This window comes from Streptomyces sp. NPDC059255, from assembly GCF_042752355.1.
In the GTDB taxonomy this organism is placed as follows: Bacteria; Actinomycetota; Actinomycetes; order Streptomycetales; family Streptomycetaceae; genus Streptomyces.
On sequence record NZ_JBHYZP010000030.1, the window covers coordinates 1 to 56,752 of the forward strand.

45 protein-coding genes, 3 pseudogenes and 1 riboswitch are annotated in these 56,752 nt (G+C 72.6%); of the genes and pseudogenes, 19 read left to right on the forward strand and 29 right to left on the reverse strand.

The annotated features are described in order from the left end of the window. The first annotated feature begins 15 nt into the window (after nt 1–15). Nucleotides 16–612 (forward strand): N-acetylmuramoyl-L-alanine amidase, encoded by a 597-nt coding sequence (locus tag ACFXKG_RS28925; RefSeq protein WP_384845525.1) that lies wholly within the window; start codon nt 16–18, stop codon nt 610–612. Nucleotides 613–730: 118 nt separating this feature from the next. Here ACFXKG_RS28925 and ACFXKG_RS28930 read toward each other — a convergent pair whose 3' ends face one another. From ACFXKG_RS28930 to ACFXKG_RS28985, 12 genes are all read right to left on the reverse strand, one after another. After that, complete coding sequence (locus tag ACFXKG_RS28930) at nt 731–2,671, reverse strand: DUF2264 domain-containing protein (protein WP_384845296.1); 1,941 nt, start codon at nt 2,669–2,671, stop codon at nt 731–733. Further along, nucleotides 2,668–3,696 carry a hydroxyacid dehydrogenase gene (locus ACFXKG_RS28935; RefSeq protein ID WP_384845299.1) on the reverse strand — a complete coding sequence of 343 codons (1,029 nt, stop codon included), beginning with the start codon at nt 3,694–3,696 and terminating at the stop codon, nt 2,668–2,670. The genes ACFXKG_RS28930 and ACFXKG_RS28935 overlap by 4 nt, the downstream gene beginning before the upstream one ends. A 68-nt stretch (nt 3,697–3,764) precedes the next feature. Beyond that, entirely contained in the window at nt 3,765–4,673 is a 909-nt protein-coding gene (locus ACFXKG_RS28940) for a carbohydrate ABC transporter permease (protein WP_384845302.1), read from the reverse strand. Further along, entirely contained in the window at nt 4,670–5,695 is a 1,026-nt protein-coding gene (locus ACFXKG_RS28945) for a carbohydrate ABC transporter permease (RefSeq protein ID WP_384845527.1), read from the reverse strand. Before ACFXKG_RS28945 ends, ACFXKG_RS28940 begins: the two co-directional genes overlap by 4 nt. Nucleotides 5,696–5,762: 67 nt before the next feature. Next, nucleotides 5,763–7,115, reverse strand: coding sequence for an ABC transporter substrate-binding protein (locus ACFXKG_RS28950; RefSeq protein WP_384845305.1), 1,353 nt, complete (start codon nt 7,113–7,115; stop codon nt 5,763–5,765). A 101-nt stretch (nt 7,116–7,216) separates the two neighbouring features. Beyond that, nucleotides 7,217–8,461 carry a substrate-binding domain-containing protein gene (locus ACFXKG_RS28955; RefSeq protein ID WP_384845308.1) on the reverse strand — a complete coding sequence of 415 codons (1,245 nt, stop codon included), beginning with the start codon at nt 8,459–8,461 and terminating at the stop codon, nt 7,217–7,219. A gap of 134 nt (nt 8,462–8,595) precedes the next feature. Further along, the gene (locus ACFXKG_RS28960) at nt 8,596–10,602 is read right to left on the reverse strand and encodes a hydantoinase B/oxoprolinase family protein (RefSeq protein ID WP_384845311.1); all 2,007 of its coding nucleotides are present in this window, start codon (nt 10,600–10,602) and stop codon (nt 8,596–8,598) included. Nucleotides 10,603–10,646: 44 nt separating this feature from the next. Beyond that, nucleotides 10,647–12,746 carry a hydantoinase/oxoprolinase family protein gene (locus tag ACFXKG_RS28965; protein ID WP_384845314.1) on the reverse strand — a complete coding sequence of 700 codons (2,100 nt, stop codon included), beginning with the start codon at nt 12,744–12,746 and terminating at the stop codon, nt 10,647–10,649. 2 nt (nt 12,747–12,748) lie between these two features. After that, entirely contained in the window at nt 12,749–13,687 is a 939-nt protein-coding gene (locus ACFXKG_RS28970; protein WP_384845317.1) for an ABC transporter permease, read from the reverse strand. Next, nucleotides 13,680–14,558, reverse strand: coding sequence for an ABC transporter permease (locus ACFXKG_RS28975; protein ID WP_384845320.1), 879 nt, complete (start codon nt 14,556–14,558; stop codon nt 13,680–13,682). The genes ACFXKG_RS28970 and ACFXKG_RS28975 overlap by 8 nt, the downstream gene beginning before the upstream one ends. Next, entirely contained in the window at nt 14,555–15,811 is a 1,257-nt protein-coding gene (locus tag ACFXKG_RS28980) for an ABC transporter ATP-binding protein (protein WP_384845323.1), read from the reverse strand. The genes ACFXKG_RS28975 and ACFXKG_RS28980 overlap by 4 nt, the downstream gene beginning before the upstream one ends. Then, the gene (locus ACFXKG_RS28985; protein ID WP_384845326.1) at nt 15,808–16,938 is read right to left on the reverse strand and encodes a PotD/PotF family extracellular solute-binding protein; all 1,131 of its coding nucleotides are present in this window, start codon (nt 16,936–16,938) and stop codon (nt 15,808–15,810) included. The genes ACFXKG_RS28980 and ACFXKG_RS28985 overlap by 4 nt, the downstream gene beginning before the upstream one ends. Nucleotides 16,939–17,115: 177 nt before the next feature. Beyond that, a riboswitch (SAM riboswitch) is annotated at nt 17,116–17,237 on the reverse strand. Between the two features lie 236 nt (nt 17,238–17,473). On the opposite strand from ACFXKG_RS28985, the gene ACFXKG_RS28990 reads away from it, so the two are divergent. Then, nucleotides 17,474–19,954, forward strand: coding sequence for a beta-galactosidase (locus tag ACFXKG_RS28990; protein ID WP_384845329.1), 2,481 nt, complete (start codon nt 17,474–17,476; stop codon nt 19,952–19,954). Nucleotides 19,955–19,967: 13 nt separating this feature from the next. Here ACFXKG_RS28990 and ACFXKG_RS28995 read toward each other — a convergent pair whose 3' ends face one another. After that, the gene (locus ACFXKG_RS28995; RefSeq protein ID WP_384845529.1) at nt 19,968–21,302 is read right to left on the reverse strand and encodes a jacalin-like lectin; all 1,335 of its coding nucleotides are present in this window, start codon (nt 21,300–21,302) and stop codon (nt 19,968–19,970) included. 231 nt (nt 21,303–21,533) lie between these two features. Next, the gene (locus ACFXKG_RS29000) at nt 21,534–22,412 is read right to left on the reverse strand and encodes an alpha/beta fold hydrolase (RefSeq protein ID WP_384845332.1); all 879 of its coding nucleotides are present in this window, start codon (nt 22,410–22,412) and stop codon (nt 21,534–21,536) included. Between the two features lie 209 nt (nt 22,413–22,621). Here ACFXKG_RS29000 and ACFXKG_RS29005 point away from each other — a divergent pair, with 209 nt between their 5' ends. Beyond that, complete coding sequence (locus tag ACFXKG_RS29005; RefSeq protein WP_384845335.1) at nt 22,622–26,029, forward strand: BTAD domain-containing putative transcriptional regulator; 3,408 nt, start codon at nt 22,622–22,624, stop codon at nt 26,027–26,029. 181 nt (nt 26,030–26,210) lie between these two features. Here ACFXKG_RS29005 and ACFXKG_RS29010 read toward each other — a convergent pair whose 3' ends face one another. Next, nucleotides 26,211–27,404: a PucR family transcriptional regulator gene (locus ACFXKG_RS29010; protein WP_384845338.1), complete on the reverse strand. Its 1,194-nt coding sequence runs from the start codon at nt 27,402–27,404 to the stop codon at nt 26,211–26,213. 211 nt (nt 27,405–27,615) lie between these two features. Between ACFXKG_RS29010 and ACFXKG_RS29015 the strand changes: the two genes are divergently transcribed. Beyond that, on the forward strand, nt 27,616–29,484 hold the full coding sequence (locus tag ACFXKG_RS29015) for an FAD-binding dehydrogenase (protein ID WP_384845341.1): 1,869 nt from the start codon (nt 27,616–27,618) through the stop codon (nt 29,482–29,484). A gap of 71 nt (nt 29,485–29,555) precedes the next feature. Here ACFXKG_RS29015 and ACFXKG_RS29020 read toward each other — a convergent pair whose 3' ends face one another. Together ACFXKG_RS29020 and ACFXKG_RS29025 are read right to left on the reverse strand one after the other, a co-directional pair. After that, complete coding sequence (locus ACFXKG_RS29020) at nt 29,556–29,861, reverse strand: hypothetical protein (protein WP_384845344.1); 306 nt, start codon at nt 29,859–29,861, stop codon at nt 29,556–29,558. Then, on the reverse strand, nt 29,858–30,784 hold the full coding sequence (locus tag ACFXKG_RS29025; RefSeq protein WP_384845347.1) for a phytanoyl-CoA dioxygenase family protein: 927 nt from the start codon (nt 30,782–30,784) through the stop codon (nt 29,858–29,860). Before ACFXKG_RS29025 ends, ACFXKG_RS29020 begins: the two co-directional genes overlap by 4 nt. 109 nt (nt 30,785–30,893) lie before the next feature. Between ACFXKG_RS29025 and ACFXKG_RS29030 the strand changes: the two genes are divergently transcribed. Then, nucleotides 30,894–31,781 carry a helix-turn-helix domain-containing protein gene (locus tag ACFXKG_RS29030; RefSeq protein WP_384845350.1) on the forward strand — a complete coding sequence of 296 codons (888 nt, stop codon included), beginning with the start codon at nt 30,894–30,896 and terminating at the stop codon, nt 31,779–31,781. Here ACFXKG_RS29030 and ACFXKG_RS29035 read toward each other — a convergent pair. After that, on the reverse strand, nt 31,762–33,012 hold the full coding sequence (locus ACFXKG_RS29035) for a cytochrome P450 (RefSeq protein ID WP_384845354.1): 1,251 nt from the start codon (nt 33,010–33,012) through the stop codon (nt 31,762–31,764). The genes ACFXKG_RS29030 and ACFXKG_RS29035 overlap by 20 nt on opposite strands. A gap of 171 nt (nt 33,013–33,183) precedes the next feature. On the opposite strand from ACFXKG_RS29035, the gene ACFXKG_RS29040 reads away from it, so the two are divergent. Both ACFXKG_RS29040 and ACFXKG_RS29045 read left to right on the forward strand, forming a co-directional pair. Beyond that, a complete protein-coding gene (locus ACFXKG_RS29040) occupies nt 33,184–33,408 on the forward strand; it encodes a ferredoxin (protein WP_384845357.1) in 225 nt (74 codons plus the stop codon). Nucleotides 33,409–33,474: 66 nt separating this feature from the next. Beyond that, complete coding sequence (locus ACFXKG_RS29045) at nt 33,475–34,779, forward strand: cytochrome P450 (RefSeq protein ID WP_384845360.1); 1,305 nt, start codon at nt 33,475–33,477, stop codon at nt 34,777–34,779. Here ACFXKG_RS29045 and ACFXKG_RS29050 read toward each other — a convergent pair. The 4 genes from ACFXKG_RS29050 to ACFXKG_RS29065 all read right to left on the reverse strand — a co-directional run bounded on the left by ACFXKG_RS29050 (nt 34,745) and on the right by ACFXKG_RS29065 (nt 38,303). Further along, entirely contained in the window at nt 34,745–36,442 is a 1,698-nt protein-coding gene (locus ACFXKG_RS29050) for a purine-cytosine permease family protein (RefSeq protein ID WP_384845363.1), read from the reverse strand. The genes ACFXKG_RS29045 and ACFXKG_RS29050 overlap by 35 nt on opposite strands. 166 nt (nt 36,443–36,608) lie before the next feature. Further along, nucleotides 36,609–37,121, reverse strand: coding sequence for a DUF6328 family protein (locus ACFXKG_RS29055; protein ID WP_384845366.1), 513 nt, complete (start codon nt 37,119–37,121; stop codon nt 36,609–36,611). 198 nt (nt 37,122–37,319) lie between these two features. Beyond that, nucleotides 37,320–37,751, reverse strand: a complete 432-nt coding sequence (locus ACFXKG_RS29060; protein WP_384845370.1) for a PPOX class F420-dependent oxidoreductase — start codon at nt 37,749–37,751, stop codon at nt 37,320–37,322. Between the two features lie 141 nt (nt 37,752–37,892). After that, on the reverse strand, nt 37,893–38,303 hold the full coding sequence (locus ACFXKG_RS29065) for a Fur family transcriptional regulator (protein WP_384845373.1): 411 nt from the start codon (nt 38,301–38,303) through the stop codon (nt 37,893–37,895). A gap of 279 nt (nt 38,304–38,582) precedes the next feature. Here ACFXKG_RS29065 and katG point away from each other — a divergent pair, with 279 nt between their 5' ends. Beyond that, nucleotides 38,583–40,814 (forward strand): catalase/peroxidase HPI, encoded by a 2,232-nt coding sequence (katG, locus tag ACFXKG_RS29070; RefSeq protein ID WP_384845376.1) that lies wholly within the window; start codon nt 38,583–38,585, stop codon nt 40,812–40,814. Between the two features lie 114 nt (nt 40,815–40,928). Continuing rightward, on the forward strand, nt 40,929–41,294 hold the full coding sequence (locus tag ACFXKG_RS29075; protein ID WP_384845379.1) for a tRNA-dependent cyclodipeptide synthase: 366 nt from the start codon (nt 40,929–40,931) through the stop codon (nt 41,292–41,294). A 381-nt stretch (nt 41,295–41,675) separates the two neighbouring features. Here the strand turns inward: ACFXKG_RS29075 and ACFXKG_RS29080 are convergent, their stop codons facing one another. Next, nucleotides 41,676–42,701 carry a 6-phosphofructokinase gene (locus tag ACFXKG_RS29080; protein WP_384845382.1) on the reverse strand — a complete coding sequence of 342 codons (1,026 nt, stop codon included), beginning with the start codon at nt 42,699–42,701 and terminating at the stop codon, nt 41,676–41,678. A 407-nt stretch (nt 42,702–43,108) separates the two neighbouring features. Next, a pseudogene (locus ACFXKG_RS29085) lies at nt 43,109–43,221 on the reverse strand (4Fe-4S ferredoxin); the annotation flags it as partial. 287 nt (nt 43,222–43,508) lie between these two features. Here ACFXKG_RS29085 and ACFXKG_RS29090 point away from each other — a divergent pair. The 7 genes and pseudogenes from ACFXKG_RS29090 (at nt 43,509) to ACFXKG_RS29120 (ending at nt 49,170) form a co-directional block, all read left to right on the forward strand. Continuing rightward, nucleotides 43,509–45,272: a SulP family inorganic anion transporter gene (locus ACFXKG_RS29090; protein WP_384845530.1), complete on the forward strand. Its 1,764-nt coding sequence runs from the start codon at nt 43,509–43,511 to the stop codon at nt 45,270–45,272. A gap of 12 nt (nt 45,273–45,284) precedes the next feature. Next, nucleotides 45,285–45,446 (forward strand): annotated as a pseudogene (locus ACFXKG_RS29095) (transposase); the annotation flags it as partial. Next, a pseudogene (locus tag ACFXKG_RS29100) lies at nt 45,383–45,709 on the forward strand (cyclic nucleotide-binding domain-containing protein); the annotation flags it as partial. The pseudogenes ACFXKG_RS29095 and ACFXKG_RS29100, both read left to right, overlap by 64 nt. Before the next feature lie 349 nt (nt 45,710–46,058). After that, nucleotides 46,059–46,937, forward strand: a complete 879-nt coding sequence (locus ACFXKG_RS29105; protein ID WP_384845385.1) for a universal stress protein — start codon at nt 46,059–46,061, stop codon at nt 46,935–46,937. 298 nt (nt 46,938–47,235) lie between these two features. Continuing rightward, complete coding sequence (locus ACFXKG_RS29110) at nt 47,236–47,877, forward strand: CBS domain-containing protein (protein ID WP_384845388.1); 642 nt, start codon at nt 47,236–47,238, stop codon at nt 47,875–47,877. A gap of 12 nt (nt 47,878–47,889) precedes the next feature. Further along, a complete protein-coding gene (locus ACFXKG_RS29115) occupies nt 47,890–48,351 on the forward strand; it encodes a Crp/Fnr family transcriptional regulator (protein WP_384845392.1) in 462 nt (153 codons plus the stop codon). A gap of 114 nt (nt 48,352–48,465) precedes the next feature. Then, on the forward strand, nt 48,466–49,170 hold the full coding sequence (locus ACFXKG_RS29120) for a response regulator (RefSeq protein WP_384845395.1): 705 nt from the start codon (nt 48,466–48,468) through the stop codon (nt 49,168–49,170). A gap of 34 nt (nt 49,171–49,204) precedes the next feature. Here ACFXKG_RS29120 and ACFXKG_RS29125 read toward each other — a convergent pair whose 3' ends face one another. The 5 genes from ACFXKG_RS29125 to ACFXKG_RS29145 form a co-directional block, all read right to left on the reverse strand. Next, complete coding sequence (locus tag ACFXKG_RS29125; protein ID WP_384845398.1) at nt 49,205–50,926, reverse strand: GAF domain-containing protein; 1,722 nt, start codon at nt 50,924–50,926, stop codon at nt 49,205–49,207. A 128-nt stretch (nt 50,927–51,054) separates the two neighbouring features. Beyond that, nucleotides 51,055–52,101 carry an alcohol dehydrogenase catalytic domain-containing protein gene (locus ACFXKG_RS29130; protein ID WP_384845401.1) on the reverse strand — a complete coding sequence of 349 codons (1,047 nt, stop codon included), beginning with the start codon at nt 52,099–52,101 and terminating at the stop codon, nt 51,055–51,057. 40 nt (nt 52,102–52,141) lie between these two features. Further along, entirely contained in the window at nt 52,142–52,567 is a 426-nt protein-coding gene (locus ACFXKG_RS29135) for an Hsp20/alpha crystallin family protein (protein ID WP_384845404.1), read from the reverse strand. Between the two features lie 63 nt (nt 52,568–52,630). Beyond that, the gene (locus tag ACFXKG_RS29140) at nt 52,631–53,509 is read right to left on the reverse strand and encodes a universal stress protein (RefSeq protein ID WP_384845407.1); all 879 of its coding nucleotides are present in this window, start codon (nt 53,507–53,509) and stop codon (nt 52,631–52,633) included. Then, nucleotides 53,506–54,195 carry a CBS domain-containing protein gene (locus ACFXKG_RS29145; RefSeq protein WP_384845410.1) on the reverse strand — a complete coding sequence of 230 codons (690 nt, stop codon included), beginning with the start codon at nt 54,193–54,195 and terminating at the stop codon, nt 53,506–53,508. The genes ACFXKG_RS29140 and ACFXKG_RS29145 overlap by 4 nt, the downstream gene beginning before the upstream one ends. A gap of 238 nt (nt 54,196–54,433) precedes the next feature. Here ACFXKG_RS29145 and ACFXKG_RS29150 point away from each other — a divergent pair, with 238 nt between their 5' ends. The 3 genes from ACFXKG_RS29150 (at nt 54,434) to ACFXKG_RS29160 (ending at nt 56,690) form a co-directional block, all read left to right on the forward strand. Beyond that, nucleotides 54,434–55,417, forward strand: coding sequence for an Acg family FMN-binding oxidoreductase (locus ACFXKG_RS29150; protein ID WP_384845413.1), 984 nt, complete (start codon nt 54,434–54,436; stop codon nt 55,415–55,417). A gap of 54 nt (nt 55,418–55,471) precedes the next feature. Continuing rightward, the gene (locus tag ACFXKG_RS29155; RefSeq protein ID WP_384845415.1) at nt 55,472–56,335 is read left to right on the forward strand and encodes a universal stress protein; all 864 of its coding nucleotides are present in this window, start codon (nt 55,472–55,474) and stop codon (nt 56,333–56,335) included. A gap of 73 nt (nt 56,336–56,408) precedes the next feature. After that, entirely contained in the window at nt 56,409–56,690 is a 282-nt protein-coding gene (locus tag ACFXKG_RS29160; RefSeq protein ID WP_384845417.1) for a DUF1876 domain-containing protein, read from the forward strand. Nucleotides 56,691–56,752 lie beyond the last annotated feature (62 nt).

Below are 56,752 nucleotides of genomic sequence, written 5' to 3' on the forward strand. Positions count from 1 at the left end.
GCCCGCGGGGGGGGGGTGGCTGGGGGGGCCGGGGCGCGCGGGGGGGCCGCCCCCCCCGCCGCGGCCGCCCCGGCCGCCGGTGCGGCACCCGCGACCGGCCCGGCCGCGCCGGCCGGCCGCCGCGCCGCTGTCGCCTATCCACCGACCCACTGGATCCCGGCCAGCACCTCCAACTACACCGTCGCCTCGCGCCCGACGCAGTACTCCGTCGAGTACGTCGTGATCCACGTGACGCAGGAGACCTTCCCGGACGCGAGGGACATCTTCCAGAACCCGGCCAAGAAGGTGTCGGCGCACTACATGGTGGCCTCGGCCGACGGGTACATCGGACAGTTCGTGCGCGAGAAGGACGTCGCCTGGCACGCGGGCAACTGGGACTACAACACCCGCAGCATCGGTATCGAGCACGAGGGGTGGGTCGACCGGCCCGCCTACTTCACCGACGCGCTGTACGCCGCGTCCGCGGCCCTCACCGCGGCCGTCTGCGACCGGTACGGCATCCCCAAGACGCGGGCGCACATCATCGCGCACAGCGAGGTGCCGGGGGCCACGCACACCGACCCCGGAAGGTACTGGGACTGGGCCCGCTACCTCGACCTCGTCAACGCCTGACCCCCGCGCCGCCGCCTGCCCCGCCCGGCCGTTACGCCGGCGAGGCGGGGCAGGCTGTCAGGGGCAGGATGTCGGGGGCAGGATGTCGGGGACGGGGCGTCAGGGGCGGCCCCCGGTCTCAGCCGTGATCGACCGTCAGCGGGTCGAAGGCGATCCGGGTCCGCGATCCGTCGTCGGTCCACCGGACCTCGATCGTCCCGCCGTCCACCGTCACCTCGCTCACCGCGCCGGACAGCGGGGCCGCGCCGGGCTCCGCCGTGAGCGTCGCGAGGGCGGCGAACAGCGCCGTGCCCTCGGCCGGCCCGGTCAGTTCCGGCACCACCGCCCAGCGGGTGAACGCCGTTCCCTGCGGGGCCCGCCGCTCCTCCGGCTCCGCCGCCCAGCCGTGCAGCCCGCGCAGGGCGGACCGTACCTCCTCGCCGGGACCGGTCGCCCAGCCCGTCTGGCGGAGCCGCGCGCCCGGCGGGGCGCCCACCACCCGGTGCACCCGCAGCTCGTACCGCCCCCGGGCCACCGTGACGCTCTCCACCCGCAGCCCGGGCACCATGGGCGCGCCGGAGGGGAAGACCGGGCGGTGCCAGGAGGCCGCCCAGCCCCAGCCGGCCCCGCCGCCCGCGCCCAGCGGATGGATCCGGCGACGGCCGCTGGAGCGGCCCGACAGCTCCAACGCCACATGGTTGTCGGCGATGTTGGCCGCGGCGGTGGGGCCGGTGCCGGTCGAGTAGGCGCCCCGGCTGTAGTGCGGATCGTCCGGCACCCCCGCGTCGCCCTCGTGCGGACGGATGTGGTCGCTGCCGTGGTTGTGCAGCCGTACGATCCCGTCCGCGCGGGTCGACTGGACGAGCAGGCCGGGTACGGGCAGGGCCAGCACCCGGTCGGGGCCCTCGCTCGGCGCGGGCTCCTCCGTGGCGGTCCACAGCGGATGGTCCTCGGGCGCGAGGAGCGCGACGAACGCCTTGGACGCCCAGTACGGGGAGGCGGGCCCCGAGTAGTACTGGAGCGTCGCGTCGTGCGGGCCGTGCCAGCCCAGGCTCAGCAGCCCGTCGTCACCGGTCGCGCCCCGGTCCAGGAAGTACCGCAGCGCCCCGCTCACCAGCCGGCGCGACACCCCGGGCGCGAGCGGCGTGTGTCCGGTGACGGCGCCGAGGCCGACCGCGGCGCCCGCCGCGAACCGGTAGGTGAGCGAGCGGCCGAAGTGGAGCGGCGCGCCGTCCGCGCCGAAGAGCAGGGAGAAGCCGTCGAGGTGGGCGCGGAGCCGCGCGCCGTGGTGCGCGGACGCCTCGGTATCGCCCGCGAGATGGGCGTCGAGCATCGGATAGAGGTGCAGGGCCCAGCCGTTGTAGTGGTCGAAGGCGCGGCTGTCGCCGTCGGCGTACCAGCCCTCGCCCCGGTACCAGCTCTCCAGCAGGGTGAGCGCCCGCTCCCTGGCGCGCGCCGTCTCGGCGTCGCCGCGGCCGACGGACTCCAGGAACCCGGCCACGGAGTAGGGGAAGAGGTACCAGTTGTTGGGGGCGGGGGTGTGGCGCAGGGAGCCGCGCAGCCACTCCTCGGCGCGGTCCTGGACTCCGGGGTCCAGCCGGTCCCAGAGCCAGGGCGCGGTCAGCCGCAGGCCGAGGGCGACCGACGCGGACTCGACCATGGGCTGGCCCTGTACATGGTGGTCGAGGATGAGCGGCCAGGACTCGGTGTCGTCCCGGCCGGGGGTACGGGTCCCCGCCGCGAGCCCGTCCGCGTACCGTCCGAGCCAGCCGCCCGGGTCCTTGCCGCCCGCGCCCGCGACCCGGAAGGCGGCGGCCAGGAACGTACGGGCGTAGCCTTCGAGCCCGTCGGAGCGCACGCCGGAGCGCGAGGGCCGTCCCGGCAGGTCGAGCAGGGCGTTGCCGGGGGTGGCCCAGCGCCAGGCGGCGCGCAGGAGTCCGTCGGCGGCGGCCTCCCAGTGGGCCCGGGTGTAGCCGGTGCGGGGGCTCAGCACCCGGTCGTCGGAGGGGAGTTCGAAGGCGGGTCCGGCGGAGACGGAGCCGCCGGGGCCGGAGGCGGGGGTGGCGTGGGGTGCGGTCATGCGAGGAATGCCAGCCTTTCGCGTCGTACGGGGTGGACGAAGCCTTCGCCCGCCGCCCAGCGGGTGACCTCACCGACCGCCAGGTCGGCGAGCCGGCGCAGCTCGTTGCCCTGCGAGCCCGCGAGATGCGGGGTGATGGTCGCGTTCTCGCACGTCCAGAGCGGATGTCCGGGCGGCAGGACCTCGGGGTCGGTGACATCGAGGACGGCCCGGATGCGCTCGGCGAGCAGGACGTCGGTGAGGGCGTCCTGGTCGACGACAGCGCCGCGCGAGGTGTTGACGAGCACGCTGTCGGGGCGCATGGAGGTGAGGAGTTCACGGCTGACGAGGCCGCGCGTGGCGGGCAGCAGCGGGGTGTGGACGCTGACCACGTCGCTCTGGGCGAAGAGTTCGGCGAGTCCGACGGGGTGCGCGCCGAGCGCGGTCGCCTCCGCGTCGCCGACGTACGGGTCGTGCAGCAGGATCCGCAGGTCGTACGGGCGGAGCAGTTCGATCACCCGGCGGCCGATCAGCGAGGCCGAGAGGATGCCCACGGTGCGGCCGTAGTTGCCGATGTGGGAGGGGATCCGCAGCCATTCGCCGCGGTCGTGGGTGGCGCGCAGATCGCGGGCGCGCTCCAGCACCCGCTTGCCGGAGAGCAGGATCATCGCGACGGTGTACTCCGCGACGGGCAGCGCGTTGGCGGCGGCCGCCGAGGAGACCTCGATGCCGCGTTCCCAGCACGCCTCGGTGACATGGGAGCGGATCGTGCCGGCGGTGTGCACCACGGCCCGCAGCCGGGGCGCCGCCGCCAGGACCGCCGCGTCCAGGGGCGGGCAGCCCCAGCCCGTGACGAGGAGTTCCACGTCCGCGAGCGTGGCGCGGGCCCGGTCGGTGGTGAGGTCGTCGAGGACGGGTGGTGGGGTCAGCGCGCAGACCGCGCCGAGGGCGGCCAGGCTCTCCGGGTCGAGGACGGCCGCCGCGGCCTGCGGTGACATGGCGAGCGCGGCGCGCGGGCGGGGGCGTGCGGTCGGGGTGGGGGGCATCTCTCTCCTGGTACGGGTGGTACAGGACGGCGGTCCTGCCTGGCCGGGCGGCTGTTCCCGCGGCGCCGCTACTTGACGGAGCCCGCGGTGAGTCCGGACTTCCAGAAGCGCTGGAGCAGAACGAAGGCGACGATCAGCGGGAGGATCGCGAGCAGCGAGCCCGTGATCACCACGGGGTAGTACTCCGGGGAGACGGACGCGGAACTGTTCCAGGTGAAGAGGCCGAGGCTCACCGGATACAGGTCCTGGTCCGAAAGCATCACCATGGGGAGGAAGAAGTTGTTCCAGATGGTGGTGAGCTGGAAGAGGAAGAGGGTGACGAGCCCGGGGCCGAGCATCCGCAGGGCGACCCGTACGTAGGTGGTCAGTTCGCCGGCGCCGTCGACCCGGGCCGCTTCGAGTACTTCGTTCGGCACGTACCCCTGGCTGAAGATCCGGCCGAGATAGACGCCGAAGGGGTTGAAGAGCACGGGGATGAAGACGGCCCAGAAGGTGTTCACCAGGCCCGTGCCCGAGGCCATCAGGTAGAGCGGCAGCGCGAGGACGGTCTGCGGGACCATCACCGCGGCGAGGACCAGCCCGAACAGCTTCTCCTTGTGCGGGAAGTGGTACTTGTCGAAGGCGTAGCCGCAGGCGATGGAGATCAGGGCGCCGAGCGCGGCGCCGACGACCGCGTACAGCAGGCTGTTGCCGTACCACCGCCCGTACAGCCCGCCGTCCATGGCGAACAGGTCCTTCATGTTCTGCACGAAGGAGAAGTTGCCGAGGGAGAGCAGATCGCTGCTGAACAGGGCGTCGCGGTCCTTGCCCGCGGCCAGCACCAGCCAGAGCACCGGCAGCAGGGTGTAGAGCACGGAGACGCCGACGACGAGGTTGACGACGGCGCGGCCGAGGAGGGGCGGGCGTGGCGGGCCGCCGCGGGGGACGGCCGGCAGCGGGGTGCGCGGGGCTGTGCTCGTCGCGCTCGTGACACTCATCGGGCGGCCTCCTCTGGGGCGTTGACGCGGTTGGTCCAGCGAGTGACGCCGTAGGAGAGGGCGACGGTGAAGACGAGCAGGACAACGGAGGCGGCGGCGGCCAGACTGTAGTTGTTACGGGTGAACGCCGCGTCGTAGATGTACATGCTGGGCGAGAAACGCGAGTTGATCATCGGGGTGGACTCGCTGAGCAGCATCGGCTCGGTGAAGAGCTGGAGGGCGAAGATGAGGGTGAACATGGCCACCATCACGATCGAGGGACGCACCAGCGGTGTCTTGACCTGGAAGGCGGTACGGACCGGTCCCGCGCCGTCGACGACGGCCGCCTCGATGACCTCGCGGGGTACGGCCTGGAGCGCGGCGTAGAAGACGACCATGTTGTAGCCCAGGTTGCTCCAGAGCGCGATGTTCACGATGGACGGCAGCACGGTGTTGACACCGAGGAAGTCGATGGTGACGTCGGCCTTGCCGAAGAACTCGATGATCGGGCTGATGCCGGGGGTGTAGAGGTAGAGCCAGATGAGGGCGGCGATGATGCCGGGCACGGCGTGCGGCAGGAAGAGTCCGAGCTGTGCCCAGGAACGCAGCCGTACCACCCCGGAGTCGAGCAGCAGGGCCAGCGCGAGGGCGCCGATCACCATCAGGGGGATGTAGATCACGCAGTACAGGGCGACGGTGCCGAGTCCGCCGAGGAAGGTCGGGTCGGTCAGGACGGCGGCGTAGCTGCGCAGTCCGACGAAGACGGTGCGTTCGGGGCCGAAGCCGAGGCCGGGCTGGTCGTTGCTGAAGAAGCTCAGCCAGACGGCCGTGCCGACGGGGATCAGGAAGACCGTGACGAGAAGGGCGAAGAAGGGGGTCATCAGGACCCCGCACGCGCCGAGTTCACGGCGCCGGGCCGACTTCCGGGTGGAGCGGGCGGTGGTCGCGGGGCCGCCGGGGACGCCGCTCGCGGTGGATCGTGGGGTGGTGCCGGTGGCCGGGGGCGTGGGGGTGGCGAGGGGGCCGGACGCGGGGTTGGTCATGGGGGTGGTCACGAGGTGTCACCTGCCTCTCGGGTGCTGGGACGGGACGGGGGGAGGGGCACGGTGCTCAGGTGCTGCGTTCGGTGGTGGCGAGGCCCAGTGCCTTGAGGTCCGGCATGGTGCCGTCCTGCGCCGCGCGCACCGCCGAGATCAGGGAGCCCCGCCCCCCGCTCGCCCGGGCGAACCCGTCCTGCATGACCCGCCCGGTGGCGCTCGACCGGGGGCCCCAGATCCAGCCGTCGCGGATCGTGTGCGCCTGCTGCTCGAAGAGGGTGTAGATGTCCTGACCGCCGTAGTAGCCGCGGTCGAAGGCCTCGCGGCCGACGGCGATCAGACCGGGCGCCGCCGGGTACTGGCTGCTGGCGCCGCTGGAGAGCCGGGCCCGGAGGGAGTCGGGGTGGGAGATCTGCCACTCGATGAACTCCATGGCGGCCTCCGGGTGGCGGCTGTCCTTGGTGATCGCGAAGGTGGAGCCGCCGTGGGTGCCGACGGCGGGCCGGTCGACGTCCCACTGCGGGAGCGGGGCGATCGCCCACAGCCCCTTCTGGCCGGGCTGCTTGTTCATCTGCGCCCCGGCTTCCCAGGCCCCGGTGAGCCGGGTGAGGACGAGGCCGTTGCCGATCTGGGCGTCGCTCTGCCGGCTGTTGACGGCGTTCATGAAGACCAGGTCGTCGTCGATCAGCCGCTGCCAGTACGCCGCGACGCGGCGGGTCGGCTCGTCGGCGAGCGAGACGTTCCAGGCGCCTCCCGCCGTGTCGAACCACTGGGCGCCGGCCTGCCAGGACCAGGCTCCGAACTGGGTGAAGCCGTCCGTGGGGAAGAGCACCAGCCGGCGGTCCCCGGCCTTGCGGCGTACGGTCCTGGCGAGGGCTTCGAACTCCTCCCAGGTGCGGGGCAGGTCGAGGCCGTACTTCTCGAAGAGGTCGACGCGGTAGTGCATCACCATCGGCTCGATGTCGAGCGGCAGGCTGAAGGTCCGCTTCTCGAAGGTGGTCAGGCTCAGCGCCTGCGGCAGCAGCTTCGCCCGCAGCCCGTCGCTGACCAGGTCCGTGATGTCCCGGGCGACGCCGTCGATGGCGAAGCCGGGGACCTGGGGATATTCCAGCGTCGCGACATCCGGGGCGTTGCCTGCTCGGGCGGCGTTGCTGAGCTTCGCGTAACCGCCGGCGTCTCCGGAAGGGATCTGCTGGAAGTCGACCTGGATGGTGTCGTGGGTCTTGTTGAACGCGTCCACGACCTCCTGACTGCCGCGCAGCGCGGACCAGAAGGTGATGTGTGTGGCTTTTCCGCTGGTGCTGGTGGTACTCGCGCTGCCCGATCGGGTGTCCGCGCCGCCCCCGGTGCAGGCGCCCAGGGCACCTGTCAGGGGCAGCGCGGCGATCGTGGCCAGCACGGATCGACGGCTCTGTCGACCAGGCATGGGGGCCTCCCGCGGCTCCGGTTCGAGACACGGGGAATCCTGATCGGCTGATCACAATTGGTCAATAGACCGCTCAGAAGAAAGTTGAAACGGTCAAACGCTCACTTCTGAACGGGGATCGGGGCGGGGAACGGCGAAACGCTCGGCACGTCGGACGGCAGTTCCGGCGGCGCCCCCTCCAGCACGTCGGACGGCGCGTCGGACCGCACGTCGGACGGGCGCTGGGTCGAACCGCGGACCTTCAGCTCCGGCAGCAGCTCGATCCTGCGTACGGGGACCGCCGTGCCCACCGGCCGGGAGAGCCGGTGCACCAGCAGTTCCGCCGCCGCCCGGCCGACCTCGGCCTTCGGCGGGGCCACCGCCGTCAGCGGGATGGAGCCCAGCGCGGCGACCACGTCGTCGTACGCGACGACCGAGCAGTCCTGAGGCACCCGTACGCCCCGCTCCGCGAGGCCCTGGACCAGCATCAGCGCGTCCACGTCGCCGTGCAGCAGCGCCGCGGTGGCACCGTACTCGCGCAGCAGTCCCGCGAGGTCCAGCGGGTTCCGGCCCCGGCTCGGGGGCGGGTCCGCCTCCGAGCCGGGGACCGGGCCGGGCACCGCGTCGGGCGAGGAGAGCGCCGTCGTCCAGTCCGTGACCTCCGGCCGGTCGGCGGCGATGCGGGCGAACGCCGCGCGGACGCTGCGCGCCGTGGGGCTGTCGTCGCGGGCGGCCAGCACGATACGGCGGTGGCCGAGTCGGACGAGGTGGTCGACGGCCAGATGCACGCCGTAATAGTGGTCCGAGCAGACCGTGTCCAGAGCGTGCAGCGCGCTGCCGGGGCGGGGCCGCCGCTCCATGAGGACGGTGGGCACGCCGACCTCGGCGAGCCATCCGTAGTCCGCCTCCTCGGCCGCGGCGCTGCGCCACCTCGGGGCGATCAGCAACCCCCGCGCCCCGCCCTCCAGCGCCCGTTCCACCAGCGGCCGTTCGGCTCCGGGGGCCTGCGGGGCGATGTGCAGGGCGACCCGGAACCCGGCCGCCTCCAGCACGGGTCTGGCGCCGTACGCCGCCTCGTACAGGTACGAGTGGCGCTCCGGCACCATCAGGGCCACCGCGCCGCCCTCGGCCTGCTGTTCGGACGCGCGCGCCGCCGGGACCGCCGCCGCCTCCTCGACGGACCCCACCGCGCGCGCCACGCCGTGACCGCGCCGCAGCCTGCCCGCCCGGGTCAGCTCCTCGACGTCCCGCCGTACCGTGACGACGGAGACCTCCAGCTCGGCGGCGAGCACGCTGACCTTGACCGCGCCGCGCGATTCCACCACCGCGAGGATCCGCTGCCGCCTGAGTTCGACCGGCTCCCGCATACCGCCTGCCCCCTAGGGTCTGTTCCGCCACCGCTCGCCGTACCACGCGCTTGTTCGTTTGATTGTTTCGTATGAGCGCTTGGAGCGGCAGCATAGCGACAGGTCGTCCGCGGGCACGGACCGGCGGAGGGCGGTCAGCCCGTGGTCTCCTCCTCCAGCGCGGCGGTGTGCCTCCGCAGTACGGTGCGGGCCTCGGCCAGCTGCGCGGCGGACGCGGCGACGGAGGGGAAGCCCTCGGGCAGGGCGTCCAGCACGGCCGTGTGGACGGCGGCGCGGCGGGTGTAGCGGCGGGACGGCGGGAGCCGGAAGAGGGCGGCGACCAGCCGGTCGGCGGCCTCGGTGTCGTGGACCGCGTCCCAGGCGGCGCGCTCGGGTCCGGCCCCGGCGGGCGGGGCCGGCGGGGTGCGCCGCAGCTCCGCGGTGGCGGCCTCGTCGAGCACGGGGCGGCCGTCGGCCCCGGTGGTGACGGCGACTCCGTACATGGCCGCCGCGGCCCGTTCGGTGACCAGCCCGCGCCCGAGGTCGGCGAGGACGGCGCCCGGGTCACGGGTCCAGGGGTCCCCGTAGCCGCCCGCGCCGGAGGTGCGCAGGGTGACGGTGTCGCCGCGGCGCAGCGCGACCATGTCGATCTTGGTGTACCGGCGCTCGCCGGGCAGGCCCTCGTTGATGACGAGTTCGGCGGGCGCCCCCGGGCCGCCGCCTGCGGTGCCCCAGGGGCGGAAGCGCATCCGCTCCAGGCCGCGGGCGAGCAGCCTGCTGTCGTCGCCGAGGACGCGGAAGACGAGTTCGAGGCCGCAGCCGCCGCGCCAGCGTCCCGGGCCGCCGGAGTCGGGGCGCAGCGCGTAGCGGACGATCTGCGCGCCGATCTCGGTCTCGACGGTCTCCACGGGGTTGTTGGCGAGGTTGGAGATGCCGCTGTCGCGGCCGTCGACGCCGTCCGCGCCGTCGCGGGCGCCGGTGCCGCCGACCATGGGTTCGAGGACCTGGACGTTCTGGCCGCCGCCCGGCGCGCTCTCGGCGACCACGACGGGCACGACGAGGCCGCTGCTGGCGGCGGGCATCACCTCGGGCGCGGCGAGGCCGAGCGCCCCGCCGAGGGCGTCGTTGACGCGGGAGGCGGTGGCGTGCCGGATGCCGACGGCGGCGGGCGGCGTGGCGTTGACGACCGAGCCCTCGGGGGCGGTGACGGTGACCGGCCTGATCAGCCCGCCGTTGAGCGGGATGCCCGGGTCGAGGGTGCAGATCAGGGCGAGGACGCGGGTGGTGATCCAGGCGTGCGCGCGGCCGTGGCTGGCGATGTTGAACGCGGCGTCGACCTGGGGGTCGGTGCCGGTGAAGTCGAGGTGCAGGGCGCCCCGGTCGAGCGTGGCCGTGACCGAGATCCGTACGGGCACCGGGGAGACGGCGTCGTCGTCGAGGTAGTCGGTGAACCGGTAGGTCCCGTCCCGCAGGGTGGCGAGCGCCGCGGTGGCCTTGTCGGCGGTGTGGTCGACAAGGTCGGTGTGGGCGGCGGCGACATCGGCGGCGCCGTGCTGCGCGACGACCCGGGCCAGCCGCTCGCGGCCGGTGCGCAGGGCGGCGAGCATGGCGCGCAGGTCTCCGTCGTTGGCCTCGGGGGTGCGGCTGTTGGCCTGGAGGAGCGCGGCGATGTCGCGGCTGGGCTCACCGGCCCGCAGGAGCTTGACCGGCGGTATCCGCAGGCCCTCCTGGTAGATCTCGTGGTTGGTGGGGGCCAGGCTGCTGGGGACCCGGCCGCCGATGTCGGAGCAGTGGATGAACGCCCACCCGTAGCCGATGATCCCGCCGTCGTGGAAGTACGGCTCGATGAGCTGGATGTCGGTGAGGTGGGTGGCCAGGCCGCCCGAGGTGTACGGGTCGTTGGTGACGATGACGTCGCCGGGCTCCAGCGGTCCCACGTGGTCGACGGCCGTACGGACGTCGAGTCCGACGAAGCCGGAGACGCCGATGCCGCGCGGGTAGGCGGTGAAGGCGCCGTCGGGTCCGGCGAGCGCGCAGCAGAAGTCGGCGGTCTCCTTGACGTACAGCGAGCGGCTGGTGCGCTGGAGGGTGAGGCACATCTCCTCGGTGAGGGCGCCGAGTTTGTTGCCGATGATCTCCAGGGTGACCGGGTCGAGCTTCATGGTCGGGGGTGTCCTTGCCTTGCCGTGGCGTGCTGTGCTGGTGGTCAGGAGTGCCGGAGCCGGAGGTTGCCGAGCGGGTCGACGGTGGCCGACCAGCCGGGCGGTACCAGCACGGTGGTGTCGTCCTGTTCGATCACGGCCGGTCCCGTGAGGGTGTGCCCGGTGCGCAGCGCGTCGCGCCGGTGGACGTCGGCGGTGACGCGCTCCCCGGCGAGCAGGACGGTGCGGTGGCCGTCGGGCGCGGGCGGCGGGCCGCCGGCCGGGGCGGCCTCGGCGGGGGCGGTGGCGAGATCGGGTCCGGCGGCGCTGATGGCGAGCCGGGCGGTGCCGAGCCGGACGGCCGCGGTGGCGTCGCGGAAGCCGTAGAGCCGTTCGTGTTCCCGGTGGAACGCCTCGGTGAGCGCGGCCAGGGTGAGCCGGTCGGGCAGCGGTACGCGCAGCTCGTACGCCTGGCCGGTGTAGCTCATGTCGGCGGCCAGGGTGAGGACGGGCGGGGCGCTCGCGGGGCCCTGTTCGGCGAGCCAGGTACGGGCCCGTTGCTCCAGCCCGGCGAGGATGTCGCGGAGCGCGGCGACGGTGGTGTCGTCGAGGTCGCGGCGCAGGCTGCGGGCGAAGTCGCGGCGCAGGTCGGCGCCGACCGCGCCGAGCGCGCAGAAGGTGGCGGCGGCGGGCGGGACGACGATCTCGCGGATGCCGACCTCCTCGGCGAGCACGGCCGCGTGGGTGGGTCCCGCGCCGCCGAACGGCACGAGGGTGAACTCGGCGGGGTCGAGGCCGCGTCCGGCGAGGGTCTTCTGGAGTTCGACGGCCATGCCGGCGGTGGCGACCCGCAGCGCGCCGTCGGCCGCCCGGTCCGCCGCCGCGCCGGGGTCGGCGGTGGTGAACCCGAGTTCGTCGCCGACCAGGCCGAGGGCGCGGGCGGCGGCGGGCGCGTCGAGGGTCATCCGGCCGCCGAGGAAGGTGGCGGGGTCGATGACGCCGGTGTGCAGATTGCAGTCGGTGACGGTGGGGCGGGTGCCGCCGCGGCCGTAGGCGACGGGGCCCGGGTCGGCCCCGGCGCTCTGCGGGCCGACCTTGAGGGCCCCGTACGCGTCGGCCCGTACGACCGAGCCGCCGCCCGCGCCGATGGCGTTCACCGCAACGACGGGCAGGATCAGCGGGAGTCCGCCGATGGTGGTGTGCGTGGCGAACTCCGGTTCGCCGTCGACGGCGACGGCGATGTCGCTGCTGGTGCCGCCCATGTCGAAGGTGACGAGCCGGCCGATCCCGGCGGCGCGGCCGAGCCGGGTCGCGGCGGTGACGCCCGCCGCCGGTCCGGAGAGCACGGTCTCGATGGGGCGCTCGGTGGCCGAACGCAGGCTGAGCGAACCGCCGTTGGACGCGGCGATGTAGACGGGGGCGGTGACGCCGAGCCCGTCGAGCAGGCTTTCGAGCCGGTCGAAGTAGCGGTGCATCAGCGGCTGGATGTACACGTTGAGGCAGGTGACGAGGGCGCGTTCGAACTCGCGGACCTCGGGCCAGATCGCGGCGGACGAGGTGAGCGGCAGTCCGGGGACGAGCGCGGCGAGCCGCCGGGTGATCTCCGCCTCGAAGGCGGGGTCGGTGTGACCGTGCAGCACGAGGACGGCGGCGGCCTCGGCGCCCGTGGCGCGCAGTTCCTCGGCGACCCGGGCCAGTTCACGGTCGTCGGGTACGCGTACGGGACGGCCGTCCGGGCCGAGCCGGGCGGGGATCTCCACGATCCGGTCCCGGGGGACGAGCGGTTCCTCCTTGGCCGCGTGCAGGTCGAAGGAGGACGGCATCCGGCTGCGGCCGATCTCCAGGATGTCCCGGTAGCCCTCGGTGACGACCAGGGCGATCCGGGCGCCGCGCCGCTGGATGATCGCGTTCAGCCCGATGGTGGTGCCGTGGGTGACGGCGGCGAGATCTCCGGGGTGCAGTCCGGCCCGGTCGAGGACGGCGGCGAGCCCGTCGGCGACGGCGCGCGCCGGATCGCCGGGGGTGCTGGGCTCCTTGTGGTGGAGGAGAGCGCCCCGGTCGCCGGGCACGGCGAGGACGAAGTCGGTGAACGTGCCGCCCACGTCGATGCCGACTCGGGCGCGCGGGGCTGCCGCGGTGGGGTCAGCGGTGGGGTCGTCGGGCACGGTCAGAGCACCTCCGAGAAGTTGGTGAACCGGTCGACGGCCACCAGGACGAGCACGCTGACGAGCATCAGGAGCGTGGAGACGGCGGCCACCGACGGGTCGAGCTGGAACTGGACCGCCGAGAAGATACGGACCGGCACGGTGGTCGTGTTGGAGCCGGAGACCAGCGCCGAGACCGCGACCTCGCCGAGCGAGGTGACGGCGGCGAAGACCGCTCCGGCGAGGATGCCGGGGCGCAGCAGCGGCAGGGTGACGGTGAGGAAGGTACGGACCCGTCCGGCGCCGAGCGTGGCCGCCGCGCGTTCCAGGGTCGGGTCGAGCGCCTGGGCGCTGACCATCACCGTACGGATGACGAAGGGCAGGGCGACCAGGGAGTGCGCCAGCCAGAGCCCGGGCAGGGTGTTGACCAGGCCGAGGCCCTGGAAGTAGTAGAGCAGCCCGAGGCCGATGATGATCTCGGGGACCATCAGCGGGGCGAGGGCCAGCCCGGAGAGCACGCCGCGGCCCGGGAAGTCGCCGCGTACCAGTCCGTACGCGGCGAGCGTGCCGATGGTGACGGTGGTGAGGACGACGAGCAGCACCAGGACGCCGCTGAGCCGGAAGGAGACCAGCCAGTCCGGCGAGGACAGGACCTCGGAGTACCAGCGCAGGGAGAGCCCGCTGGGCGGGAAGCTCAGTGAGCTGGTGGAGTTGAGGGAGCTGAGGGCCAGCACGGCGAGCGGGGCCAGCAGGTAGAGGAAGACGGCGACGGCGGGGAGCGCGGCGGCGGTCCGCCCGGCGCGGCGCAGCAGGGCGGAGCCCCGGCCCGCGCCGGCCTTCGCGGGCGGGCGGGAGGTCGCGGACGCGCCGGCCTTCGGGTCCACGGTGGGTGTGCCCGTCCCCACGGGCGGCCCGCCGGGGGCGGGGTGGTGGTGCGTACGGTCGAGGGCGGGGTCAGCCATGGAGCCTCCGTTCCCAGAAGCGGAATGCGGTACCGAGGGCGGAGACGCCCAGCAGGGTCAGCAGGAGCAGGGTGAGGCTGAGCGCCGCCGCCACCGGATAGTCGAAGACGCTGGTGATCTGGCTGTAGACGCGCAGCCCGGCGAGCGGCTGGTTGGCGCCGCCGACCAGCAGCGGGGTGATGTAGATGCCCATGGCGAGCGGGAAGACGACGGTGGCGCCCACCGCGATGCCGGGCAGGCTGAGCGGCACCGTGACCTTCCAGAAGGTGCGTACGGGCCCGGCGCCCAGGCTCCGCGAGGCACGGGAGAGGTTGTCGTCGATGCCACCCAGCGCGGTCGTCAGCGGCAGGATCGCGAACGGCAGCAGGACATGGGTGACGGAGACGACGACCACGAGGTAGCTGGTCAGCAGCGGCGCGGGCTGGTCCAGGATGCCGAGGCCCATGAGGGTCCGGTTCACCACGCCGTTGGCGGAGAAGAGCACGACCCAGCCGTAGCTGCGGACGACGACGCTGGTGAGCAGCGGCGAGACGACCGCGACGAAGAGCAGGGTGCGCACCACTCCCTTGCGGGCGCGGGCCAGCGCGTACGCGGCGGGGAAGCCGAGCAGCACGCACAGGACGGTGACCAGCAGCGAGGTGAGCAGGCTCTGCCACAGGGACTCGGAGAAGAACGCCTCGGTGAAGACCCTGCGGTACTGCGTGAGCGAGTAGCCGTCGAGCGGATAGCCGTTGGCGTCCGACGGGTGGAAGCTGAGCGCGAGGACCCGCACGAGCGGGATCACGAACAGGGCCAGCAGGAAGACCACGACCGGCGTGACGGGCAGCAGCCCGCGCAGCCGGCGCGGCGCGCGGGCGGCGGGCGCGCTCATCCGGGCGTCGCCTCCTTCGTGGCGGCGTCCCGGGTGCCCGCTCCGGCCGCGCCGCCGGTTCCGGGGACTCCCCCGGCCCCGGCGACATCCCCGCCCTGGCCGGGCCCGAGGAGGATGACGTCGGCGGCCGACCAGCCGAAGGTGACCCGCGCGCCGACGGCCGGGGGCTCCTCGGCGGTCCTGGCGTTGACCGCGACGCCCTCGGCGACGACGATCTGCGCCTGCCACGCCTCGCCGGTGAACGCCCGGTAGCCGACGATCCCGGAGCCGCGGACGGCCCCGGCCGCGGCTCCGGCATCCGCGTCGGCCGGGGCTCCGGCGTCCGCGTCGCCGTCGTTGTCGGCCACCGCGTCGGCATCCGCCTCGGCGGCCCGGACGGTGACGCGTTCCGGCCGTACGGCGAGCGTGACCGTGTCCCCGTCGGGCAGCGTGGCCAGGCCGGAGTCCAGCCGTACCCCGCCCAGGTGGAGCGTCCCGTCGCGGGCTCCGGTGCCCTCCAGGATGTTGGCCGCGCCGATGAACTCGGCGACGAAGCGGGTCGCGGGCGTCCGGTACACCTCGGTGGGCGTGCCGAGCTGTTCGACCCGGCCGCCGTTCATCACGGCGATCCGGTCGGAGAGCGACATCGCCTCTTCCTGGTCGTGCGTGACGAAGACCATGGTGATGCCGAGGCGCTGCTGGAGCTCCCGCAGCTCCACCCGCATCTCGCGGCGCAGCTTGGCGTCGAGGTTGGAGAGCGGCTCGTCGAGCAGCAGCACGGCGGGCCGGGTGGCCAGCGCGCGGGCCACGGCGACCCGCTGCTGCTGGCCGCCGGAGAGCTGCCGCGGCCTGCGGTCCGCGTACGCCTCCAGGCCGACGAGGCGCAGTGCCTCGGCGACGCGTTCGTCCCGCTCGGCGCGCTCGATGCGGCGCACCTTCAGGCCGTACGCCACATTGCCGGCGACGGTCATGTGCGGGAAGAGCGCGTAGTTCTGGAAGACCAGGCCGAGCCCCCGGCGGTGCGTGGGGACGTCGGTGAGGTCCGTGCCGTCCAGGGTGATCCGGCCCGCGGTGGGCCGGACGAACCCCGCCAGGCTGTTGAGGAGAGTCGTCTTGCCGCAGCCGCTGGGGCCGAGGACGGAGAGGAACTCGCCGCGCCTGATGGAGAGCCGGCCGACGTCGAGGATGCGCTGTCCCTCGTACCCGGCGGCCAGGCCCTCGATCTCGATGTGCGCGGCGGTCCCGCCGCCGGCGTCGTCGCGCTGCCCGGTCACTTGAAGATCTGATTCCACCGCTGCTGCCATTCGTTCAGCTTGGGGGTCGCCGTCTTGTAGTCGACCCAGGTGAACGTCTTGTAGACGGCCTCGCCGTACTTGACCTTCGTCTTGAAGTCGGGGCTGTAGTCGATGGTGTCGTTGCCCGCGCCGTAGAAGGTGCCCTCGGCGAAGGGCTTCTGGTACTGGGCGGCGCTGAGGTAGTCGAGGAACTTGTAGGCGGCCTCGGTGTGCGCGCTGCCCTTGGGGACGTAGTACGAGGTCAGCGCGCCGACGGCGCCGGAGGCGGGGTAGCTGAAGCCGATCGGCTGCCCCTCCTTGGCCATGGCGAAGGCGCGGCCGTCCCAGAAGGGCACGATCCAGGCGTCGCCGTTCTGCAGGACGGTGGAGACGCTGCCCGCGTCCGCCGGGTACGCCGAGACGCAGTCCTTGAGCCGGGCGAGCTTCTCGAACGCCTTGTCGACGTCGGCGGGGTCGGAGAGCTTTCCGCCGTCCTGGGAGACCAGCGCGGAGAAGAACTCCAGGCCCGCGTTGTAGGTGAGCGGGGGCAGCGCGACATGGCCGCAGTACTTCTTGTCGAAGATGTCGGTCCAGTCGCGGGGGGCCTGCTTGATCTTGTCGGTGCGGTACAGCAGCCCGTTGGAGCCGGTGGTCAGCGGCACGCCGTAGGAGGAGCCCTCGACCGTGGACTGCTGGGTGAGGACCGGGTCGAGCTGCTTCCAGTGGCTGAGGTCACCGGTCTTGAGCGGCTGGAGGAGACCGCCGCCGACGGCCTGGTGCAGGGAGCCGGGGGTGAGGGCGACGACGTCGAACGGCGCGTCCTTCCCGCCCGCGGCACGGAGCTTGGTGAGCCAGGCGGAGTCGGCGCCGTAGACGAGGTTCACCTTGATGCCGGTGTCCTTCTCGAACGGGGCGACGAAGGACTTCTTGAACAGCTCGCCCCAGGGGCCCGCGAAGGCCGTGACGGTGATCTGCTCCCCCTTGGAGCCGGACCCTCCGTCGCCGGAGCCGCCGCCGGAGCCGCCGGTGTCGACCCCGCAGCCGGCGACGGCGGCGAGGACGGTGGCGGCCGAGGCGAGGGCCAGCAGGGGGCGTCGCCCGCGTGGGCGTGACAGGGCAGCTCTCATGAGGGGAGGACTCCTCGGTGCGGGGTGACGGCGAACGGCGCGCCGGCCCATGGGTGATGGTTCGCCGGCCGCTCGTCGAGCGGGGGCCGCTGGGCGGGGCACCATGACGACGCGCCCTGAGGCATCACGTCCGCTGTCATCTCGTGCTCCCGTCACAGGTACTGGACCTGGGTGACAGGTCCGCGCTTGCTCCCGGCACATCGGTGTGCGCGTGGAGCCGTGTCATCACCCGGGGCACCCCACCGCAGAAGGAGGGTTGCCGCCCAGCAAGCCGGGGCTTGTCGCTGGGACTCGTGACGGCCAAAAACGTAACACTCTGTGGCTGGTTTCTGAAGATGAGGCGGATCACATGATGATCACACCTCGATCACAGGGCGGATCTTTCCGGACAAGATGGCAAAAATGCCGCCGCGCGAGGCCATGCACCGCCGCCACCGAGGCAGCATCGAGGAGATACCGAGTCGGCATCACCACCGCCATCAGGCCATTCATTAATTAGGAATACTTCTTGACACGGTCCGGGACCGTGCCGACGATGAAGCGATCTCCCGAGCCGTCGTCGACGCAGGAGCCGCCCGTCGTGTTGTCGCTGCGCACTCATGACCTGACCGCTCCACCCGCCGGCCCGACGGGGCATCTGCGGATGGGCAGCCCGGACGGCGTCCCCGCGCCCCTGGTCCCCGACAGCCGCAGAATCCTGCGGGGCCGGGTCCCCTGGCTGCCCGTCATGGCGGAGTTCCACTTCAGCCGCTATCCCGCCGCCGAGTGGCGCGAGGAACTGCTGAAGATCCGCGCGGGCGGGGTCGACACCGTGGCCACCTATCTCTTCTGGAACCAGCACGAGGAGACCCGCGGCACCTTCCGGTTCGACGACGGTCTCGATGTGCGCCGCTTCGTCCTGCTCTGCGCCGGACTCGGGCTGTCCGTCGCCGTACGGGTCGGTCCCTGGTCGCACGGCGAGTGCCGGGGCGGCGGCTTCCCCGACTGGCTCGACGGCGCCGGCTGCGTCCCGCGCACCGACGACCCGGCCTATCTGGCGCTCGTCGAGCGGTACTTCGCCCGGATCGGCCATGAGCTGCGCGGCCTCTCCTACGACGAGGGCGGCCCCGTCGTCGCCGTGCAGATCGAGAACGAGCTGTACGACGCGCCCGGCCACCTCGCGACGCTCCGCCGCGTCGCGGCGGCCGCGGGCATCGCCGCCCCGCTGTGGACCGCCACCGGATGGGACGCCGCCGATCTGCCGCGCGATGTCCTGCTGCCGGTGTACGGCGGCTATCCGGAGGCCTTCTGGCTCCCGGCGCACGACGGGTGGGCCCGGGAGATGCGCCGGCACTACGTCTTCACCCCGGTCAGGGACGACCCGAACATCGGCGCCGATCTGCGCCCCGCGGTGCGGGCGGGCCACGGGGTGCCCGACGACGGCCGCTACCCGTACATCACCTGCGAACTCGGCTCGGGCATGGCCGTCGCGTACCACCGGCGGCCCCTGGTGCGGACCGCGGACGTCTCCGCGCTCGCGCTGGCGAAGCTCGGCAGCGGCTCGGTCTGGCAGGGGTACTACCTGTACCACGGCTGTTCACAGCGGCTGGACCTCGCGCTGCCCAACCAGGAGTCGCACGCCACGGGTTACCCCAACGACCTGCCGTCCGTCAGCTACGACTTCCAGGCGCCGCTCGGTGAGTACGGGCAGGTGCGCCCCTCGTTCCACGCGCTGCGCGCGCAGCACCTGCTGATCCAGGACTCCGGGGCGCGGCTCGCGGACATGCCGCTGCGGCTGCCCGACGTGACACCGGCCGGCCTCGACGACCGGTCCACACTCCGCTGGGCGGTGCGCTCCAGCGGTACGCAGGGCTTCCTCTTCGTCAACAACCACCAGCCCCACGAGCCCCTCCCCGACCACCGCGAGGTCCGCTTCTGGGTCGAACTCGACGGCCACGCCCGGCAGTTGCCCGCCACGCCGGTGACCGTGCCCGGCGGCGCGCACTTCGTGTGGCCCCTCGGGTACGAGGCGGGGCCCGGCGTACGGCTCGACTGGGTGAGCGCGCAGCCGCTGACCCGGCTGGAGATCGACGGGGTGCCGACCGCGGTGTTCGCCGCCACGGCGGGGATCACCCCGCAGTTCCCGCTGCCCGCCGGGGCCGTGGTGTCGGGTCCCGCGCGGACCGCCGGGCGGGACGGCGCGGCGGTGGTGGAGGTCACCGCGCCGGGGACGGACGCGGCGGTGACCGTGACCGGGCCCGCGGGCCCGGTCCGGCTGCTCTTCCTCACCGAGGAGCAGGGGCGCCGCCTCCAGCGGGTCCGGATCTGGGGCGCGGAGCGGCTGGTGCTCTGCGACGACGCCGTCCTGGCCGACGGCGGCGAACTGCGCGTCCACACGGAGGCGGAGACCGTCTCCCTCTCCCTGGCACCCGCGCCCGCCACCGCGATCCGCGCGACCGGGTCCGGTACGCCGGGAGCCGATCCGGCGGGAGCCCGTACGGCAGGATCCGGTCCCCCGGCGCTCTCCCGGCCCCGTGCCGACGGCCTCTTCACCACGTGGACGGCACCGGCCCCGCGGGTGGCCGGGGCCGGTGCCGTCACCGTCGACCGGGTACGCGCCCGGGCCGTCGCGCCGCCCGCCCGTGACGGCGGCTCGCAGCGGCGCGCCTCGGCCCCCGTCGACGCCGACTTCGCGGAGGCGGCGGTCCACCGGATCGCCGTCCCCGCCGCGGTGTTCGACGAGGGCGGGGAGGTGCTGCTGCGGCTCACGTACACCGGCGACGTGGCCCGCGCCTTCATCGGCGGGCGGCTCGTGGCCGACCACTTCTGGCACGGCCCCGCGTGGGACATCGGCCTGCGGCGGCACGCGGCGGCGGCCGTCGAGCACGGCGTCGAGATCCGGGTGCTGCCCCTGGGCCGCGCGAGCGGGGTGTACGTCGACCCCTCGGCCCGGCACGGCCTGGCGGCGGCCAGGACCCGGGCGTCGGTCGACTCGGCGGCGCTCGTCCCGGTCCGCCGGATCCGGCTGCGCGGGTGACGTACCCCTTCGGCTACTTCGGCGCGTAGACGACGCCGAGCTTGTCGATCTCGTCGTCCGCGCGGCCGGTGAAGCCGACGATCCGCCACCCCGGCGGAGCGGTCCGGGTCACCGTGTCGGAGGTGGGCGTGCCCGCCGCGAGGGTCCGGCCGGCGTCCGTGGTGAACGCGGCGGAGAAGATCCGGGTACGGCCGTCCTTCTGGCCCTTGGTCAGCTTGACCGAGGTGAGATGTTCACCGGCGGCGAGGGTGAGCGAGGACGCGGTGCCGCCCGTGCCGCCGTGGTTCAGCGCCGTACCGCCGTCGAAGGTGAGGCCGACGGCGTCGAGGCGGCTGCCGCCGCGCAGGGTGAGGGTGCGGGGCGCGGGGGTGGCCGGAAGCGCGCGGGCGTCGTTGAACGCGGTGCCGTGCGGGCCGCCGAAGAAGTCGGAGGCGCGGCGGTTCGCGGGCAGCGACCAGGAGAGGCCGACGGCGTGCGGGTAGTGGTCGGAGAGGTGCTTGCCCGCGCCGTCGAGGAAGGCGCGCCAGTCGTTGGTGAACGAGGTGGCGTCGAGGCCGACCAGCGGACCGCTCCGGTAGAGGACCTTGTCGACGACCTCGCAGGTGTCGGTGGGCGCGGCGGAGTCGCAGACCAGCGCCTCGCTGCCGAGGGCCGGGGCGGAGCCGCCGCGTACCAGCTCCACCCAGGCGTCGGTGAGGCCGTTCTCCGAGAGGAGCGTGCGGATGTTGTCCCCGGTGCGGGTGTAGCGGGTGTTGGTGTCGCCCATGACGATGACGGCGTTGCCCGCGCTGTACGTCCGGATGAAGGATGAGAGCTGGACGATGTTGGCGCGCCGGGCGGCGAGCGCGGCGTCCGTCGTGTCGGCGTTGGTGTGGACGTTGTAGAGGTCCACGAACACACCCTCGGCGAGCCGGACCCGGGCGAGCGAGAAGCCCTTGGGGGTGAGGCAGTCGGTGCCCGTGCAGTCGTTCCAGCGGACCCGTTCGAAGTCGTCGAAGGGGTGGTCGGAGAGGGTGTTGAGGCCGTCGCCGAAGGCGGCGCCGCCGCTGGTGGCGGTGCGGTACGGGTGGGCGTCGTTGGCGTACAGCGAGGCGTGGTAGTTGAAGTCCTCCTGCACGTTGACGATGCCGTACGGGCCCAGGCGCTGCCCGATGAGCGGGGTGTTGGTCTTGGGATCGCTCTGGCCGAGGCCGAGCGGGAGCCCGGCGATGTTGTACGTCAGCAGCTTGAGGGTGCCGGAGTCGGCCGCCGGGGCCGCCGGGGCCGCGGCGACCGGCGCGGCCGCGCCGGTGGCGAGGCCGGTGAGCGCCAGCGCGCCGGCGGCGAGGACGCCGGCCAGCGCGCGGATCGGGGTTCGCATGTGGGGGCCTTCCCGAGAGGGCGGGAGAAGAGTACGGAGAAGTTACCGCGCAGTCATCATCTACGGTCAAGTGCCCCGACACACAAGGGTAGTTGCCCGATCGATCGGCGGGAGCGGCGAGTCCGCCGTCCCGCCGCGCGGCGGTCGCCCGCCGATCGTCCCGGGATCGCCGGGTGTTCATGTTTCCCCCGGGAACCTCTCTGTGCCCCTTGACGGGGATTACCGGTCCAGCAGGCTCCGCAGCGCCTCGACGACCTCGGCCGGGGCCTCCTCGGCCATGAAGTGGCCCAGGGCGACGGAGGAGTGGACCAGATCGGGGGCCCACGCCTTCCACAGGGCGGCGGCGTCGAAGCCGAGGGCGGCGCCCCAGTCCTGCTGGAGAACGGTCACCGGCATCCGCAGTCGGCGGCCGGCCTCGCGGTCGGCCCGGTCGTGGGCGACGTCGACGGTGGCCGAGGCCCGGTAGTCGGCGACGATGGAGACGACCGCCGCCCGGGACGCCCTGAGGTAGGCGGCGCGGATCTCGGCCGGGATCGCCTCCGGGTCACGGGCCCAGATGTCCAGGAAATGACCGAAGAAGGCGTCGGGGGCGGCGCCGATCAGCGTCTCGGGCAGGCAGGGCGGCTGGGCCATCAGATAGAGGTGGAAGCCGACGGCGGCGGAGGTGCCGTGCAGCACGTCCCACATGTCCAGCGTCGGCAGGACGTCCAGCGAGGCGAGGTGGGTGACCGCCTCGGGGTGGTCGAGGCCCGCGCGTACGGCGACCAGGGCGCCCCGGTCGTGACCGGCCAGGGCGAACCGCTCGTGGCCGAGGGCACGGGCGAGGGCGACGGTGTCGGCGGCCATGGTGCGCTTGGCGTAGGCCGACCCGTCGGTGTCGGCGGGCTTGTCGCTGTCGCCGTACCCCCGCAGGTCGGGGCAGATGACCGTGTGGTCGGCGGCCAGGTCGGCGGCGACGTGCCGCCACATGAGATGGGTCTGGGGGAAGCCGTGCAGCAGCACGACGGCGCTGCCGGAGCCGCCCACGGCGACGTTGAGGGAGACGCCGTCGGCGACGGTGACGCGCCGGTAGTCGAATCCGGTGATCCTGGGCTCCATGGTGCGGCCCTTTCGCTCGGTGTGGTGTCCCGCCGGGTACTCGGTATGTCGTCCCTCGGGTACGCGGCCACTCTGCGGGCCGCCGATCAGCGACCGGTCAGCAACCGGTCAGCAACGGCTGCCAAGGCGTACGGGCAGGTCTGCGGGCCGGCGGTACGGGCCGGTGGCACGGCCGGGGTCCACCGACGCGGGCCCGCTACATTGGCCGGATGACCAGCGAGGCGGCCCCACCGGATGTGACCTTCGGGGTGCTGGGCCCGCTGGAGGCGGCGGACCGGCACGGCCCCCTCGCCCTGAAGGGGCCCCGGCACCGGGCGGTGCTGGCCCGGCTGCTGATCGCCCGCGGCAGGGTCGTCCCCGTGGACCGGCTCGCCGCCGACCTGTGGGAGCGGCCGCCGGACGGTGCCGCCGGGGCGATCCAGACGTTCGTCGCCGCGCTGCGCCGCGCCCTGGAACCCGACCGCCCGCCCCGCACGCCCGCGCGGCTGCTGGTGACGGACTCCCCCGGCTACGCGCTGCGCGCCGCCCCGGAGGCTGTGGACGCCTGGCGGTTCGAGGCGGTGACGGGCGCGGCCGGTCCGCTGCTGGCGGCGGGGCGGGCAAGGGAGGCGCTGGCACGTCTCGACCACGCGCTGGCGCTCTGGCGCGGACCGGCGTACGCGCAGTTCACCGCGGAGGCGTGGGCGCACGGGGAGATCACCCGGCTGGACGGGCTGCGGCTGCTGGCCGTGGAGCGGCGCGCGGAGGCGCTGCTGGAGCTGGGGCGGGCCGCCGAGGCGGTGCCGGATCTGGCGGCCCACGCCGGGGCCCATCCGCTGCGCGAGGACGCCTGGCGGCTCTGGGCACTGGCGCTGTACCGGTCGGGGCGGCAGGGCGACGCCCTCGCGGCGCTGCGCCGGGCCCGGGAGACCCTGGCCGAGGAGCTGGGGGTGGACCCCGGCCCCGGGCTGCGCGGACTGGAGGCGGACATCCTCGCCCAGGACCCCCGCCTCTCGGCGCCCGCCGCGCCCGCCGGGGAGGGGGAGAGCGGCAGGCCGGGCAGGGGCACGGGGGTCCCCCGGATCACCGCTCCCCCGGCGGCCGGGGAAGCACCGTCCACCGGGGCGCCCGCCGGACGGCCGTTCGTGGGCCGCACCCGGGAGCTGGCCCTGCTGGAGGAGGCCGCCGCGACGGCCGTACGGCGCGGCGGCCTCGCCCTCGCCCTCGTCTCGGGCGACCCGGGCGCGGGCAAGACCGCGCTCGCGGACGCGCTGACCGGCGCGTTGACGGCGCGGGGGTGGACCGCCGCGTGGGGCCGCTGTCCGGAACACGACGGGGCGCCGGGCGGCTGGCCCTGGACCCGGATCGTGAGCACCCTGTCCGCCTCGGGGGCCGGCCTCCCCCCGGCCTCCCGGGCCGTCGGCCGCTTCCGCGCACACCAGGAGGCGGCCTCGTATCTGAGCGGGGTGGCGGCCGACCACGGCCCCGTGCTGCTGGTCGTCGACGATCTGCACCGGGCGGGCGAGGAGACCCTGGACCTGCTGACCGCCCTGGTCACGGCGTCCGTCGCGGGCCCGGTGCTGCTCGTCGGGACCTACCGCGCGACGGAGATCTCCCCGGGGCTGACCGACGCGCTCGCCGGGTTCGCCCGCGCCGAACCGGCCCGGGTGTACGTGGGCGGTCTGTCGGAGGCGGCCACGGACGCCCTGGTCCGTACCCTCGTCCGGCGCGACGTGGACCCGCGGACCACCCGCGCCGTCCACCGGCGCAGCGGCGGCAACCCCTTCTTCGTACGGGAGTTGGCGCGGCTGGTCGACACCGAGGGGCGCGCGGCGCTGGACGCCGTCCCCGCCGGGGTACGGGACGTGATCCGGCACCGGCTGGCGCGGCTGCCGGACGCGGCGCGCGCGGTGCTGCGGCAGGCGGCGGTGGCCGGCCCCGACGTGGACGTGGAGGTGCTGCTCGCCCTCGGGACGGACGAGGACGTGGTGCTCGACGCGCTGGAGTCCGCGCTGGCGGCGGGCTTCCTCACCGAACAGGGGCCCGGCCGGCCGCGGTTCGCCCACGCCCTGGTGCGCGACACGCTGTACGACGACGTCTCCGGTCCGCGCCGGGCCCGCTGGCACGCCGCGGTCGGCAAGGCCGTCGAACGGCTGCGCCCCGACGACACCGCCGCCCTCGCCCATCACTTCGACCGCGCCGAGAGCCGGGCCACGGCCGCCAGGGCGGCGCGCTACGCCCGGGCGGCGGCCGTCGAGGCCGAGCGGGGATTCGCCCCGCACGAGGCGGTACGGCTGTGGCGGCAGGCCGTCGCCGCCCATGACCGGGGCGGCGAGGGCGATGTACGGGGCCGGCTGGAGGCGGTCATGGGGCTGGTGCGCGCGCTGGCCGTGACCGGCAGCCTGGAGGCCGCGCGGACGCACCGCGCGGAGGCGGTCGCGACGGCCGAGGCGCTGGGTGATCCGGCGCTGACCGCCGAGGTGGCCGGTGCCTTCGACGTGCCCGCAATCTGGACCCGTAACGACGACGAGGACCTGTCCCGGCGGATCGCCGGGACGATCGGGCGGACCCTGGCGGCGCTCCCCGGGGACCAGGTGGCGCGGCGTGCCCGGCTGCTGGGCGCCCTCGCCCTGGAGCTGCGCTCCACCGCCACCGGCCGCGGGGACCGGGCGGCGCGGGAGGCGGAGGCCATCGCGCGGCAGTTGAACGACCCCGCGCTGCTCGGCCTCGCGCTCAACGGCCGCTTCCTGCACTCCTTCCAGCGGGCCGGGCTGGCCCCCGAGCGCGCCCGGATCGGCACGGAACTCGTCGAACTGGCGGGCCGCCACGGGCTGGTGACCTTCGAGGTGCTGGGCCGCCTGGTCCTCGTCCAGGCCCGCTCGGCGCTCGCCGACCTCACCGCGGCCGACGCGCACGCGGCCGCCGCCGACCGGCTCGCGGAGCGGTACGACATCCCGCTCGTGGGCGTGTTCACCCAGTGGTACGCCGCCCTGCGGCTGACCGTCGCGGGGCGGCGGGCCGACGCGGAGGCCGCGTACCGCGCGGCCGACCGGGCCCTGGGCGGCAGTGGTATGCCGGGCCTGGCGGAGGGCATCCTCCCGCTCGCGCTGCTGTGTCTGCGCCTCCAGGCGGACGGATGGGCCGAGGAGGCGCCGGCGGGCGAGGAGACGCGGTCGGCCGACGGCGCGGAGGATGTGGGCGACGAGGCGGAGGATGTGGCCGACGAGGCGGCGTGGGGGCCGCACGCGCCCTGGATCCGCCCGCTGGCGCTGCTCGCCGCAGGCCGCCGCGAGGCCGCCGGGGCGGCCCTGCACGCCGCCCCCGAGCCGCCCCGCGATCTGCTCCTCGAAGCCCGGCTGTGTCTGGTCGCCCGGGCCGCCGTCGCCGTCGGCGACCACCCGGTGATGGCGGCCACGTACGAGCGACTGCTGCCCGCCGAGGACGAGTTGGCCGGGGCGGGCAGCGGTCTGCTCTGTCTCGGCCCGGTGGGGCGCCACCTCGGCGACCTGGCGCTCGCGCTCGGGGAGCGCGAGCGGGCGGCGGCGCACTACCGGCGGGCTCTGGAAGTCGCGCGGAGGGCCGGCGCGCCGCACTGGGCCACGGCCGCCCGCGCCGCTCTCGGCACCCACAGATCCTAGGCCCTGTCTGACAAATAGCGCCGTCCGCCCCTTGGGGCGGGGCTCGCGGCGTCTGGTGCGTGCAATCGCAAGGCGGAGGATCGCCCGTGTACTGGACGTACTCGGGCGACTCCGACAACGCAGCGAGTGTGCGTGCCAGGCGTCGCGAGCCAGGCGGGATTTGTCAGACAGGGCCTAGGTCCTACCCCGCGTCCGGGCCCGGGTCGGGATCCGGGCGCAGCCAGGTGGTCAGCGCCCACCACCAGTGCAGGGTGGCCAGCGGCCCCGGCCGGCCGTCGTAGCGGGGGTCGGTCAGCGACTCCCCCGTGATCTGCTGGAGTCGGCCGAGCCGGTAGCGGACGGTGTTGGGGTGGGTGAACAGGGTCGCAGCCGTCTGGTCGAGCCGACGCCCGTGGTCCAGGAACGTCAGTGCGGTGAGGGCGAGTTGACGGTGGAACTCGTCCGAGGGGTCGAGGGACCCCAGCAGGCCGCGGGTGAGGTACGTGCCCAGGAGCGGCTGGTCCGCCAGGGCGATCTCGGCGGCGAAGTCGGTGAGTTCGTACATCCCGTGCCACCCACGCCGGGCGCCGATGTCCAGGGCGCGGACACAGAGCCGGTACGCCGGGCGGAGCGCGTCCAGGGGCACGGCCGGCGAGAGCACGACGAGGGCGCCCGGCGGGATCTCGTCACCGCTCGGCGGCCGGGCGCACAGGCCCACCAGGCGCCCTTCGACCGGCGCGAGGTCGCCGCAGGGGGAACCGGCCCTGACGGCGGCCCCAGGGGTGGGCGGCCGGGGGTGTGCGAGGCCCGCGGCCTCCGTTACCAGGCAGTGGCGCACGCTGCCGGGCCGGAGGCCGGCCCGCGCCAGTTCGTCGGGGCCCGGGGGCGCGCCACCCGCCAGGAGTTGTCGCAGCACCCGCGCCCGCGCCCCGCCCGCCGGGTGCGGCGCGCCCTGTTCGGCGGTGCGGTAGCCGTGGACCACATGGCGCTCGACGGCGTCGCCGTACTCCTTGAGCCGCAACACCGCCGGGAGCAGCAGACCGTCGGTGATCCCGGCGGCCCGGCCGCGGTCGACGGTGATCTCCACCGCGCGGGTCAGGGCGGCCTGCACGCCGCGCAGGACGGCGGTCACCGGGACGGCCTGGCCCGCCCGGTCGGCGCCGAGGAGCAGGGCGGCGGCGAAGTTCTGTTCCTCGACCCGGTCGAAGGTGGCGGCCCACTGGCCCGCGGCGGTGACCAGCGCGGTGACGTGCCGGCGGTTCTCCGCCTCGGCGAGCCGGGCGACCTCGGGCGAACGGCTCCGCGCCGCGTGGACGAGTTCGCCGCACACGGCCGGGTCGAGGGCCATGGCCCGCAGGATCCCGGTGACCGGCTCGCGCTGATGGGTGACCGTCATGAGCCTCGCCCTTCTGCGTTCTCCGTCGGAGCGCTGTCGCGGAGCACCGTCGCGGGAGCACTGTCGCCGGGTGACAACGACGGGGCGGATGCGTTGGCGTCCGGCTACTACCGCGCTTCTGTGGCGACCTGATTATCTGTGAGCTACCGCACGGTAACAGCAGGGTCATCGTGACAACACCTCCCACGCGCCCCCTTTCGGAAGGCCCCCCATGGAGACGCCGGTGCATCCGGAGAAGCCGCACAGCACGGAGAAGCCGCACAGCACGGAGAACGCGCAGGAGCCGGAGAAGCCGGCGGAACGAACCGTGTTCAGCCGCCGCCGCGCGCTGACGGTGGCGGGCGGGGTGATCGCCGGTGCGACCGCCTTCTCCGGGACCGTGCCGGCCTTCGCGGCCGCCGGCTCCGCCTCGTCCTCGGAGGCCGACGCGATCGTCGTCGGCGGCGGTCTCGCGGGGCTGGTGGCGACCGCGGAACTGGCGGCGGCGGGGCGGAAGGTGCTCCTCCTCGACCAGGAGCCCGAGTCCAATCTGGGCGGGCAGGCGTTCTGGTCGTTCGGCGGCCTCTTCTTCGTGGACTCCGACGAGCAGCGGCTCATGGGGATCAAGGACTCGCACGAACTGGCCTGGCAGGACTGGCAGGGCGCGGCCGGCTTCGACCGGGGCGTGGACGATCCGCGCGGCCAGGACCACTGGGCGCGCAAGTGGGCCGAGGCGTACGTGGACTTCGCCGGCGGGGAGAAGCGGTCCTGGCTGTACGGGCTGGGCGTGCGCTGGTTCCCCATCGTCGGCTGGGCCGAGCGCGGCGGGGGTCTCGCCGAGGGGCACGGCAATTCGGTGCCCCGCTTCCATGTCACCTGGGGCACCGGGCCCGCCGTGGTCGAGCCGTTCGAGAAGAAGGTACGGGCCGCGGTCGCCTCGGGCCTGGTGACGTTCAAGTTCCGGCACCGGGTCGACGGTCTGGTCCGGACCGGCGGCGCCGTCACCGGCGTCCGCGGCGCGGTCCTGGAGCCCAGCACCGCGTCCCGCGGCAAGGCCACGTCCCGCACCGTGGTCGGTGACTTCGAACTCCGCGCCCCGGTGGTGATCGTCACCTCCGGCGGTATCGGCGCCAACCACGATCTCGTACGGCAGAACTGGCCGGCCCGCCTCGGCGCCCCACCGAAGACCATGATCACCGGTGTGCCCGCCTACGTGGACGGCCGGATGCTCGCCATCACGGAGCAGGCGGGCGGACGGATCGTCAACCCCGACCGGATGTGGCACTACACGGAGGGGCTGCGGAACTACGACCCCATCTGGCCCGGCCACGGCATCCGGATCCTGCCGGGGCCCTCGTCGATGTGGTTCGACGCGACCGGGAAGCGCTTCTCCGCCCCCGACTTCCCGGGGTACGACACCCTGAACACCCTGAAGTCGATCACCGCGAGCGGATACGACTACTCCTGGTTCGTGACGACGCAGAAGATCCTGGCGAAGGAGTTCGCCCTGTCGGGCTCGGAGCAGAACCCCGACCTGACGAACAAGGACATCCTCAAGCTGCTCTCGCGCATCTGGCAGACCCCCGAGCCGATCGAGAAGTTCAAGAAGAACGGGGTCGACTTCGTCGTCGCGACGAGCCTCTCCGAACTGGTCACCGGCATGAACAAGCTGACCGGGAACAGCCTCATGAACCTGGCGGATCTGAAGCGCCAGATCGACGCGCGGGACCGTGAGATCGACAACCCGTACACCAAGGACGCCCAGGTCATGGGCATCCGGAACGCCCTCGCCTACCCCGGGGACACCCTGAGCCGTACCGCCTCGGCGCACAAGATCATGGACTCGGGCGCGGGGCCGCTGATCGCCGTACGGCTCAACATCCTCACCCGCAAGACCCTCGGCGGGCTCCAGACGGACCTCTCCGGCCGGGTGCTGGACACCTCGGGCGCGCCCGTTCCCGGTCTGTACGCGGCCGGTGAGGTGTCCGGGTTCGGCGGGGGCGGTGTGCACGGATACCGGTCCCTGGAGGGCACGTTCCTCGGCGGCTGCCTGTTCTCCGGCCGCCAGGCGGGCCGGGCGGCGGCCGCCGAAACCGCCTAGGTCCTGTCGCACGGCGGAAGCCGGGTCCGGCCCCCTGGAAGGGCCGGGCCCGGCTCCGCGCGTGCCGTCCGTCAGCCGGTGGCGATGAGCTTCTCGAAGAAGAACTCGTGCTTGAGGAAGGACGTCTCGTACTCGTGCCCGGGCTGCGGGGGCAGCAGCGGGGACGCCTGGAAGAGCCGCCAGCCGTCCCTGAGGGCCGCCACCCCGGTGTCGTACGGCGGCACCTCGCTGTCGCCCGTCGTCGGGGAGGTCTCGCCCGTACCGTCGTAGACGGCCCAGCCGATGACGTCCGAGTCGAGCGCGGAGGTGGACAGGTAGAGGACCAGGACGCGCTGGCGCAGGGCCGGTTCGGCCGCCGGGGTGGTCGGGGTGGTCATGCGTGGCTCCCTGCGGCTTCTGACGTCACGGACGGGACGGGCGGGACAGGCGTCACGGACGGGGCGGACAGGGCGGACGGAACGGACGGCGGTCGCGGTGCGACGCGCCGCGGACGGTTGGTCACCCGGGTCACCCAGTAGGCGGGGTCGTAGGTGGTGTCGCCGGTCAGGGCCCACCACAGCCGCGTCCGGTTGTACACCTCCAGGCGCGCGGCGGCCTGTTCGTACCACGGGAAGGTGACGCCCAGTTCGTCGGCCACGGCCGGGTCCGCGAGGTCCGAGGTGTCCCAGAGCCGCACCTGACGGACCGTCGGGTTGAAGCGGATCTTGAACATGTAGCGGTCGGCGTCGCTGTCGTTGCGGCGTCCGCCGTGCCAGAGCCCATGGTGCACAAACACCACCGTCCCCGCCGGGCACACCAGCCGGGACTGGCCGCGCAGATTCTGGTACCGGCCGGTGTCCGACTCGTTCGTACGCCGCAGATGGCTGCCGGGGACGCTGAGCGTGCCGCCCATGTCCAGGGTGACCTCCTGCGGGTAGTACATGAGCTGGACGTCGAACGCGTCCGTACGCGTGTCGATGATCGCGTCGGCGTGCAGCGGCTGCGCCTCGCCCTCGCGAGCCCGGCGGATGTGCACCGCGTGGTGGTCCACCAGCGGCGACGGGCCGACCAGACTGAGCAACGCGCCCGCCACCTGCGGAATCTCCACCAGGCGCCGGGCGAAGGAGCCTTCCGCGTACGCCTCGTCGAGCGGGGTGCCGGCCGGTGCGCCGGGTATCCCGGTGGCGAGGACGTCCAGCGCCTCGGTGTTCATGGCTCCGGGGACGACGGCGTCGAGCCGCAGCGAACCGTAGGCGACGAATCGGGCCATCCGCACGGAGCTCAGCAGAGGGCGACGAGCGTCGGTCGGTGTGGTTGTCATGCGTCCCAGGCTAGGAAGCCGGGGCCCGGCGGCGCGTGGCCCCGGCTCACCACTACTGGTAGATTCTCGCCCTCGCGGGGAGACTCCGGGTCTCCCGGGAGGGAGCCGCGTGCGGACGGTGGAGGTACGGCTCGACGAGCCCCCGGAGGTCGTCAACATCGGGATCGGCGTGCACGGCACCGAGGGCCGGCTGAGCGATGTCTTCCGCCTCCCCGACCTCTGGCAGCTCCATCTCTACCGGTACGCGGCCGAGCTCACCGTGGACGGCACCGCGCACCCGGTCCGGCCCGGTCATGTCAGCCTCGTACCGCCCGGCGCGACGGTCCGCTACCGCTACCGGGGCCGCTCCGAGCACCTGTACGCGCATCTGCGGCTCACCGGGGGCGGTACGGCCCGTACGCTCCCCGTCGTCCAGCCGTCGGGCGCGCAGTTCCCCACGCTCTCCGCCCTCCTGCTCCAGGCGGTGGCCGCCGCGCCGAGCACCCCCGCCCGGGTGACCGCCGAGGTCTGGGCCGTGCTGTGGCGCGTGGCCCGTCTCGCCCCGCCGGAGAGCCCGGCGGGACCGCACCCCGCCGTGACGGCGGCCATCGTCCATGTCGAGGCGCGGCTGGCCGATCCGCTGACCGTCCCGGAGATCGCGCGGGCAGCCGGGGTCTCGCACAACCACCTCACGCGGCTCTTCCGCGCCGAGACCGGTGACACCGTGATCGGCTATCTGCGCCGGCGCAGGCTGGAGCGCGCGGGGCATCTGCTGCGCGAGTCCACCCTCTCGATCCCGGCCGTCGCCGCGTCCGTCGGCATCCCGGACCTCCAGGCGTTCAACAAGGCGTGCCGCCGCGAACTCGGCGCCTCCCCCCGCGCCGTGCGCGCCACGCGCCACGCGGGGCCCGGCGCGTCCCCACCGCCCGCCGCGTCGCCCACGCCCTCCGGGGCCCCGCCGTCCGGCAACCGCCCGGAGCCGGAGGGGGAGGCCCCGCTCAGCCCTTCTCGGGGGTGAAGACGAGCGGCAGCCGGACCACTCCCCGTACCTGGGTGGCGTGCGAGACCACCCGGTCCTCCGGGTCGATCCGGTAGTCGGGGATACGGCGGTGGATCTCCTCCAGCGCGATGCGCAGTTCGATCCGGGCGAGATGCGAGCCGAGACACCGGTGGGGTCCCGACCCGAACGAGAGATGGCGGTTGGGCGTACGGTCGACCCGCACCTCGTCCGGGTCGGTGAACTCGCCGCCGTCCCGGTTGGCGCCGTTCAGCAGGAGCAGCAACTGGTCGCCCGCGCGCAGCCGTACGCCGCCCAGTTCGGTGTCGCGGGTGACCCGGCGGCCCGCCGAGACGGCGGCCTCCAGCCGCAGGATCTCCTCGACGGCGCCCGGCACGAGCGCCGGGTCGTCCACCACGCGCCGGCGCTCCCCGGGGTTGGCCGAGAGGTGCATCAGCCCCCACGCCAGCGAGCCCTGCACCGTGTGCAGCCCGGCGATCAGCAGCAGAAAGAACATCCGGCACAGTTCGTCGTCGGTCGGCGGGCGCGTCGTGTCGCCGATCCTGAGCGGGGTGTTGATGATGGCCGCCGTGACGTCGTCGCCCACGTCCGGCCGGCCGCGCCGCTCCGCGATCACCTCGGCGAAGTAGCCGAACATGCGCTGTGCGGCCTCGGCACGCGCGGCGTCGGACTCCTCCTCGCTCGCGCCGGGCCTGCCCTGCAACGCGGTGTCGGTGCACTCGGTGAACATCGGCGCGTCCCGCTGCGGCCATCCCATGAGCGCGAGGAACACCGCGGTCGGCAGCGCGTGGGCGAACTCCTCGACGAACTCGCACTCCCCGCGCCCCGCGAACCGGTCGATCAGCCCGTTCACGATCCCCCGGATCTCGGGTTCGAGGACCTTCATCCGCGGCGGGTTGAACAGCGGCTGGAGCGCCTGCCGGTACGGGGTGTGCTCCGGCGGGTCCAGTTCGAGCGGCAGGAACTTGCCGTCCCCCGCGTTGACCAGGTTGTTGGGGTAGCTCGAATAGGTCCCGGGGTTCCGCAGCACCTCGTGGATCTCCGCGTACCGGGTCACCAGCCAGTGCCCGCCGTGCGCGCGGGAGAACACCACCGGTCCCAGCGCGGCGAGTTCGGCCACCCGCTCCTGGAGGGTGTCGACCGGAGCCGCGACGGACGGATCGTAGATGTCGAAGTCCACGCACAGGTGCTCCGGCAGGTGTTCCGGGATCTCTGTGGCTCGCACGGTCATGCGGTCGCACCCCTGTCCAGTCCCTCGGATGTCCCTTGGATGATGAACGGGCATGCTACATCGCGGAGTTGGGACGGAAGCGGGTTCGCCGCCGGGCACCGGCGACGGTTCCGCCACTCCCGGTGGGTGACAGGAACCCCTTATAGTGCCCGGAACACCCGGAGGGCCGTGATGACCGTACGAATCAGCGTCGACCGGCAGGCGTGCGCCGGACATGGCCTGTGCTACGGCGCCGCGCCGGAGATCCTCGACTGCGACGACCAGGGCGACCCCGTGGTCACCCGCTCGCCGCTGCCCGAGGAGACGGTGGGAGCCGCGCGCCACGCGGTGGACCTCTGCCCGGAACGGGCCCTGACCCTCACCTTCGAGGACACCGGCCGGCCTTCCGGTCCCTGAACCCGCTGGTTGAACCGGCTGGTGACCCACAGCCCGGACGTACCCGACCCCGGAGACACAACAGCAATGACACCGGCCGAACCCACCGCCCAGCCCTCCGGGGCGACCGCCCCACCGCCCGGGTGCCCCGCGCACCGAGGGGACGGGGGACGCGGCTCCGCCGTGCCACTGAGCGGACCCCGCTTCCAGACCGAACCCAGCAGGCTCTACCGGGAGATGCGGCGGGACCACGGCGCCGTGGCCCCCGTCCTCCTCGACGGCGGCATACCGGCCTGGCTGGTCCTCGGCTACCGCGAACTCCACCAGGTCACCGGCGACCCGGTGCTCTTCAGCCGCGACTCCGAACTGTGGAACCAGTGGGACAACGTCCCCGAGGACTGGCCGCTGGCGCCGCTGATCGGCCGCGGCCAGCCGTCCATCCTCTACACGACCGGGGAGCGCCACCGCGAGCGCGCCACGATGGTGAGCGACGCCCTGGAGTCCGTCGACCCGTTCGTGCTGCGGCACTTCGCCGAACAGCTCGCCGACGAGCTGATCGACGGCTTCTGCGCCGAGGGCGGCGCGGACATCATCTCCCGGTACGCGATGCCGTTCCCGGTCCGGGTCCTCGCCAAGATCTACGGTTTCCCCGACGACCAGGGGCCCGGTCTGGCCGCCGCCGCGATCGATCTGGCCGAGGGCGGCGAGCGGGCCCAAGCGGCGCAGGGCTATCTCTTCGAGGCGACCATGTCGCTCCTCGCCGCGAAGAAGGACGGCGCGGGTCCTCCCGATGTCGCCTCCCGGCTGCTGCGGAACACCGCCGGGTTCACCGAGGAGGAGGTTCTCCACGACCTCATCGTGCTGGTCATCGCGGGCCATACGCTGACCGCCGACTGGATCGGCAACTCGCTGCGGCTGATGCTCACCGACGACCGGTTCGCCGCGTCGCTCTCCGGCGGCCGGCACAGCGTCGCCGAGGCGATGAACGAGGTCCTCTGGGAGGACACCCCCGCGCAGAACGCGGTGGGCCGCTGGGCCAGCCGCGACACCAGTCTCGGTGCCCGCCACATCAAGGCCGGCGACCTGCTGCTCTTCGGGATCGCCGCCGCCAACAACGACCCGCAGGTCCGCACCCACAGCTCCGCGCTCACCGGCGGCAACAACGCCTACTTCTCGTTCGGGCACGGCGAGTACCGCTGCCCGTTCGCCGCACAGGAGATCGCCGAGACCATCGCCCGTACCGCCATCGAGGTACTGATCGACCGGCTCCCCGACGTCGACCTCGCGGTGGCCGCCGACTCGCTGACCCGGCGGCCCTCCCCGTGGGCGCGCGGTCTGACGTCCCTTCCGGTGAGCTTCAGCCCCGCGCACGCCATGCACTCCGGGGGCTGACCGGATCGGCGGGCAGGACGTGATCGCCGAGCCGGTCGGTGCTCAGGCAGAGCGAGCAGACCACCGCGTCATGGGTGTGGCAGGCGGCCAGGTCGGGCCGTTCGAACTCCTGGCGGCAGACATGGCAGGGGTAGGTGCGCGCGCTGGGGTTGCCCGTGGCGTCGAGCAGCGGCTCGTCGATCCCGTCGTCGGCGCGCCGGAGGTAGTAACGGCCCTTGGTGGCCACGGCCATCAGCGGGGTGAGGACGAAGGCGATCAGCGCGGCGGCGACGGGCGAGTACGGCTGGAGGGTGTCGCCCAGGGCGTGGAAGTACAGGGCGATGGAGAGCCCGGAGGCGACCACGAAGGAGACCACCCCCACCGGGTTGACGGCGTACAGCATGCCCCTGCGGAACTCGGGGGCGTGCGGGGAGAGTTTCAGCAGATATTTGTTGATCATGATGTCGGTGGCGACGGTGACGACCCAGGCGATGGCGCAGTTGGAGTAGAAGCCCAGGAGGCTGTTGAGGAAGCTGAACATGTCGGCCTCCATCAGGATCAGCGCGAACGTCAGATTGACGAGGACGAAGACCATCCGGCCCGGGTACCGCTTGGAGACGCGGGTGACGGAGTTGGTCCAGGCCAGCGAGCCGGAGTAGGCGTTGGTCACATTGATCTTGATCTGGCTGATCACGACCAGGACCACCGCCAGCGGAACCACCAGCCAGGACGGCATCATCGCGTCGAAGGCGCCGCGGAACTGCTGGATGGGCTCGGTGGCGGCCACCGGGCCGACCTCGGAGAGGATGTATACGGCGAGGAAGACACCCATCGCCTGCTTCAGCGCGCCGAGCACCACCCACCCGGGGCCGGCCATGACCACGGCCGTCCACCAGGAGCGGCGGTTGGCGTCGGTCTTCGGCGGCATGAAGCGCAGGTAGTCGATCTGCTCGCCGATCTGCGCGATCAGCGACAGACACACCCCGGCGCCCAGCAGCACGGACGCGGTGTCGACCGCGCCGTCGCCGTCGGTCCCCGCGTACGCCAGCCAGCGGTCCACCGTGCCCGGGTCGGTGACGATCAGGTGGATCAGCGGGCCCGCCATCAGCAGCAGCCACACCGGGGTCGTCCAGACCTGGAGCTTGCTGAGCGCCTTCATGCCGTAGATGACCAGCGGGATCACCAGCAGCGTGGAGACCAGGTATCCCGCCCACAGCGGCAGCCCGAAGCCGAGTTTCAGCCCCTGGGCCATGATCGAGCCTTCGAGGGCGAAGAAGATGAAGGTGAAGCTGGCGAAGATGACGCTGGTCACTACGGACCCGTAATAGCCGAATCCGGAGCCGCGGGTGATCAGGTCGAGGTCGATGTTGTACCGCGCCGCGTAGTAGGCGAGCGGAAAGCCGGTGAGGAAGATGACGGCCGCCGCGAGGGCGATCGCGGCCAGCGCGTTCCCGGTGCCGTGGGTGAGGCCGATACCGGCACCGATGGAGAAGTCCGCGAGATACGCGATCCCGCCGAGCACGGTGGTCGCCACGACCATCGGCGTCCAGCGGCGGTAACTGCGCGGGGCGAACCGGAGGGTGTAGTCCTCCAGCGTCTCGTCGGCCGCCGGACCGGCGCCCCGTGGTGCGGTGGGCGGCTCGTGGTCACCCGTGGGAACTATGAGCTGTGGCTCGCTGCTCATGCCGCGCCTCCTGGGGAGAATGCGGGCCGCGGCGGTCCCCGTACCGGACGGCGCGTACCGGCCCGTATCCATGACGTGGAAAGGGTAGGGAGGGCCTGTTTCCGCCAGGAGCCCCCCGCGTGAAGCGGCTGTTACCGGGTGTCGCCGTCCCCGCTCAGCGCGCGGATCAGCGTCGCGCGGTGGTGTGGCGGTGACGGGCCCAGAGGGGGAGGACGAACCAGCAGTACGTGTACCAGGCGACGACCGCGGCCACGATCCACGGCACGTACGGGTCGTGGGTGGCGACGCGCAGGACCAGGAGGAGCGCCGACGTCATGGTCGCCAGCAGCAGGATCAGCCCGGCGAAGGTGAGGCGGGAGGCCCACCGTACGGCCTGCGGCTTGATCCGCCGCCCCACGACCATCCGGTGGAAGGAGACGGGCCCGATCAGCGCTCCGGTGGCCGCGGCGCCGAGCACGACGGTCACGACGTAGATCGCCTTGTCCGTCCGGGCGAGACCTTGGTACGCCGGGGTGAACACGACGGTCAGCAGAAAACCGAAGAGGATCTGTACGCCCGTCTGGGTGACCCTCACCTCCTGGATGAGCTCACCCCACTTGCGGTCGGCACGCTCCTCGTCCGTCTCGTGGCGGCCGTTCGCCGCGCGGGGCCCCGCCCCGCCGCCGTCGGTGGACCTCACGCCGCTTCCCCGCTCTCCGTCCCTCGTCACGTTCCGGAGCGCGGCGCCGAGGGGGCGCCGCGCTCCGGGCGGTTCCGGCCTCCGGCGTGTCCGACGCGGAAAGGCGCCGGTTCGCGCTCCCCTCACCGTGTCACCCGCCGCTCCGGTGTCAAACCGCGTACGGGGCGCGCGGGTGACGGAGGGCGGCCCGGGGCGCGGTCAGTCGATCCGGGCGCCGTACACGTGGTCGACGGTCATCGTCATCAGCACCCGGCGGTCGGAGACCATCACCGCCCGGTACTCGTCCCAGTCGGAATGCTCGCCGGCGGCGAGGCGGTAGTAGCGCACCAGCGCCTCGACCTCGGGACCGTGGGGGTCGGTCCCCGGCCCGGTGAGGATCACGGCGCCCTCGGCGGTGGCCCAGGACCGCCCGTCGGGTGCGGTGACCTCCAGGGCGGCTCGCGGGTCGCGGCGCAGGTTCGCCGTCTTGGCCCGTCCCTCCGTCATGGACACGTGGAGGACTTCGGTCCCCCGGTCGTAGAAGGGCATGACGGGAGAGAGCTGGGGACGGCCGTCCGCCTTGATCGTGGCGAGGACACCGAGCCGGCTCTCCGCGAGGAGTGTGCGTGGATCGAACGGGGTGACAGTCATGTCCGGGGCCAAGTCACGGCGGGGCGCCCGTTATTCCCGTCCTCGCGCGGCGAGCGGCCGGACGGGTGACGTACGGCGGCCGTCCGGCGGCGGAGGACGGGAGAAGAGAGTACGGAAGAAGGCCTGATCGAACAGCAGGCCTCAGGCGCAGGACGGGCACAGTCCGCGGTAGGTGACCTCGACCTCGGAGACCGTGAAGCCGAACCGCTCCACCGCCGGAAGGTCCGCCAGCGGATTGCCCGTCGGGTGGACGTCGCGGATGGTGCCGCAGGCGGAGCACACCAGGTGCTGGTGCGGGTGGTGGGCGTTGGGGTCGTAACGCTTGGCCCGGCCGTCCGTGGAGACCTCGATGACCTCGCCGAGGGTGACCATCTCGCCCAGCGTGTTGTAGACGGTCGCGCGGGAGATCTCCGGCAGCCGCCGTGCCGCGCGGGCGTGCACCTCGTCGGCCGTGAGGTGGACGTGGTCGCCGTCGAGGACCTCCGCAACGACGCGCCGCTGGGAGGTCATCCGCCAGCCACGTCCTCGCAGTCGTTCCAGCAGGTCACTCATGTCGGTTCACCTATTCAGGTTTGGTGGGATACCCGAAGTTTACCGGTGGGTGCCCAGGTTCCGATCCGGCCACGCACGTGGCCTTCTTCCGCTTGGCGTTCTTCTTGACTAAGACTCTGTCCATTGTAGGATCGGATCCGGCAATAGCCAAGGGACAGGAAGACTCCAGCGGCGCGGGAGGCCTCGCGAGAGGCCCTCCCCGCATCCGACGGGCCCCGGCTGTTCCACCGCCCCCAGTGTTCCTGAGCACCATGATCGACCTGGTCCGGAAGGATTCCGATGTCTGAGAACCATGAGGAAATCGTCGTAGAAGCGAAGGCTGAGGGCGGAGGCGGTTGCCCGGTCGTGCACGGGCGTGCCCCGCACCCGACGCAGGGTGGCGGCAACCGCCAGTGGTGGCCGGAGCGCCTCAACCTGAAGATCCTTGCCAAGAACCCCGCCGTGGCCAACCCCCTCGGTGAGGAGTTCGACTACGCCGAGGCGTTCAAGACCCTCGACCTCCCGGCCGTGAAGCAGGACATCGCGGCGGTGATGACGGACTCGCAGGACTGGTGGCCGGCCGACTTCGGGCACTACGGACCGTTCATGATCCGTATGGCGTGGCACAGCGCGGGCACCTACCGGATCAGCGACGGCCGCGGCGGCGCGGGCGCCGGGCAGCAGCGCTTCGCCCCGCTCAACAGCTGGCCGGACAACGGCAACCTCGACAAGGCCCGCCGTCTGCTGTGGCCGGTCAAGAAGAAGTACGGCCAGGCGCTCTCGTGGGCCGACCTCATGATCCTCGCCGGCAATGTCGCCCTGGAGACGATGGGCTTCAAGACCTTCGGCTTCGCCGGTGGCCGCGCGGACGTGTGGGAGCCCGACGAGGACGTGTACTGGGGCCCCGAGACCACCTGGCTCGACGACGAGCGCTACACGGGCGACCGCGAGCTGGAGAGCCCGCTCGGCGCGGTCCAGATGGGCCTCATCTACGTCAACCCCGAGGGCCCGAACGGCAATCCGGACCCGATCGCCGCGGCCCGCGACATCCGTGAGACCTTCCGCCGGATGGCGATGAACGACGAGGAGACGGTCGCCCTGATCGCGGGCGGTCACACCTTCGGCAAGACCCACGGCGCGGGCCCGGCGGACCACGTCGGCGCCAACCCCGAGGGCGCCTCGATCGAGGAGCAGGGCCTCGGCTGGAAGAACTCGTTCGGCACCGGCAAGGGTGGCGACGCGATCACCAGCGGCCTTGAGGGCATCTGGACCAACACCCCGATCACGTGGGACAACAGCTTCTTCGAGATCCTGTTCGGCTACGAGTGGGAGCTGTTCCAGAGCCCCGCGGGCGCGAACCAGTGGCGTCCGAAGGACGGCACGGGCGCGGGCACCGTCCCCGACGCCCACGACGCGTCGAAGACCCACGCCCCGACGATGCTCACGACCGACCTCTCGCTCCGGTTCGACCCGGCGTACGAGCAGATCTCGCGGCGCTTCCTCCAGGACCCCGACGCGTTCGCGGACGCCTTCGCCCGCGCGTGGTTCAAGCTGACCCACCGCGACATGGGCCCGATCGTGCGCTACCTCGGCCCGGAGGTCCCGGCCGAGGAGCTGGTGTGGCAGGACCCGCTGCCCGCGGTGGCGCACGAGCTCGTCGACGCCGAGGACATCGCCGCCCTCAAGACGCAGATCCTCGGCCAGGACCTGTCGGTGTCCGAGCTGGTGTCCACGTCGTGGGCGGCCGCCTCGTCCTTCCGCGGCAGCGACAAGCGCGGCGGCGCCAACGGCGCGCGCGTCCGCCTGGAGCCGCAGAGCGGCTGGGAGGTCAACGAGCCCGACCGGCTGGCGGCGACGCTGCGCGCCCTGGAGGGAATCCAGGAGTCCTTCAACGCCGCCCGGAACGGCGGCAAGCAGGTCTCGCTCGCCGACCTGATCGTCCTCGCCGGCGGCGCGGCCGTCGAGAAGGCCGCGAAGGACGCCGGCGTCGACATCGAGGTCCCCTTCACGCCGGGCCGCGTGGACGCGTCGCAGGAGCAGACGGACGTGGAGTCGTTCGCCGCGCTCGAACCGGCCGCCGACGGGTTCCGCAACTACCTCGGCAAGGGCAACCGGCTGCCGGCCGAGTACCTGCTGATCGACCGGGCGAACCTGCTCAACCTGAGCGCCCCCGAGATGACGGTCCTCGTCGGCGGTCTCCGCGTCCTGGGCGCGAACCACCAGCAGTCGTCGCTCGGCGTCCTCACCGCGACCCCCGGGTCCCTGACGAACGACTTCTTCGCCAACCTGCTCGACCTGGGCACCACGTGGACGGCGACGTCCGGGGACGCGAACACGTTCGAGGGCCGCGACGGCGCCACGGGCGAGGTCAAGTGGACCGGCAGCCGCGCCGACCTCGTGTTCGGTTCCAACTCCGAACTGCGGGCGCTCGCGGAGGTCTACGCGAGCGACGACGCGAAGGAGAAGTTCGTGAAGGACTTCGTCGCGGCGTGGACCAAGGTCATGAACCTCGACCGGTTCGACCTGGTCTGACCTACGGCGTCCGGGCCGGCCGGCATCGGCCGGCCCGGACCTTCCCGCCTCAGGGGATCACTTCGGTGGTCCCCTTTTCGCGTGCGCCCCGGGGCGGGCGCACCGGAATCACCCATGCCCACAGAAATTTACGGACCGTCACCCGCGCGGACGAACATCGCGCACCCAGCGTCACACGGCGCACACTCTTCTTGTAACTTGAGGACGCAGAGTGATCGCATGAACATCATCATTACGCTGGGTGAGAAGGTGCCATGCCGCACAGCCTTCCCCACCACCGTGCAGGTACAGGCGGTGCAGGACTACGTCGACGCCGAGCTGCCCTTCTTCGTCGACAGTCCGCGCATTCTGGGCGTCGCCTCCTCCGTCCACTGCTACCACTCCGTCCTGTCGCTCGGACGCCTGCTGTTCAGCGACCGCGCGGCGGGGCTACGACCGGCCGAGAACCAGGATTACGCGGTCGTCGCCTGCCAGGACTGACCGTTCGGGCGGCGGACCGGCGGCCCGGCCGTCCGGCCACCGTGAAGGGGCGCGCGCCCGAGAGAGACAGCGCAAGACAACTCCGGCTCATCTGGCCTTCGGCGCCGGCCCGCACTTCTGCCCCGCCTCGGCGATCTCCCGCGTCCACGCCGCGCAGGCTCTCACCGCTCTCCTGGAACGCCTGCCGGCGCTGCGCCTGGCCCTGCCCGCCGACCAGTTGGTCTGGCGTACCGGCAACATCAAGCGCGTACCCGAACGGCTTCATGTGCTCTGGTGAACCGCCGCAGCCCTTCGGATCAGGGGTCGTAGCCACTCGTACGTCCAGGTCCGGGCTCGCACGGTCGGCACTCCTCTCGGCGACCGCCGGGCCCGAGCCCGGCGTCACCCGAAGAACACCCCGAACTCGTCGTACAGCGACGGGTCCACCCCTTTGGTCCTCGTCCCGGCGTCGGGCAGGGGGACACGGACGATGTCGGTACCGCGCAGGGCCACCATCGTGCCGAAGGCGCCGTCCTTGACCGCGTCGACGGCATGCAGCCCGAAGCGTGTGGCCAGCCACCGGTCGAAGGCGCTCGGGGTCCCCCCGCGCTGGGTGTAGCCGAGCACCGTCGTGCGGGCGTCCGTACCGGTCCGCCGCGAGATCTCCTGGGCCAGCCACTCGCCGACGCCGGAGAGCCGCACATGGCCGTACTCGTCCAGCGAACGGTCCTTGAGGATCATCCGGCCCTCCCGGGGCACGGCTCCCTCGGCCGCGACGACGATCGGCGCGTAGTTGAACTCGAACCGGCTCTTCACCCAGGAACAGACCTGGTCGATGTCGAACGGCCGCTCCGGGATGAGGATCACGTTGGCGCCGCCCGCGACACCGGCGTGCAGGGCGATCCACCCGGCGTGCCGCCCCATCACCTCCACCACCAGGGTGCGCCGGTGGGACTCGGCGGTGGTGTGGAGGCGGTCGATGGCCTCGGTGGCGATGGAGACGGCCGTGTCGAAACCGAAGGTGTAGTCGGTGCCGGGAACGTCGTTGTCGATCGTCTTCGGCACGCCGACCAGCCGGATCCCGTGACGGCTCAGTTCGGCCGCCACGCCGAGCGTGTCCTCGCCACCGATCACGACGAGGGCGTCGACGCGGTGCTCGGCGAGAGTGCCCTGGATACGCCGCACCGCGTCCTCGTGGTGGAACGGGTTGGTACGGGACGAACCGAGGATGGTTCCGCCGCGCGGAAGGATCCCCCGCACGGTGGAGACGTCCAGCGGCAGGACGTCGTTGCGGAGCGCACCGAGCCAGCCGTCGCGCAGGCCCACGAAATCGAAGGCGTACTCCTGGACGCCCTTACGGACGACGCTGCGGATCACCGCGTTGAGGCCGGGGCAGTCGCCGCCGCCGGTCAGCACTCCCACCCTCATGGTTTCCGCCTTCCTCCGCACCGCGGGACGGCACACGACGCGTCCGGCTCCCTGTCGGCCGGTGTGCTTCCGGGATGCGGGCCGAAGACCCGTGCCCCCTTCACCGTGGGCTCCGGAGAACAGTGCCGGGACGAAGCCACGTCCACACGGACCGTGCTCCGCGTCCTGAAGCGACCGGTCACTTCCAGTGTCGGCTCCGCGTCTCTCCGGCGCATTCCCGGAGGGCACGGCGGCTCCCCGTCATGTCTCTCGCAGCGACCCGCCATGTCTCCCGCAGCACGAAGTGGGCGTCGCGGACGGCCGGGGTCACGCGTTGGATCAGCCGCGGAAGCGCTGCCGCCACCGGTGCGCCGTCGCGCCCGGTGAGCAGGGTGCCCGCGGGTACCCGGGGACGTAGCGCCTCGACCACAGCCGGAGGAGCCGACTGGTCGTACCGGGTGCCCAGTTTGTGGGTGAGCCACTGACGGTAGCGGTTGTGCGGCGAGGAGCGGACCGGACCGCCGGACAGCAGGGAGAAGTCCCGGCGTTCCCCGGGGAACGTCCCTTTCACCGATAAGCCCACGCCCGGACAGAGGCCGGGCGCCCCCGACAGGTCCAGATGGTCCAAACGATCAGGATCTGAAGGGGTGCGAGCGTCACAATGGGAGCACTCGCCTTCGAGGACGGGGACACACACTCTTCCAGCAGCACGGAACTTGGCGCACGAAGCGGCCGCAGACCCGGAGCAAGGCCGACAAACGCCGCGGGAAGAGGGACGCCTCTTGAGCCTCGCGGGGTGAGCCTTCGCGGGTGCCTGCCCCCGGCGAGATGCCGGGGCGGCGTGGTGAAAGGAGACCCGTGCCCCGGCACACCTGCGACGGCAGCGGGACGCGGAAGGGGCTCCGGTCCCGGTTGCCCGGTGTCGCGCTGCTCACCGGCTACCGGCGCTCATGGCTGACAGGAGATGTGCTGGCCGGGGTCACGGTCGCGGCGTACCTCGTGCCCCAGGTCATGGCCTACGCGAGTGTCGCCGGTGTGCCGCCGGTCACGGGTCTGTGGGCGGCGCTGCCCGCACTGGTGCTCTACGCGCTGCTCGGTACGTCCAGACTTCTCTCGGTCGGCCCGGAGTCGACGACAGCGCTGATGACCGCAGCGGTGGTCGGACCGTTGGCGGCCGGGGATCCCGGGCGCTACGGGGCAGTGGCCGCCACGCTCGCCGTCACGCTCGCGCTGCTGTGTCTGGCGGCGTGGGCCGCCAGGCTCGGGTTCATCGCCGATTTGCTGTCACGACCGGTCCTGGTGGGCTACCTGGCCGGCATCGCCCTGCTGATGACCGTGGACCAACTGCCCAAGCTCACCGGTGTGCCGACGACGGGCTCCGACTTCTTCCCACAGTTGTTGTCCTTTCTGCGCGACCTCTCCGGTGCAGAGGCAGCGACCGTGGCGTTCAGCACTGCTCTCCTCGCCTTTCTCTTCGTGGCACCCCATCGATGGCCGGCGGTTCCCCGGCCGCTGCTCGCCGTGGTCCTCGGAACCGGCGTCGTCGCACTGTTCGGCTGGGAGGACCGCGGCATCGCGGTGGTCGGCACGGTCCCGTCCGGGCTGCCCCACCCGGCGCTGCCCGACCTGAGCGAGCTTCCCCGCCTGCTGGTGCCCGCGCTGGGTGTCCTGCTCGTCGGCTACAGCGATGTCATCCTGACCGGACGCGCATTCGCCGAACGCGACGAGCGCGAGCGGCTCGATCCGAACCAGGAGTTGCTCTCCCTGGGCGCGGTGAACCTCGGCGCGAGCCTCTTCCACGGATTCCCGGTGAGCAGCAGCGCCAGCCGGACGGCGCTCGCCGCGTCGACGGGAGCACGCACCCAGGCATATTCGCTCGTCGCCTGCGCGGCCGTCCTCGGTGTGCTGCTGTTCCTCGGCTCCGTCCTCGGCCGTATCCCAGTCCCTGTGCTGGGGGCGCTCGTCGTCTACGCCGCGGTGCGGCTGATCGACCTGGCGGGATTCCGACGGCTGGCCGCCTTCCGACGCCGGGAGTTCCTTCTGGCGACAGGCTGTCTGCTCGGCGTGCTGGCCCTCGGTATTCTCTACGGGGTACTCGTCGCGGTGGGGCTGTCGGTGGCCGAACTCCTGAGCCGGGTCGCACGCCCGCACGACGCCGTCGAAGGGCTTGTGCCCGGGGTGGCCGGCATGCACGACGTCGACGACTACCCGAAGGCCCGCACCATCCCCGGGCTGCTCATCTACCGGTACGACTCCCCTCTCTTCTTCGCCAACGCCGAGAACTTCAAGCGGCGTGCCCTGGCCACCCTGGACAAACAGACCGGTCCTGTGCTCTGGTTCGTCCTCAACACCGAGGCGAACGTGGAAGTGGACATCACCGCGCTGGACTCCGTGGAGGAACTCCGGCGTGAAGTGACTGAACGGGGAATCGTGTTCGCCATGGCCCGGGTCAAGCAGGACCTGCGCGACCAACTGGACGTCTATGGGCTCTCCGAGTCCGTCGGCAGGGAGCTGATCTTCCCGACCCTGCCGACCGCCGTGGCCGCCTACAGAAAGTGGCGCGGGCGTCCGGATGGTGAGGCGAGCGGTTAGCTTTTTCTTTTTCTGTTCTGCCACGTCTACGGCCGGGCGAAGCCGGCGTCGCAGTTCCTTCCGGGCCGGCCCTACTTCTTCGTGGCCGTGCTGGAGCCAGGTGACACGTCCTGGACCGCGATCCTGGACGCGGTCCGGCTCGGCCCGATGGACGACGCATCTTCGACGAGGGCGGCAGGGCCGACCGCTTCTGGATCATTCACACCGGCACGGTCGCACTCGATCTCCGCGTGCCCGGTCGGCAGGCGGCAGTGATCGAGACTCCGGGAGCCGCGAGCCTGCTGGGCTGGTCCTGGCTGGTCCCACCCCATCACCGGCATCTGGGGGCCGAGGCCGGCAGCCCGGTTCGTGCCTACGAGTTCGATGCGGCGGTGGTCCGTGAGATGTGCGCGAGAGACCCGGCGCTGGATCACGAATGGTGCACCTACGTTGCCGGCGACCCGCCGGCAGAAGAACGGCGTCATCCGTCAACCGCCGCGCGGGTGCCCGGATCCCGCGGCCGCTGCGAGTACGTGGTCCTCGATACGGCGCCGGACACGTTCGGTGAGCGTGTCGAGCCGCTCCACGGCCCCAGGACTCCCCCGGTCCGCGGACCAGATGCGCCGCCCGGAGATCTGGGGTACTCCTCGTGGGAGAAGGACCCTGCTCGAGTCGGCGGCACAGAAAGCTGATGCGCTGTGCGGAGCGCGCCCGAAGGCCTGCTCCCGAGGCGGCCGCACCCGGGGCAGCGATCCGACAGCGGCCACGAACACCTTCTCAGCCTCGTACGAGACGGAGGCAGTCGCCATGGGACGAGTCATCACCGTGGGCCTCGACGGCTCACCCGAGAGCCTTGCCGCCGCGCGCTGGGCCGCGGAGGAGGCCCAGCGCCGCGGTCTCTTCCTGCGCCTGCTGCACGCGTGGCCTCTGCTGGTACCGGAACCGACCCGCGTCCCCGCGGAAATGGACCAGAACTACTGGGCGAAGCGATTGATGCACAACGCCCAGACGGAACTCCAGGCACACCACCCGGGCCTCACCATCATGGGCAACCTCGTCGCAGACGACGCCCAGAACGCTCTGCTCCAAGCGGCGACGGAGTGCGAGATGCTCGTACTCGGATCCCGCGGCCTGACCCCCGTCGAGAGCTACTTCCTCGGCGACATCAGCATGATCGTCGTGGGTCGCGCCGAGCGGCCCGTGGTCCTGGTGCGCGCCGACGGGAGTGCGGAGAAGGCCTCGGCGGGCGAACCCGGCGCGGTCGGCGACGTCGTGGTGGCGCTGAAACTGCACGGCCCGTACGACGAGTTGCTCGACTTCGCCTTCACCACCGCTGTGACACGGGGACTGCCACTGCGGGCCGTTCACGGCCACAGCACACCGATCCACGCGTACACCCCCTGGGGCGTGGACCACACCGTGACCCAGGAGATCGTCCAGGACGCGCAGAAGCAACTGAACCAGGCCCTCCGCCCCTGGCGCGAGAAGTTTCCGGGCGTGGACGTGACGGACGCCATCCGTCTCGAAAGCCCCGCGAGCGCCGTCGTAGGGGCCGCCGGAGGTGCCGGACTGCTGGTCGTCGGCCGACGCAGGCACCACCCCGACCTGGGGCCATATCTGGGCCCCGTGGCCCAGGCCGCCGTCCACCACGCGCGCTGTCCTGTCGCGGTCGTCCCCCACGACTGAACCGGGCCACCGCGGAAGCGGTGCGGCGGGCAGACCCGTGAGTATTCCGGCTCCGCGCCGCTCGTGCACCGCGCCGCTCCCGGTGCGAAGGTGCGCGCCGCACACCGTGCCGCCCTTCGTCGGCACAGGCGCCGGGCGGGCAGTCACCGGCGGGGATCCGGTCCGGGCCCGTCATGCCGACAGGTCCCCGCCCGAGGGCCGGACGGCCCGCACGACGCCCCCGGCCAGCCCCAGCGGTCCGCCTGCCCGGGGGCGGATCGTGATGGGTATCTCCTCCCGATCGGCTGAAGGGCACGAGATGAGATTTCGCAGGGCCGGTGACGTGATGACCGCGGACACCGTCCGCGCGGGCCCGTCCACGCCGGTCGCGGACGTGGTCCGGTCGCTGGCGGAGCGCGGCATCGGCGGTGTGCCGGTCGTGGACGAGGACGACAAGGTGCTCGGAGTCGTCACCCGTTCCGATCTCACGCGGCGCGGGGGCGGGACGGGGCGCTCAGGCCGGCCCGGGGTGGCCGGCGGGCCGGGCACCGCGGGCCCCACCGCCGGTGAACTGATGTCGGTTCCGGCGGTCACGGTCCGCGCGGTCGACTCCATCGCGCTGACCGGTCGCACCATGGCGGCCCGTGACATCGGCCGGCTCCCGGTGGTGGACGAGGAGGCCCGGCTCATCGGCATCATCACCCGGCGTGATCTGCTGCGGGTGTTCGTCCGCCCCGATTCCGACCTCCGCGACGAGATTCTCGACGAGATCGTGGTCCGCGCCCTGTGGCTGGATCCCGCGCCGCTCACGGTCGCGGTCGTCGACGGAGTGGTGACCCTGCGTGGCCGCCTGGCACGTGAGGCGGACGTGTCCGTCGCCGCGGGGATGGCAGCCCGCGTCGACGGGGTGGTCGCCGTGGTGAACGAGCTGACCGGTCGGCGCGCTCGGGCTTCCGGATGAGATGCGACGACGATGACCAGGTCGGGAAACCTGTTCGACGAACTGTCCCCCGCCGGGCGCGAACGGCTGCGGGAAGCCGCCACGGAGGTGACGTTCCCGGGTGGCGCGCGCATCTTCGACGAGGGCCGGCGCGCCGACCGGTTCTGGGTGGTGCGCAGCGGCCAGGTCGCGCTGGACCTGCACGTCCCCGGCCGCCGGGCGGCCGTCGTCGAGACACTCGGCCCCGGTGAACTGCTCGGCTGGTCCTGGTTGCTCCCTCCGTACGTGTGGCACCTGGGCGCCCAGGCCGTCCGCACCGTCCACGCCGAGCAGTTCGACGCGATGGTCGTACGGGCCCTGTGCGCGGCCGACCCCGTGTTCGGCCGCGCGGTGTACCGGACCGTCGCCGAGGTGGTGGCGGACCGGCTGCGCGGCAGCCGTACCCGCCTCCTGGACCTGTACGGACCGCAGGGCAGCGGCACCACGCCCGGGTGACCCGCCCGGTGCCGGGCGCCGGAGGCCCGTTCGGCCCTGGCCCGCCCGGCCGACCCGGGCCACGATGGAAGGCGTACGGAAAGCCTGGTGCGCGAGCGCGTCGGAGGAGCGAGCATGAGCGAGGTACGACGGTTCTCACCGCAGAGCCCGATCCGGGTCTTTCTGCTCGACGACCACGAAGTCGTCCGGCGGGGCCTGCGGGACCTGCTCGACGCGGAGCCGGACCTCGATGTGGTGGGCGACGCGGCCACGGTCGACCACGCCCTCGCCCGGGGGCCCGCCCTGCGGCCGGACGTGGCCGTGCTCGATGTACGGCTGCCGGACGGGGACGGGATCACGGTCTGCCGGGAGCTGCGTTCGCGGATGCCGGAACTCGCCTGCCTGATGCTGACCTCGTTCGACGACGACGACGCGCTGCTGGACGCGATCATGGCCGGGGCCGCCGGCTACGTGCTCAAGGACATCAAGGGGGCGGACCTCGTCGCGGCCGTACGGACCGTCGCCTCCGGTCAGTCCATGCTCGACCCTGCGACCACGACCCGGCTGATGAGCAGCCTGCGTGGCGAGGAGGACGCGTCCGGTGCCGAGGAGGACGCGCTGTCGCAGCTCTCGCCACGGGAGCGGGAAATTCTCGTCCTGATCGGTGAAGGTCTGACCAATCAGGAGATCGGCGGGCGCCTGTACCTGTCGGAGAAGACCGTCAAGAACCACATCTCGCGTCTGCTCGCCAAGCTGGGCGTCTCGCGGCGCGTCCAGGCCGCCGTTCTCGCCACCCAGTCCGCCGCACGCCCCGCCACGGGCGAGCACGGACACCGCTGACCCTGGGCGTCCCGGCCCGGGGCCGGACACCGGCTCACGTGTGGCGGAGCGGCACCGTCCAGACGAGCCGGGTGCCGCCCTGCCGGGGTGTTCCGACCGTCAGCCCGCCGCCGAGGCCCTCCGCCCGCCGGGCGAGGTTGTCGAGCCCGCTGCGTCGGCCGTCCGGCGCGATACCCGTGCCGTTGTCGGAGACGGTCAGGGTCAGACGGCCGTCACGGACCACGAGGGAGACCTCGGCGGCGTCGGCGTGGGCATGGCGCCCGACATTGCTCAGCGCCTCGCCCAGGACGGCCACGACATGGTCCCCGGTCGCCACCGGCACATCGGTGTCGATCAGGCCCTCCATCCGGACCGCGGGGGTGAAGCCGAGGGCCCGCACGGCCTCCTCCACGGAGGTGGTGACCCGGGCCCGCAGCCCCTGGCGGGCGCGCCCTGTCCCGCGGGACCGCAGTCCGAAAATCGTCGAACGGATGATCTTGATCGTCTCGTCGAGATCATCCACGGCGCGCAGCAGCCGTTCACGTGCCTGCGGGTGATCCACGAACCGGAGGGAGCTCTGCAGGGTCATGCCCGTCGCGAACAGCCGCTGGATGGCCAGGTCGTGCAGGTCACGGGCGATCCGGTCGCGGTCCTCCAGCAGGGCGATCTGTTCGGCGTCATGGCGCCGCTCGGCCAGTTCCATGGCGAGCGCCGCCTGCCCGGCGAAGGCCAGCAGCGGGTCCGTGCCGGCCTCGGTGAAGGGTTCCCGTGCGGCGCTCCGTGCCAGGAGCAGGACACCGTGCACCGTGTCGCCTGCGGCCAGGGGTACGGCGACGGCGTACCGCAGACCGCGCCATCGCGGTGGGCCCGCGGTGATGCGCGGATCGTGCCGTACGTCCACGCTGATGAGCGGCTTTCCGGACCGGAACGACGCGCCGACGAGGGAACCCTCGCAGGGGAGGACCAACCCGTCGTGGACGTCCGCGTCGACACCGGTGGCGTATGCCACCCTCAGCTCCCCGTCTCCGTCGGCCGGCAGTGCGAGCGCGCCCAGATCGGCGGCGAGGATGCGGCGCGCGTGACCCACGATCAGGCGCAGCACCTCCTCCCCGCCCTGCCCCGACAACAGGGCGGCGACGATCTCCGCGTTCGCCTCCAGCCGGCGCTGCCGGTCGCGCGACATCTCGTACAGCCGCGCGTTCTCGATGGCCTCCCCCGCGGCCATGGCCAGGGTCAACAGGACCGTCTCGTCCTCGCTGTCGAACGCCTTGCCGCCCCGCTTCTCGGTGAGATACAGGTTGCCGAACACCTTGTCGCCCGCCTTGATCGGCACCCCCAGGAACGAGTGCATCGGCGGGTGGTTCGGCGGGAATCCGTACGAGGCCGGGTGTTCGGACAGCTCCGACAGGCGCAAGGGCTCGGGGTGCCGGATCAGCTCGCCGAGGATTCCATGGCCGGAGGGGAGGGAGCCGATCGCGCGTACCTGCTCCTCGCTCACGCCGGTGGTGAGGAACTGCGAGAGGCGGGTGGGGTCCTCGCCGATGACGCCCAGGGCTCCGTACTCGGCGTCCACGAGCACCGTGGCCGCCTCGACGATGTGCCGCAGCACCTGGGGGAGTTCCAGCTCCCGGCCGACCGCGAGGACGGCTTCGAGGAGGCTCCGCATGGACTCCCCGGTTCCACGCTCCACGGCGGCCAGATGCGCCCGCAGTTCCCGGGGCAGCACGTCCAGCCCGGGAGGCGCGCCGTCCCCCCGCTTGCCGCCGTCCTCGGTCACCGTGTCCTCCGTCGGGCCCGGCCGAGCGGAGCGGAGTGCTCCACGTGTCCACGGTAACGGTCCACGGCGGCCGGGCATCTCGGCGCCCCGCCCTCATGACCGTACGTGAGCGGATCACCCGGATCAGCTCAGCCCGCGGACCGTTCCAGGACCACCTTCAGGGCCTCGTTGGCCGCGGCTTCCGAGAAGACTCCGTACGCCTCCTCCATCGCGTCGAGGGAAAAGCGGTGCGTGACCAGTGCCGACGCGGGCAGCCGGCCCGCTGTCGCCATCCGGAGCAGCATCGGCGTCGAGTGGGTGTCGACCAGCCCGGTCGTGATCGTCACATCCTTGATCCACAGCTCCTCCAGGTGGAGCGCGGCCGGTTTGCCGTGCACCCCGACATTGGCGACATGGCCGCCGGGACGCACCACCCGGGTGCACAGCTCGAAGCTCTCCGGCACGCCCACGGCCTCGATGGCCACGTCCGCCCCCAGTCCGTCGGTCAGGTCGGCGACCAGCCGTGCGGGGTCCTCCTCCGAACTCACCACCGCGTCCGCCCCGAGCCCGCGTGCCGCCGCCAGGCGGGACCGGTCCGGGTCGACGGCGATGATCCGGCCGGGGCCGAACAGTCCCGACGTGGCGATCGCGGCGAGTCCGACCGGGCCCGCGCCGACCACGACCACGGTGCCACCCGGCCGGACGCGCCCGTTCAGGACCCCCACCTCGTAGGCGGTCGGGAAGATGTCCGCGAACAGGACCGCGTCGTCGTTGCCGAGAGCGGGTTGCAGCGGGTGGACGGAGAAGTCGGCGAAGGGAACGCGTGCGTACTCGGCCTGGGTCCCGTCGATCAGATGCCCCAGCACCCAGCCGCCACCGCCCAGGCACTGGCCGTACCGGGACTCCCGGCAGTAACCGCAGCGCCCGCACGCGCAGATACAGGAGACCAGGACCCGGTCCCCGGGCCGTACGGACCGCACCTCGCCGCCCGTCTCCACGACCTCACCGACGGCCTCGTGGCCGAGGACTGTTCCCGGTTCGACGTCCGGTACATCCCCTTTGAGGATGTGGAGGTCGGTGCCGCAGATCGTGACGGCGTCGATCCGTACGATCGCGTCCGCCGCGTCCTTGACGGCGGGATCCGGAACCTCGTCCCAGGAGGACTGTCCGGGCCCGTGGAAGACCAGTGCCTTCATGTCGTCACCTCCTCACGGCCACGAAGCGCGGCCCGCGTGTTCAGTCGTGCTGCACCGGGATGGTCCGGGTCGCGGTCTCCGCGCCGGGGACCGGAACGGAGACGGTGAGTACGCCGTCCTTGTACGCGGCTGTGGCCTCCTCGCCCCGGGCGCCGGCCGGCAGCCGCACGGACCGCATGAAGGTGCCGTAGTGGAATTCCGTGCGGTTCTTCTCCCCGGACTCCGAACTGCGTTCGGCCCGCAGGGTCAGAATGCCCTCCGCCACGGTGAGTTCGAGGTCCTTGGCCGGGTCGATTCCCGGCAGCTCCGCGCGGAGGGCGTAGGTGCCGTCCGTGAGGGATTCCTCGATACGGATGCTGTGGAGTCCCGGTACCTGGTGAAGCCAGGGGGCGCCTTCCTCGGCCCATCCCAGCAGGTCGGGCAGCCCGGAGGGCCAGCCCATCCGGCGTTCGATCTTCCCGCTCATGTCTGCCTCCTTCTGGTTCTCTCCTGAATTTCCGCCTTCTGAGTTCCGGTTTCCGACCCCACCTCACGCGTGAGGGACGACGGCCACCGGGCACGGCGCGTGATGCACCGCAGCCGACAGCACGTGGCCGATACGGGGGGAGAGCGCGGGGCGCTTCTTCCGGCGTCCCACGACGAGCAGTCCCGTCCCTGCGATGTCGCGTACGACGGCGCGGGCCGGGCTCTCCATCCGCACGCTCTCCACCACCCGTACATCCGGGAACCGGTCGCGCCAGGGGCGCAGTGTCCGGCTCAGGTCACGTTGTGCCTGGACGGTCATCTCGTGGGAGATGTAAGGGTCGACACCCCCGCGGTTGTACGCCGGTGGCGGCAGACTCCTGCCGTGCACCACCCGCAGGACGGCCGCGCGGCGGGCCGCCGTCCCGAATCCGTAGGTGAGGAGCGCGTCGGGCGTCCCGCGCAGGCTGAGTCCGAGCACCACGTCGCCGTTCTCCTCCATCGAGGCCGGATCCTCCCTGGCGCGTACGAGGACCGTCACGGTCTCGGACCGCGCCAGTACGTGCATACCGACGGCGCCGAGGAAATAGCCGGCCAGACCCGTCACGTCGCGCGAACCGAGCACCAGCGACTGCGACTCCGCCGCGGCGCCGAGCAGCGCGTCCACCGGCTCCTCCGCGGCCAGGTCCTCGTACACCGGCAGGTCGGGGAAGCGCTCCTCGATCATTCCGCATGCCTCGGCGACGATCCGCTTGGGCCAGTAGTTCCGGTCGTTCTCCCGCGGGTGGTCGCCCCGTTCGGGAACGATCATCGCCCAGGCGTGCAGAAGCCGCAGGGTGGCGCCGCGCGCCGATGCCTCCTGTGCTGCCCAGAGCGCGGCGGAGAGCGACTCGGGCGTGCCGTCCAGCCCCACGGTGACCACCGGTTTCACGGCATCGTCCGTCACGGCGCGGCTCCGCTTCCGGCCCGGACGTCACGCCCGGTTCGGTCCGCCCGGTAGGTGAGCCTCTCGGAGACCGAGACGACGCCGTCCACGCTGCCGCACAGCCGTACGAGTACGGGGATCATCCCGCTGTCGTCCACCGTGCCGCGCAGGAAGACCTGCCCCTCGGTGACCTCGACGGTGACGTCCGACGGCGCGAGGCCCAGCGTCGTGCCCAGCACGTCGTGGGTGATCTCCTCACGGATCGCCGGGTCCCGCCGCAGGAACACCCGGAGCAGGTCCGCCCGGCTGACGATGCCGAGCAGCCTGTCCGCCTCGTCGACCACCGGCAGCCGCTTGACGTTCTGCACGGCCATGAGCCGCGCGGCCTCCACGACCGTCCACTCCGGGTGCGCGCACACCGCGGGGGCGGACATGATCTCGCCGGCGTCGCGGCCCTCGGCCCGGGCCTTCTCCCACGCCTCAAGGTGCGGCAGCGGTGTCCTGCCCGACAGGTCCGAGCGGTCGGCCGCCTTCCGCAGCAGATCCGCTTCCGACACGATCCCTGCCGGCCGGCCCGCGCCGTCGAGGACGGGCACGGCGCTCACGTTGTGCTCCATGAGCGTCCGGGCAATTTCCTTGAACGGTGTATCGACCCGCACGCTCACGACATCATGGGTCATGAGTTCACTGATCCTGCGGTGATCCATGTCAAGGCTCCCTCTCGTCACCCACGGCCCCGGGCCGCGGCCACGTCCCCAGCGTGGGCTCCTCCCGTCGGTCCGCGGCAGGTGCCACCCGGCCCCTTCCGTATGACCGTGAAGCCCCACGGGCCGTAGTCCGAATGGGGCCATGAGGCACGGGTCAGGGCCTACCGGCCCCTGCCGCGAGGGGTCCACCCCGTCGGACTCTGGGAACGGAGAAACACGACACGACCGGGAGGACCTGGTGTCCGTACACACGCCGGGCAAGGTGGCCGTGAGCCACCTCGTCCGTGACGCGACCGCCGCACCGTCCATGCACAACGCGCAACCCTGGCGCTTCCACTACGCCCGCGGCAGCCGCACCTTCAGCCTCTTCGCGGACCTGACCCGCGCCCTGCCGCACGCCGATCCCACCACTCGCGGACTGCACATCGGCTGTGGCGCGGCCCTGTTCAACCTACGGGTCGCTGCCGTCCACGCCCATCTGCGGCCGATCACCCAACTGCTTCCCGACCCCGCGGTCCCCGGGCTGCTGGCGACCGTACGGCTCGACGACCCCGACGATCGGATCGACGGACTCGCCGTGCTCCACCCGGCGATCCACGAGCGTCACACGAGCCGGTTCCCCTTCTCCGGCCGGCGCATCCCGGCGGAGGTCCGGCGCGCGCTCACCGAGGCGGCACGCCACGAGGACGCTGATCTGGTCTTCCCGGCCGGGTCCCATCTCGAGAGCGTGCTCGACCTGATCCGGGACGCCGAGGGGTACGGCCACATGGACACCCGCAGGGAGGCGGAGACCGAGCGGTGGACGCGGGACACCACGGAAGCACCCGTGGACGGCATACCGGAGTATGCCTTCGGGCCGCTCAAGCGGGGCGGATCGGCACCCGTCCGGGACTTCGCCGGCCGCACCCCGGTCCACGGGCGTGGCCTGGCCGACTTCGAGGACCGTCCCCAACTGGCCCTGCTGCGTACCGTGCGGGACGGACCGGCCGACTGGCTGCGCGCGGGACAGGCGCTGGAACGGGTCCTGCTCATCGCCACGCTCCACGGTCTGAGCAGTTCCTTTGCCACCCAGGCACTCGAATGGCCCGACCTGCGCTGGGTGCTGCGCGACCCGGACTCGGGCGCGGGGCACGTCCAGATGGTGATCAGGCTGGGCTACGGACCGACGGGGCCGAGGACGCCCCGCCGTCCGGTACCGCACGTACTGGTGGTCGAGGACTGACCACCGGTCATCAGACGAACCCGAGGAAAGGCGGTGGGAGGGATGGAGCTTCCCGTGGTAGTGGGAGTGGACGGATCGGAGGGCAGCCTTCAGGCGGTCGACTGGGCGGCAGCCGAGGCGGAGCGCTCCGGCCGGCCCCTGAGACTGGTGCACGCCTCGCTGTGGGAACACTACGAGGGGATACGGCCGAGGCTCTCGGAGGACCGCCCCTCCGAACAGGTCTTCGCGGAGAATCTCGTCGCGGCGTCCGAGGAACGCGTACACCGGCAGGCCCCCGACGTGAAGGTCTCCACCGATGTGCGGCCGGATGATCCCGTGACGGCGCTCCTCGACGAGGGGACCGAGGCGGCGCTCCTCGTCGTCGGGCCACGCGGCCACGGTCCGATCGTGGGCATGCTCCTGGGATCGGTGAGCCTGGCCGTCGCCGCCCGGGCGTCCTGCCCGGTGGTCGTGGCCCGGGGCGCCGAACCGAACAGGCGTTCCACATATGGCCGTGTCGTGCTCGGCGTCGGGGAGACCACCGGGTCCACCGCCGTGGCCCGCTTCGCCCTCCGCCAGGCACGGGCGAGGAGGTGCGAACTGACTGCTGTACGTGTCTGGCGTTGTCCCCCGTACGAGAACATGCCGTACCCGCTGGTCGACGGGGAGCAGACGCGGGCCTACCGGCAGGAGGCCGACGAGTGCCTGGACCGGGTACTCGGTGTCACCGTCCGCGACGTCCCGGAGGTCACCGTGCGGCGGAAACTCATCCAGGGCACGGCGCACCAGGCACTCATCGAGGAGTCGGAAAGCGCGGACCTGCTGGTCGTCGGAGCACAACGGCGCCGAGGCGTCGTCGGGTTGCAGCTCGGCCGGGTCAATCACGCGATGCTGCATCATGCCCCGTGTCCCGTCGCGGTGATCCCGGAAGGACACTGACCGGCCGGGCGGGACGAACGTGCCGAAGAGACCGGGCCCACGGGAAGAACGCGGGCCCACGAAGGGAGCGACCATGAAGGCCAAGCAGTGGAGCGCGCAGATCTACCTCACCGAGGACGGTGACGAGACACGGGCGCGTGCGGTCCTGGTGACGCAGGACTCCTCGCGCACGGACACCTCGCATGTGGTGGGCAGAGGGGTGGCGCGCCGGAATCCGATCGACCGCTCCATCCCCGAGATCGGCGACGAACTGGCGGCGAGCCGCGCGCTGGAGGACCTCGCGGTCCGTCTGCACGATGTCGCGTCCAAGGACATCGTGCAGTTGACCGGGCCCGCCGATCCGTCCCTGTGGTGACGCCATGCGGTGACGTCACCTGATCGTGGTCGCCATTTCGTGCTCGTCGTTTCGTGCTCGTC

Excerpts from the sequence above, each read along its gene's own strand:
- ACFXKG_RS29110 (WP_384845388.1), top strand. The coding sequence starts at position 47,236 with ATGAGATTTCGCAGGGCCGGTGACGTGATGACCGCGGACACCGTCCGC.
- ACFXKG_RS29045 (WP_384845360.1), top strand. The coding sequence starts at position 33,475 with ATGACACCGGCCGAACCCACCGCCCAGCCCTCCGGGGCGACCGCCCCA.
- katG (WP_384845376.1), top strand. The coding sequence starts at position 38,583 with ATGTCTGAGAACCATGAGGAAATCGTCGTAGAAGCGAAGGCTGAGGGC.
- ACFXKG_RS28970 (WP_384845317.1), bottom strand. The coding sequence starts at position 13,687 with ATGGCTGACCCCGCCCTCGACCGTACGCACCACCACCCCGCCCCCGGC.
- ACFXKG_RS29065 (WP_384845373.1), bottom strand. The coding sequence starts at position 38,303 with ATGAGTGACCTGCTGGAACGACTGCGAGGACGTGGCTGGCGGATGACC.
- ACFXKG_RS28940 (WP_384845302.1), bottom strand. The coding sequence starts at position 4,673 with ATGAGTGTCACGAGCGCGACGAGCACAGCCCCGCGCACCCCGCTGCCG.
- ACFXKG_RS29135 (WP_384845404.1), bottom strand. The coding sequence starts at position 52,567 with ATGAGCGGGAAGATCGAACGCCGGATGGGCTGGCCCTCCGGGCTGCCC.
- ACFXKG_RS28990 (WP_384845329.1), top strand. The coding sequence starts at position 17,474 with ATGAAGCGATCTCCCGAGCCGTCGTCGACGCAGGAGCCGCCCGTCGTG.
- ACFXKG_RS29000 (WP_384845332.1), bottom strand. The coding sequence starts at position 22,412 with ATGGAGCCCAGGATCACCGGATTCGACTACCGGCGCGTCACCGTCGCC.
- ACFXKG_RS28945 (WP_384845527.1), bottom strand. The coding sequence starts at position 5,695 with ATGACCAACCCCGCGTCCGGCCCCCTCGCCACCCCCACGCCCCCGGCC.
- ACFXKG_RS29075 (WP_384845379.1), top strand. The coding sequence starts at position 40,929 with ATGCCCACAGAAATTTACGGACCGTCACCCGCGCGGACGAACATCGCG.
- ACFXKG_RS28930 (WP_384845296.1), bottom strand. The coding sequence starts at position 2,671 with ATGACCGCACCCCACGCCACCCCCGCCTCCGGCCCCGGCGGCTCCGTC.
- ACFXKG_RS29105 (WP_384845385.1), top strand. The coding sequence starts at position 46,059 with ATGGGACGAGTCATCACCGTGGGCCTCGACGGCTCACCCGAGAGCCTT.
- ACFXKG_RS29115 (WP_384845392.1), top strand. The coding sequence starts at position 47,890 with ATGACCAGGTCGGGAAACCTGTTCGACGAACTGTCCCCCGCCGGGCGC.
- ACFXKG_RS29080 (WP_384845382.1), bottom strand. The coding sequence starts at position 42,701 with ATGAGGGTGGGAGTGCTGACCGGCGGCGGCGACTGCCCCGGCCTCAAC.
- ACFXKG_RS29025 (WP_384845347.1), bottom strand. The coding sequence starts at position 30,784 with ATGACAACCACACCGACCGACGCTCGTCGCCCTCTGCTGAGCTCCGTG.
- ACFXKG_RS28960 (WP_384845311.1), bottom strand. The coding sequence starts at position 10,602 with ATGAAGCTCGACCCGGTCACCCTGGAGATCATCGGCAACAAACTCGGC.
- ACFXKG_RS29010 (WP_384845338.1), bottom strand. The coding sequence starts at position 27,404 with ATGACGGTCACCCATCAGCGCGAGCCGGTCACCGGGATCCTGCGGGCC.
- ACFXKG_RS29160 (WP_384845417.1), top strand. The coding sequence starts at position 56,409 with ATGAAGGCCAAGCAGTGGAGCGCGCAGATCTACCTCACCGAGGACGGT.
- ACFXKG_RS28950 (WP_384845305.1), bottom strand. The coding sequence starts at position 7,115 with ATGCCTGGTCGACAGAGCCGTCGATCCGTGCTGGCCACGATCGCCGCG.
- ACFXKG_RS29060 (WP_384845370.1), bottom strand. The coding sequence starts at position 37,751 with ATGACTGTCACCCCGTTCGATCCACGCACACTCCTCGCGGAGAGCCGG.
- ACFXKG_RS29035 (WP_384845354.1), bottom strand. The coding sequence starts at position 33,012 with ATGACCGTGCGAGCCACAGAGATCCCGGAACACCTGCCGGAGCACCTG.
- ACFXKG_RS28955 (WP_384845308.1), bottom strand. The coding sequence starts at position 8,461 with ATGCGGGAGCCGGTCGAACTCAGGCGGCAGCGGATCCTCGCGGTGGTG.
- ACFXKG_RS29020 (WP_384845344.1), bottom strand. The coding sequence starts at position 29,861 with ATGACCACCCCGACCACCCCGGCGGCCGAACCGGCCCTGCGCCAGCGC.
- ACFXKG_RS29015 (WP_384845341.1), top strand. The coding sequence starts at position 27,616 with ATGGAGACGCCGGTGCATCCGGAGAAGCCGCACAGCACGGAGAAGCCG.
- ACFXKG_RS28985 (WP_384845326.1), bottom strand. The coding sequence starts at position 16,938 with ATGAGAGCTGCCCTGTCACGCCCACGCGGGCGACGCCCCCTGCTGGCC.
- ACFXKG_RS29040 (WP_384845357.1), top strand. The coding sequence starts at position 33,184 with ATGACCGTACGAATCAGCGTCGACCGGCAGGCGTGCGCCGGACATGGC.
- ACFXKG_RS29050 (WP_384845363.1), bottom strand. The coding sequence starts at position 36,442 with ATGAGCAGCGAGCCACAGCTCATAGTTCCCACGGGTGACCACGAGCCG.
- ACFXKG_RS29145 (WP_384845410.1), bottom strand. The coding sequence starts at position 54,195 with ATGGATCACCGCAGGATCAGTGAACTCATGACCCATGATGTCGTGAGC.
- ACFXKG_RS28935 (WP_384845299.1), bottom strand. The coding sequence starts at position 3,696 with ATGCCCCCCACCCCGACCGCACGCCCCCGCCCGCGCGCCGCGCTCGCC.
- ACFXKG_RS28975 (WP_384845320.1), bottom strand. The coding sequence starts at position 14,558 with ATGAGCGCGCCCGCCGCCCGCGCGCCGCGCCGGCTGCGCGGGCTGCTG.
- ACFXKG_RS29130 (WP_384845401.1), bottom strand. The coding sequence starts at position 52,101 with ATGAAGGCACTGGTCTTCCACGGGCCCGGACAGTCCTCCTGGGACGAG.
- ACFXKG_RS29090 (WP_384845530.1), top strand. The coding sequence starts at position 43,509 with ATGCCGGGGCGGCGTGGTGAAAGGAGACCCGTGCCCCGGCACACCTGC.
- ACFXKG_RS29005 (WP_384845335.1), top strand. The coding sequence starts at position 22,622 with ATGACCAGCGAGGCGGCCCCACCGGATGTGACCTTCGGGGTGCTGGGC.
- ACFXKG_RS29120 (WP_384845395.1), top strand. The coding sequence starts at position 48,466 with ATGAGCGAGGTACGACGGTTCTCACCGCAGAGCCCGATCCGGGTCTTT.